The sequence below is a fragment of the Hymenobacter sp. NBH84 genome, assembly GCF_014217645.1.
In the GTDB taxonomy this organism is placed as follows: Bacteria; Bacteroidota; Bacteroidia; order Cytophagales; family Hymenobacteraceae; genus Hymenobacter; species Hymenobacter profundi.
This window is the reverse complement of record NZ_CP043644.1, coordinates 2,811,404-2,869,074: the sequence shown is the minus strand read 5'-3', so window position 1 is coordinate 2,869,074 and position 57,671 is coordinate 2,811,404. Positions and strand designations below refer to the sequence as shown.

Annotated in this window: 48 protein-coding genes (2 of these 48 running past the window's edge); 20 read left to right on the top strand and 28 right to left on the bottom strand. The window is 57.4% G+C overall.

The features are described from left to right. Positions 1-41 carry the 5' end (the start) of a DUF1080 domain-containing protein gene (locus F1C16_RS11990; protein ID WP_185280888.1) on the bottom strand. It extends 646 nt beyond the left edge of the window, so only the first 41 of its 687 coding nucleotides appear in the window; it begins with the start codon at positions 39-41; its stop codon lies beyond the left edge, outside the window. Between the two features lie 372 nt (positions 42-413). Here F1C16_RS11990 and F1C16_RS11985 point away from each other — a divergent pair, with 372 nt between their 5' ends. Further along, positions 414-569 carry a hypothetical protein gene (locus F1C16_RS11985; protein ID WP_185280887.1) on the top strand — a complete coding sequence of 52 codons (156 nt, stop codon included), beginning with the start codon at positions 414-416 and terminating at the stop codon, positions 567-569. A 187-nt stretch (positions 570-756) separates the two neighbouring features. Here F1C16_RS11985 and dnaK read toward each other — a convergent pair whose 3' ends face one another. The 6 genes from dnaK to F1C16_RS11955 form a co-directional block, all read right to left on the bottom strand. After that, a complete protein-coding gene (gene dnaK / locus F1C16_RS11980; RefSeq protein ID WP_185280885.1) occupies positions 757-2,694 on the bottom strand; it encodes a molecular chaperone DnaK in 1,938 nt (645 codons plus the stop codon). Positions 2,695-3,051: 357 nt separating this feature from the next. After that, entirely contained in the window at positions 3,052-5,322 is a 2,271-nt protein-coding gene (locus tag F1C16_RS11975) for a GH92 family glycosyl hydrolase (RefSeq protein WP_185280884.1), read from the bottom strand. 232 nt (positions 5,323-5,554) lie between these two features. Beyond that, positions 5,555-6,448 carry an alpha/beta hydrolase gene (locus tag F1C16_RS11970; protein ID WP_185280883.1) on the bottom strand — a complete coding sequence of 298 codons (894 nt, stop codon included), beginning with the start codon at positions 6,446-6,448 and terminating at the stop codon, positions 5,555-5,557. A gap of 47 nt (positions 6,449-6,495) precedes the next feature. Continuing rightward, positions 6,496-7,320, bottom strand: a complete 825-nt coding sequence (locus F1C16_RS11965; protein ID WP_185280882.1) for a pseudouridine synthase — start codon at positions 7,318-7,320, stop codon at positions 6,496-6,498. A 57-nt stretch (positions 7,321-7,377) separates the two neighbouring features. Then, positions 7,378-7,812, bottom strand: a complete 435-nt coding sequence (locus F1C16_RS11960) for a hypothetical protein (protein ID WP_185280881.1) — start codon at positions 7,810-7,812, stop codon at positions 7,378-7,380. Between the two features lie 89 nt (positions 7,813-7,901). After that, positions 7,902-9,980: a VWA domain-containing protein gene (locus tag F1C16_RS11955; RefSeq protein ID WP_258048889.1), complete on the bottom strand. Its 2,079-nt coding sequence runs from the start codon at positions 9,978-9,980 to the stop codon at positions 7,902-7,904. Positions 9,981-10,158: 178 nt separating this feature from the next. Here F1C16_RS11955 and F1C16_RS11950 point away from each other — a divergent pair, with 178 nt between their 5' ends. Together F1C16_RS11950 and F1C16_RS11945 are read left to right on the top strand one after the other, a co-directional pair. Continuing rightward, positions 10,159-10,797 carry a hypothetical protein gene (locus F1C16_RS11950; RefSeq protein ID WP_185280880.1) on the top strand — a complete coding sequence of 213 codons (639 nt, stop codon included), beginning with the start codon at positions 10,159-10,161 and terminating at the stop codon, positions 10,795-10,797. Next, positions 10,784-11,416 (top strand): energy transducer TonB, encoded by a 633-nt coding sequence (locus F1C16_RS11945; RefSeq protein ID WP_185280879.1) that lies wholly within the window; start codon positions 10,784-10,786, stop codon positions 11,414-11,416. The genes F1C16_RS11950 and F1C16_RS11945 overlap by 14 nt, the downstream gene beginning before the upstream one ends. A 58-nt stretch (positions 11,417-11,474) precedes the next feature. On the opposite strand, the gene F1C16_RS11940 is transcribed toward F1C16_RS11945, so the two are convergent. From F1C16_RS11940 to fabG, 4 genes are all read right to left on the bottom strand, one after another. Beyond that, positions 11,475-12,650: an MFS transporter gene (locus F1C16_RS11940; RefSeq protein ID WP_185280878.1), complete on the bottom strand. Its 1,176-nt coding sequence runs from the start codon at positions 12,648-12,650 to the stop codon at positions 11,475-11,477. Positions 12,651-12,810: 160 nt separating this feature from the next. Then, positions 12,811-13,239 (bottom strand): winged helix-turn-helix domain-containing protein, encoded by a 429-nt coding sequence (locus F1C16_RS11935; RefSeq protein ID WP_185280877.1) that lies wholly within the window; start codon positions 13,237-13,239, stop codon positions 12,811-12,813. A gap of 100 nt (positions 13,240-13,339) precedes the next feature. Further along, positions 13,340-15,475, bottom strand: coding sequence for an alpha-L-arabinofuranosidase C-terminal domain-containing protein (locus F1C16_RS11930; RefSeq protein ID WP_185280876.1), 2,136 nt, complete (start codon positions 15,473-15,475; stop codon positions 13,340-13,342). 210 nt (positions 15,476-15,685) lie between these two features. Then, on the bottom strand, positions 15,686-16,435 hold the full coding sequence (fabG, locus tag F1C16_RS11925) for a 3-oxoacyl-[acyl-carrier-protein] reductase (protein WP_185280875.1): 750 nt from the start codon (positions 16,433-16,435) through the stop codon (positions 15,686-15,688). Positions 16,436-16,630: 195 nt separating this feature from the next. Between fabG and F1C16_RS11920 the strand changes: the two genes are divergently transcribed. Continuing rightward, the gene (locus F1C16_RS11920; RefSeq protein WP_185280874.1) at positions 16,631-17,863 is read left to right on the top strand and encodes an NAD(P)/FAD-dependent oxidoreductase; all 1,233 of its coding nucleotides are present in this window, start codon (positions 16,631-16,633) and stop codon (positions 17,861-17,863) included. 116 nt (positions 17,864-17,979) lie between these two features. Next, positions 17,980-18,969 carry a glycosyltransferase gene (locus F1C16_RS11915; RefSeq protein WP_185280873.1) on the top strand — a complete coding sequence of 330 codons (990 nt, stop codon included), beginning with the start codon at positions 17,980-17,982 and terminating at the stop codon, positions 18,967-18,969. A gap of 12 nt (positions 18,970-18,981) precedes the next feature. On the opposite strand, the gene F1C16_RS11910 is transcribed toward F1C16_RS11915, so the two are convergent. Beyond that, positions 18,982-19,707 carry a tetratricopeptide repeat protein gene (locus F1C16_RS11910; RefSeq protein ID WP_185280872.1) on the bottom strand — a complete coding sequence of 242 codons (726 nt, stop codon included), beginning with the start codon at positions 19,705-19,707 and terminating at the stop codon, positions 18,982-18,984. A 233-nt stretch (positions 19,708-19,940) separates the two neighbouring features. Between F1C16_RS11910 and lpdA the strand changes: the two genes are divergently transcribed. The 4 genes from lpdA to F1C16_RS11890 all read left to right on the top strand — a co-directional run bounded on the left by lpdA (position 19,941) and on the right by F1C16_RS11890 (position 25,227). Continuing rightward, positions 19,941-21,335 carry a dihydrolipoyl dehydrogenase gene (gene lpdA, locus F1C16_RS11905; protein WP_185280871.1) on the top strand — a complete coding sequence of 465 codons (1,395 nt, stop codon included), beginning with the start codon at positions 19,941-19,943 and terminating at the stop codon, positions 21,333-21,335. Positions 21,336-21,526: 191 nt separating this feature from the next. After that, positions 21,527-24,556: a PAS domain-containing protein gene (locus F1C16_RS11900; protein ID WP_185280870.1), complete on the top strand. Its 3,030-nt coding sequence runs from the start codon at positions 21,527-21,529 to the stop codon at positions 24,554-24,556. A gap of 43 nt (positions 24,557-24,599) precedes the next feature. After that, on the top strand, positions 24,600-25,010 hold the full coding sequence (locus F1C16_RS11895; RefSeq protein ID WP_185280869.1) for a response regulator: 411 nt from the start codon (positions 24,600-24,602) through the stop codon (positions 25,008-25,010). Positions 25,011-25,029: 19 nt separating this feature from the next. Continuing rightward, positions 25,030-25,227, top strand: coding sequence for a hypothetical protein (locus F1C16_RS11890; protein ID WP_185280868.1), 198 nt, complete (start codon positions 25,030-25,032; stop codon positions 25,225-25,227). Positions 25,228-25,329: 102 nt separating this feature from the next. Here F1C16_RS11890 and F1C16_RS11885 read toward each other — a convergent pair whose 3' ends face one another. Further along, a complete protein-coding gene (locus F1C16_RS11885) occupies positions 25,330-26,253 on the bottom strand; it encodes a DMT family transporter (RefSeq protein WP_185280867.1) in 924 nt (307 codons plus the stop codon). A 37-nt stretch (positions 26,254-26,290) separates the two neighbouring features. On the opposite strand from F1C16_RS11885, the gene F1C16_RS11880 reads away from it, so the two are divergent. Further along, complete coding sequence (locus F1C16_RS11880; RefSeq protein ID WP_185280866.1) at positions 26,291-27,619, top strand: replication-associated recombination protein A; 1,329 nt, start codon at positions 26,291-26,293, stop codon at positions 27,617-27,619. A 150-nt stretch (positions 27,620-27,769) separates the two neighbouring features. On the opposite strand, the gene F1C16_RS11875 is transcribed toward F1C16_RS11880, so the two are convergent. Together F1C16_RS11875 and apaG are read right to left on the bottom strand one after the other, a co-directional pair. Further along, the gene (locus F1C16_RS11875) at positions 27,770-28,516 is read right to left on the bottom strand and encodes a class I SAM-dependent methyltransferase (protein WP_308461632.1); all 747 of its coding nucleotides are present in this window, start codon (positions 28,514-28,516) and stop codon (positions 27,770-27,772) included. Positions 28,517-28,685: 169 nt separating this feature from the next. Continuing rightward, the gene (gene apaG, locus F1C16_RS11870; RefSeq protein WP_185280864.1) at positions 28,686-29,072 is read right to left on the bottom strand and encodes a Co2+/Mg2+ efflux protein ApaG; all 387 of its coding nucleotides are present in this window, start codon (positions 29,070-29,072) and stop codon (positions 28,686-28,688) included. Positions 29,073-29,185: 113 nt separating this feature from the next. On the opposite strand from apaG, the gene F1C16_RS11865 reads away from it, so the two are divergent. Continuing rightward, on the top strand, positions 29,186-29,851 hold the full coding sequence (locus F1C16_RS11865; RefSeq protein WP_185280863.1) for a uracil-DNA glycosylase: 666 nt from the start codon (positions 29,186-29,188) through the stop codon (positions 29,849-29,851). A 162-nt stretch (positions 29,852-30,013) separates the two neighbouring features. Here the strand turns inward: F1C16_RS11865 and lepB are convergent, their stop codons facing one another. From lepB to F1C16_RS11835, 6 genes are all read right to left on the bottom strand, one after another. Continuing rightward, positions 30,014-31,231: a signal peptidase I gene (gene lepB / locus F1C16_RS11860; RefSeq protein ID WP_185280862.1), complete on the bottom strand. Its 1,218-nt coding sequence runs from the start codon at positions 31,229-31,231 to the stop codon at positions 30,014-30,016. Positions 31,232-31,443: 212 nt separating this feature from the next. Beyond that, positions 31,444-32,163, bottom strand: a complete 720-nt coding sequence (gene dapB, locus F1C16_RS11855; RefSeq protein ID WP_185280861.1) for a 4-hydroxy-tetrahydrodipicolinate reductase — start codon at positions 32,161-32,163, stop codon at positions 31,444-31,446. Beyond that, positions 32,160-32,864, bottom strand: a complete 705-nt coding sequence (locus tag F1C16_RS11850; protein ID WP_185280860.1) for a DUF5683 domain-containing protein — start codon at positions 32,862-32,864, stop codon at positions 32,160-32,162. The genes dapB and F1C16_RS11850 overlap by 4 nt, the downstream gene beginning before the upstream one ends. 99 nt (positions 32,865-32,963) lie before the next feature. Then, the gene (locus tag F1C16_RS11845; protein ID WP_185280859.1) at positions 32,964-33,917 is read right to left on the bottom strand and encodes a ParB/RepB/Spo0J family partition protein; all 954 of its coding nucleotides are present in this window, start codon (positions 33,915-33,917) and stop codon (positions 32,964-32,966) included. A 242-nt stretch (positions 33,918-34,159) separates the two neighbouring features. Further along, the gene (locus F1C16_RS11840; protein ID WP_185280858.1) at positions 34,160-34,984 is read right to left on the bottom strand and encodes a ParA family protein; all 825 of its coding nucleotides are present in this window, start codon (positions 34,982-34,984) and stop codon (positions 34,160-34,162) included. A 100-nt stretch (positions 34,985-35,084) separates the two neighbouring features. Then, positions 35,085-35,765, bottom strand: a complete 681-nt coding sequence (locus F1C16_RS11835; RefSeq protein WP_185280857.1) for a metal-dependent hydrolase — start codon at positions 35,763-35,765, stop codon at positions 35,085-35,087. Between the two features lie 259 nt (positions 35,766-36,024). Here F1C16_RS11835 and F1C16_RS11830 point away from each other — a divergent pair, with 259 nt between their 5' ends. The 5 genes from F1C16_RS11830 to F1C16_RS11810 all read left to right on the top strand — a co-directional run bounded on the left by F1C16_RS11830 (position 36,025) and on the right by F1C16_RS11810 (position 41,283). After that, positions 36,025-37,671 (top strand): ABC transporter substrate-binding protein, encoded by a 1,647-nt coding sequence (locus tag F1C16_RS11830; protein WP_258048888.1) that lies wholly within the window; start codon positions 36,025-36,027, stop codon positions 37,669-37,671. Between the two features lie 115 nt (positions 37,672-37,786). Further along, on the top strand, positions 37,787-38,836 hold the full coding sequence (gene arsS / locus F1C16_RS11825) for an arsenosugar biosynthesis radical SAM (seleno)protein ArsS (protein WP_185280855.1): 1,050 nt from the start codon (positions 37,787-37,789) through the stop codon (positions 38,834-38,836). Between the two features lie 16 nt (positions 38,837-38,852). Beyond that, entirely contained in the window at positions 38,853-39,896 is a 1,044-nt protein-coding gene (locus F1C16_RS11820) for a methyltransferase domain-containing protein (RefSeq protein ID WP_185280854.1), read from the top strand. Positions 39,897-39,902: 6 nt separating this feature from the next. Continuing rightward, positions 39,903-40,637: a TIGR04283 family arsenosugar biosynthesis glycosyltransferase gene (locus F1C16_RS11815; protein WP_185280853.1), complete on the top strand. Its 735-nt coding sequence runs from the start codon at positions 39,903-39,905 to the stop codon at positions 40,635-40,637. A 22-nt stretch (positions 40,638-40,659) separates the two neighbouring features. After that, positions 40,660-41,283, top strand: a complete 624-nt coding sequence (locus F1C16_RS11810) for a TIGR04282 family arsenosugar biosynthesis glycosyltransferase (protein WP_185280852.1) — start codon at positions 40,660-40,662, stop codon at positions 41,281-41,283. Positions 41,284-41,312: 29 nt separating this feature from the next. Here the strand turns inward: F1C16_RS11810 and F1C16_RS11805 are convergent, their stop codons facing one another. The 3 genes from F1C16_RS11805 to F1C16_RS11795 all read right to left on the bottom strand — a co-directional run bounded on the left by F1C16_RS11805 (position 41,313) and on the right by F1C16_RS11795 (position 45,755). Next, a complete protein-coding gene (locus F1C16_RS11805) occupies positions 41,313-41,858 on the bottom strand; it encodes a DUF6438 domain-containing protein (protein ID WP_185280851.1) in 546 nt (181 codons plus the stop codon). A 172-nt stretch (positions 41,859-42,030) separates the two neighbouring features. After that, a complete protein-coding gene (gene yidC, locus F1C16_RS11800; RefSeq protein WP_185280850.1) occupies positions 42,031-43,851 on the bottom strand; it encodes a membrane protein insertase YidC in 1,821 nt (606 codons plus the stop codon). 257 nt (positions 43,852-44,108) lie between these two features. Further along, positions 44,109-45,755: a CTP synthase gene (locus F1C16_RS11795; protein WP_185280849.1), complete on the bottom strand. Its 1,647-nt coding sequence runs from the start codon at positions 45,753-45,755 to the stop codon at positions 44,109-44,111. Between the two features lie 186 nt (positions 45,756-45,941). On the opposite strand from F1C16_RS11795, the gene F1C16_RS11790 reads away from it, so the two are divergent. The 3 genes from F1C16_RS11790 (at position 45,942) to F1C16_RS11780 (ending at position 48,578) form a co-directional block, all read left to right on the top strand. Beyond that, positions 45,942-46,499, top strand: coding sequence for a hypothetical protein (locus tag F1C16_RS11790; protein ID WP_185280848.1), 558 nt, complete (start codon positions 45,942-45,944; stop codon positions 46,497-46,499). A gap of 28 nt (positions 46,500-46,527) precedes the next feature. After that, positions 46,528-46,938: a VOC family protein gene (locus F1C16_RS11785; RefSeq protein WP_185280847.1), complete on the top strand. Its 411-nt coding sequence runs from the start codon at positions 46,528-46,530 to the stop codon at positions 46,936-46,938. 290 nt (positions 46,939-47,228) lie between these two features. Continuing rightward, positions 47,229-48,578: a D-alanyl-D-alanine carboxypeptidase/D-alanyl-D-alanine-endopeptidase gene (locus tag F1C16_RS11780; protein WP_185280846.1), complete on the top strand. Its 1,350-nt coding sequence runs from the start codon at positions 47,229-47,231 to the stop codon at positions 48,576-48,578. Positions 48,579-48,747: 169 nt separating this feature from the next. Here the strand turns inward: F1C16_RS11780 and F1C16_RS11775 are convergent, their stop codons facing one another. The 4 genes from F1C16_RS11775 to serA all read right to left on the bottom strand — a co-directional run bounded on the left by F1C16_RS11775 (position 48,748) and on the right by serA (position 54,645). After that, positions 48,748-49,881, bottom strand: coding sequence for an AhpC/TSA family protein (locus F1C16_RS11775; protein ID WP_185280845.1), 1,134 nt, complete (start codon positions 49,879-49,881; stop codon positions 48,748-48,750). A gap of 76 nt (positions 49,882-49,957) precedes the next feature. Next, on the bottom strand, positions 49,958-51,079 hold the full coding sequence (locus F1C16_RS11770; protein ID WP_185280844.1) for a TlpA disulfide reductase family protein: 1,122 nt from the start codon (positions 51,077-51,079) through the stop codon (positions 49,958-49,960). Between the two features lie 42 nt (positions 51,080-51,121). Further along, positions 51,122-52,600 (bottom strand): TlpA disulfide reductase family protein, encoded by a 1,479-nt coding sequence (locus F1C16_RS11765; protein ID WP_185280843.1) that lies wholly within the window; start codon positions 52,598-52,600, stop codon positions 51,122-51,124. A 140-nt stretch (positions 52,601-52,740) separates the two neighbouring features. Next, complete coding sequence (serA, locus tag F1C16_RS11760) at positions 52,741-54,645, bottom strand: phosphoglycerate dehydrogenase (protein WP_185280842.1); 1,905 nt, start codon at positions 54,643-54,645, stop codon at positions 52,741-52,743. Positions 54,646-54,943: 298 nt separating this feature from the next. Between serA and F1C16_RS11755 the strand changes: the two genes are divergently transcribed. After that, positions 54,944-57,671, top strand: partial view of a carbohydrate-binding protein gene (locus tag F1C16_RS11755; RefSeq protein WP_185280841.1) — the 5' portion only. It continues 764 nt past the right edge of the window; the window shows 2,728 of its 3,492 coding nt (coding positions 1-2,728); its start codon is at positions 54,944-54,946; its stop codon lies beyond the right edge, outside the window.

Sequence of the window (57,671 nt, the reverse complement as noted above, 5' to 3'; positions counted from 1 at the left end):
CAGGCTATCAGAGTCGCAATACCGACAACGAAAATTTTCATGAGGGTCTGGTTAATGGGTAGGGTAGGAAGTGAGAAACGAAGAACAAGACAATAACTGGTGCCTGCACAAGCAGGTAGATCGTAGAAGAGAGCCAAAAGCCGGTAACCACGCACGAACACTAGGTGCCAAATGACTCAACATACAGGTTATTAGTTGCTTTTCCTAGCACCAGTATAGAAGGGTTGCCTGACTTATTAAAGGCTCAGCCCGACAACCACCAATTGCTGCTAAAACGATTTTGCAGCCACAAGTTAAATAAATACCTGAGCAAGAAGGTGAAACAGCGGACGAATTTGTGTCGTAGGTCTACTTATACCGAACGCCAATAGCTCCGTGGCTGCACAGGCCACTTGGCCTTAATCAACAGCAACATGGCTCAGACAGAAAAAGGACAAAAGTTTATTCGGGTGCCGGCCTACACGCGTACCTATCACGGCAAGACCATCACCGTACCTGCCCACGTGCGCAGCACCCCCACCCACTGCCCCGACGCCGAAAAGGTAGAGGCAGAAGAGGAGAAGCAATAATTGTCACCCTGAGCTTGCGAAGGACTTTATGCCAGTTGAACGAGTCGTTGGTACGTATGTCGTTCTCACGTGATAAGTTCCTTCGCAAGCTCAGGATGACAGAAGTATTAGAATGACAGAGAAAAAATAACGCAAAAAGGCCCGGAAGAATCTCTTCCGGGCCTTTTTACTTATAACGTGTCAGCAATTACTTGCTGCCGTCCACTTCTTCGTAGTCCACGTCGGTTACGTTGTCGGCGCCTTGGGGCTGGCCTTGCTGGCCGTTGCCGCCGGGTTGCCCGCCGAAGTCTTCGGCACCGGGCTGACCTTGCGGACCGCCCTGGGCATACATCTCCTGCGAAGCATTCTGCCAAGCTGCATTGATGGCTTCCATAGCCGAGTCGATCTGCGCGAGGTCTTTGCTCTCGTGGGCCTTCTTGAGGTCGGCGAGGGCATTCTCAACGGCCGTTTTGTTGCCGCCGCTCAGCTTATCGCCGTACTCTTTCAGCTGCTTCTCGGTCTGGAAAATCATCGAGTCAGCTTCGTTCACCTTCTTGATGCGGTCAGCCTCGGCGCGGTCGTTTGCCTCGTTGGCCTTGGCCTCATTCTTCATCCGCTCGATGTCAGCATCCGACAGACCCGACGAAGCTTCAATGCGAATCTTCTGCTCCTTGCCGGTGCCTTTGTCTTTGGCCGATACGTTCAGGATACCGTTGGCGTCGATGTCGAAGGTTACTTCGATCTGCGGAACACCGCGGGGTGCTGGCGGAATGTCCGACAGGTGGAACTTGCCGATGGTGCGGTTCTGAGAAGCCATCGGACGCTCGCCCTGCAACACGTGGATTTCCACGGAAGGCTGGTTGTCCGAAGCCGTGGAGAACGTCTCCGATTTCTTGGTAGGAATCGTAGTGTTCGACTCGATGAGCTTGGTCATCACGCCGCCCATCGTTTCGATACCCAGCGAAAGGGGCGTTACGTCGAGCAGCAGCACGTCTTTCACGTCGCCGGTCAGTACACCACCCTGGATGGCAGCGCCAATGGCTACTACCTCGTCGGGGTTTACACCTTTGTTAGGCTTCTTGCCGAAGAACTTTTCTACCTCTTCCTGAATGCGCGGAATGCGGGTAGAACCACCCACGAGGATAACCTCGTCAATGTCGGAAGCCGACAGGCCGGCATCTTGCAGCGCCTTCTTGCAAGGCTCCATCGAACGACGCACGAGGTCGTCGGAGAGCTGCTCGAACTTGGCGCGGCTCAGCTTCACTACCAAGTGCTTAGGACCGGTAGCCGTAGCCGTGATGTAGGGTAGGTTGATTTCCGTCTCGTTCGACGACGACAGCTCAATCTTCGCTTTCTCAGCAGCTTCTTTCAAGCGCTGGAGGGCCAAGGGGTCGTTGCGCAGGTCGAGGTTGTCGTTTTCTGCTTTGAACTGATCGGCCAAGAAATTGATGATTACCTGGTCGAAGTCGTCGCCACCAAGGTGGGTGTCACCGTTGGTAGAAAGTACTTCGAACACACCGTCGCCCAGCTCCAGAATCGAGATATCGAAGGTACCACCACCTAGGTCGTACACAGCAATTTTCTCGTCTTTGTGCTGCTTGTCGAGGCCGTAAGCCAGGGCAGCGGCGGTAGGCTCGTTGATGATACGCTTCACGTCGAGGCCTGCAATAGCACCAGCTTCTTTGGTAGCTTGGCGCTGGGCGTCGTTGAAGTAGGCCGGAACCGTGATAACGGCTTCGGTTACCGTAGTGCCGAGGTAGTCTTCAGCAGTTTGCTTCATCTTTTGCAGTACCATCGCAGAAATTTCCTGCGGCGTGTACTGCCGGTCGCCGATTTTCACGCCGACCGTGTTGTTCGAACCACCTTGCACATCGTAGGCTACGTGGTCGGTTTCGCCGCGTACTTCGGAGAAGCTGCGGCCCATGAAACGCTTGATCGACGCAATGGTGTTGGTGGGGTTGGTAATGGCTTGGCGCTTGGCGGGGTCACCTACTTTGCGCTCACCTTTACCGTTATCAAGGAACGCCACAATCGACGGCGTCGTGCGGCGGCCTTCGCTGTTCGGAATTACGACCGGCTCGTTGCCTTCCATTACGGCGACGCAAGAGTTGGTCGTACCGAGGTCAATACCGATTATCTTTCCCATGTTGGAGGGTTATAGTGTGTAGTTGAAGTGTCTTGGAATAGTGTGCAACTCAGGCACGCAAGGGTAGATACAAGCAGCGTACCAGCCCTTTTTTTGTGACAGATTGTCATTTTTCAATATTCCGCGCCGTCGATATCCGACGGACTGACTTTAACGAAATCTGACGGGTAGGGATTAGGTGACAGGTAGGCAGAGGTAAGGAGCTATGCATTGCATACATGTGTAGCTCGACTGTTAGCGCTCGGCGTGACCCCACCCCCGTCCCCTCCCCTCCGGGAGAGGGGTGCGTTCAACGATTTCTTGCGTCTGGCATCCCTCTCCCGGAGGGGAGGGGCCGGGGGTGGGGTCACAGTGACCCTATTTCGACAACGAGAAAGGCGCATCCTCCGGGGCTGTTCCCCTGGTCAGAGCCGGCGTATCGGCCATCTGAAAGGTCAGCTTGCCGCCTTTGGTCAGGTCGCCATACGTGAGCCAGTGGTGGGAGTAGGGCTGACCATTGAGTGTGGCCGATTGGATGTAGACGTTGCGTTGCGTATTGTTTTGAGCCTCCATGACGAACTGCCGGCCGTTTTCCAGCGTGAGGGTAGCCTTGGGGAAGGCCGGACTGCCAATCACGTACTGGTCGGTGCCGGGGCACACGCTGTAGAGGCCTAGGGCGCTGAGCACGTACCAGGAGGAGGTTTGGCCCTGGTCTTCGTCGCCGGGGTAGCCGTTTTCGGTGGCGTTGTAGAGCTTGCGCATCACCTCGCGCACGTGTTGCTGGGTTTTCCAGGGCTGCCCGCCGTAGGTGTAGAGGTAGGGCATGTGCTGAATGGGCTGGTTGCCGTGGGCGTACTGCCCCATGTCGGCCATCACCATTTCCGTCATCTCGTGAATCATGCCACCATAGGTTCCTACCGCTACCGTATTGGGCTCCGAGAAGACCGAATCGAGCTTGCTAATGAAGTTTTGTTTGCCGCCCAGCAGGTTGATAAGCCCCTGCACGTCGTGAAATACCGACCACTCCCAGTGCCAGGCGTTGCCCTCAGTGAAGGGGCCGCCCCACTCTACGGGGCTGAAATTCGCTACCCACTCGCCGTTGGCCTGCCTACCCCGCATGAAGCCCGTTTGCGGGTCGTATACGTTGCGGTAGTTGTACATCTGGCGAGCAAAAATATCCTTGTAGAAGTTGTTGCCGATAGCGCTGGCCAGCTGATACGCGCAGAAATCGTCGTAGGCGTATTCCAGGGTTTTGGCCGTGGCCTCTCGATATTTAGGGTAGGGCACGTAGCCGAGCTGGTAGTACTCGGCGAAGCCGTGGCGGCCGTTGGCGGGGCCCCAGGGGCCTTTGTTGGTGGCCTCGTGCAGGTAGGCGCGCAGGGCTTGTTCGGGGTCAAAGGTGCGGATGCCCTTCATCCAGGCATCCGTAAGCAACGAAATGGCATGGTTGCCGATCATGCTACCCGCTTCGCCGGGAAACGACCACGAAGGCAGCCAGCCGCATTGCTCTTGTGCCGCCAGCAAGGCCTGCATATAGCGGCCGTGCATGGTAGGGTAGAGCAAGGCATTCAGCGGAAACTGCGCCCGGAAAGTGTCCCAAAAGCCCGTGTCGGTGAACATGTAGCCATCGTGCACCTTGCTGTCGTAGGGGCTGAAATAGTAAGGTTTGCCCGTTTTGTCATACTCGTAAAACTGCCGCGAAAATAGGCTGGCCCGGAAAAAGCAGGAGTAGAACGTGGCTTTGTCTTCTTCACTGCCGCCCTCCATATTAATCCGGCCTAAGTGTCGGTTCCAAGTAGTGGCAGCAGCGGCTTTGGTTTCTTCCAGCTTTTTGAACTTGCCCAACTCTGCCCGCAGCGTCACGCTGGCCTGCTCGGGGCTGATGTAGGAAGAGGCAGTCTTGGCCTGTACCGTAGCGCCGTCCTTGAAGCGCAGATACACGCCTACCCCTTCGCCGGCGCTCTGTTGCTGGCCAGCCTGCACCGTGTTCTTACGGTTCTCCCAAGTGCCGTAGACCGTGAAGGGTTGGTCGAAGACCACTTCCAGGTAGCTCTTCAACGAGTGGTCTTTATTGCTTTTGTTGTTGCTGACGTACCCGGTTATCTTCCGCTCCTTCGGCCATATTTTCAGCTCACTAATACCGGTGTAGCCATCGAGCACCACATAGCTGGCCGCCTTGGGAAACCGAAACCGCAGGTGAGCACCGCGCTCGGTGGGTGCTATTTCGGTGGTGACGTGGTTGGCGAGCGTGACTTTATAATAGTGTGGCTTCGCGATTTCGTCGGTGTGGGAGAAGCCGGTGGCTCGCTCGTTTTCCCCTACCACTAGCTGGCCGCTCACCGGCATTAGCGAAAACACGCAGTAGTCCTCGGTCCAGGAGCTGCACTGGTGCGCCTGCTGAAAGCCCCGGATGGTTTTTTTAGCGTATTGGTATTTCCAGCCGTCGCCGTTCTTGCCGGTTTGCGGCGTCCAGGTGTGCATTCCGAAGGGTAGGGCCGTGGTGGGGTAGGTGTTGCCGCGGGTCAGGTGAAAGTCGGAATTCGTACCCTGCAACGTATTCACATAAGCAACCAAATCTCGCTGCTGCGCTTTCGCAGCAAATGCGCCAATTTGTAGAAACAGGAAGAGGCGTAAAGCATTCTTTTGCATAGCGTGTCCTTGGTGGGTGCAGGATTTTCTACTCTGCTTTGACAGTGTGGGGTATGTCCTTCAATCGACACAGTTAGAACACGATAGCTGCTTTATAATCTGATGGGGTAGAGCCACAACATTTTGTGGCTCGTCGTTGAACGACCCATGAGTAGTACCGTCTGAGTAAATCACATCAGCAACGAGGAGACACACGATGTTGTGTCTCTACCCTCCAGATAGTCAATCAGTCTTACGGAATAGTAGCCAGAAAACCTGCCACGGTTTGTTGCCACAGTGCGGGCTGTTTCCGCCAGTAGGGCTCGTGGCCGGCCAGCGCAAAATCCTGCCGCTGCTTCGGCCCGCGCAACCCACGGAAAACGGCGTCTGTTTCGGCGCGTGTTACGCGGGCATCCTGCTCGCCCCATAGCAGAAGGGTAGGGGTAGTGATGTGGGGAGCGTAGTCGGTGGCCTTCAGCCCATAGGCCCAGAAACCATTCTGCACGCCGCCCCAAAATACCAGCAAATGTGCCATCGGAAAGCTGGGTACATGCATAGCCGCAAAGCGGTTTTGAGCGGTTTGCAGCATACTGCCGTACGGGCATTCCACAATATTGGCCGCCGGCCGAACGCCCAGCTCACTTTCAGCCCGCAAAATGGCCACGGCACCCATGCTGGGGCCATACAGCACAAGCGGGCCGGTAGCAGGTTGCCGCTGCAACCACTGCACTACCGCCGCCACATCGTACGCCTCGCGGTAGCCAACGGTAGTACGGTAACCCTCAGAGCCGCCATTACCAGCAAAATCGACCAGCAACACCGCATAGCCCAACCGACGAAAGTAGGTTGCCTCTGTCACCAGCTTCGATTTGTTGCTAGTGTAGCCATGAAACAGCGCCACCGTACCGCGCCGCTTCGCCACCGGACTATACCACGCGGCCAGCCGACCATTGGGACTCTGAACGAAAATAGATCGGTAGGGGAAAGACGGCACGCCCTCGTTCACCGGCTTGGGGTTACGCACACCGGTAAGCAACAGCGTCAGCTTCTGCGCAGTGGAAACCCGTTCCGGGCTTTGCGTGCGCGGCCCGGTAGGCGCCACGAAATGCGTGAAGCGCCACGCGTGAAAAAACGCTATGACGTTCATTCCCAGCAGCGCAAGCAGCAATGCCCACAGCCACCACCGCCGGCGCATTATTTCCGGCCAGCATTGCGGCCGCCGCTGGTAGGGCGGCTCGTGCCGGGTTTCCGGCTGGCGCCGCGGCTGCCCTTGTCGGAGGGTTTGCCTTTGTCGTTGGAGCGGGCATCCGGTTTGCCACCAAAACCGCCGCGGTTGTAGCCGCCGGCTGTGTTTTTGGGCTTGGTGCTGGGGCGTATGCCGCCGGGCCAAAACTCACCCTTTTTGCGGCTGTCGGTGGCGCGGGAAGTGCCGGCCTCGGCGGTTTGGGCGTCGGTGAGGTCCTTGAGCGTCTGTATTTCGGCGGCGGTCAGCTCACGCCACTGGCCGGGCGCCAGGTCCAGTAAGTCGATGCCAGCCAGCCGGGCGCGTACCAGGCGCAGGGTAGGGAAACCCACGGCGGCCGTCATCTTACGCACCTGCCGGTTCATGCCCTGCGAAATCGTGATTTGCAGCCAGCTAGTGGGAATATTGGCCCGAAAGCGTACCGGCTTGCTCCGTTCCCACAGCGCGGGCGGCTCAGGTAGTAGCGCCGCCTCGGCGGGGGTCGTAAAACCAGATTTGATGTCCACGCCGCGGCGTAGTTGCTCCAGAGCTTCCTCCGTCGGCTCGCCCTCTACCTGCACCCAATACGTTTTCGGAATCTTAAAGCGCGGCTCTGACAGGCGGTGTTGCAACTGCTTGTCGTCGGTGAGCAGCACCAAACCTTCGGAGTCATAGTCCAGCCGACCTACGGGATAGATGTTGGGTACGGCCACAAAGTCTTTGAGCGTGGCCCGGCCGCTTTCGTCGGTGAACTGAGTGAGGACTTCGTAGGGCTTGTTGAGCAGCAGGTAGCGCATGGGAGCAAGATAAATTACGCTGCAAAGGTCGACAAATTTCAGGCTCCACCGCTACGCCTAACGCCCCAGCTTGCGCAGCCGGCTTTGCACTATACCCTCGGGTATTACCTCGTGCATGTTGCCCGAGCGGTACACTACGTACGTGGCACTATCGTGGCGGGCAATGCCGTGGCCTCCCGACGTATTGTAGGCGTGCGCTATCAGTGTGCCGATGCGTACCGTATCGGCGGGGCGGCGTGGGGGTAGGGCCAGGGGCGGAACGGTGCCACCGGGCAAAGCCGCCGCATTCAGCACCGCCATACGCGCCTGATACGTAAGGGAATCGTGGCGCGTGTAGGGGCGCGAGCGGAACTCACCCGGCTGGTAGTCCTCTTTATGCGTGAAGTGGGCGTGCACGGCTTCTTTCACTTGAGCTTGAGCTTGCTCCTCGGGGGTTTGTTGGCAAGCAGACAGGCAGGAAATCAGGAGCAGAGCAGGAAAAAGGGATTTCATAGGAAGAGTAGGTAGGGCAAAAGCAAGACAGAACGGCTGGCCGACAAAAACGACTGGTTTGGCTGCGCCACTCGCAGATGCGAAAAAGATTAGATAGCGCCCGAATATTTCCGGATGGCCCATTCGGCCGTCACGAACGCCAGCAGCAGAAAAAACAACCATTTCTGGTCAATCAATTCCTTTAAATCTTCCTGCGAATAAATAACCGGCTTGTAATCAGCCTTCTCAATATCCTGGGCGAGCTGCGCAAACTGATTAGGGTAGTACAAGCGCTGCCCACTCTGACGGCTGAGCTGGTAGAGCAGGTTGTGGTCGGCGCGCGACTGAAGGGCTTCCAACTGCTGCTCTTGCACCAGTAGCTCGCCGCTGGCCTGCTGAGGCTGACCGCCCAGGGTAGCGCGGGCCTGGTAGCGGTAGAGCCCGCCAGGCAGCGGCCCCAGGTGGAGCGGCGAACCGTCCTCGCTGTTGCTGAAGGTGAACGTGCGCGGCTGGTTCTGTTCGTTGGTGAGCGTGAGGGTAATCTTCTGATTATAAATGCGCTCGAAGATGGCGTTGTACGTCTCTACGCCAAACGTCACGTCGTCGCGGGTCGTGAAGTCGTCCTGGGTAGGATACACGTCGAGGCGCTTTTTGTTGGCGTTTTGGGTGAGCAGCTGGAGCGTGCGCACCACCAAGCGGTCGTAGGCCTCGGGGCGGTCGTCGTGCTCCACGGCTTCCTGCAAGCGCCACTGCCAGCTTCCTTCCGTGAGCAGGGTAGCCGTTTTGGTCTGCGTGCCGCCGCCAAATACCAACAGGGGCTTGGTGGTGCGCAGGCGTCCTACCTGTTGCAACAAAGCGGCTTCGGCACCGCCACTCAACTGCACCTCCCCAAAGGGCACCGGTGCGGGTGGGTAGGCGGCGAAGCGCTGCAAATCGTCCTGCGAGAACGTGAAACGGGCAAAGGCTGGATTGGGTGCGGGCGTCACGTCGTCGGTTTGCTGGCCGCGGGGCTGCACCGTCAGGCCCGCGCCGGCGTTGTTGAACGCCGTGAAATCAGACTGCGCCCCTAGGATATATAAGGCGGGTAGGCGCTGCTGACGCACCAGGTTCAGCACTTCCTGCCCCACGCCCAGACGACTGGGCAGTTGGTGCAGAATGGCCACGTCGTAGTCCTGTGCTTTCAGGGGCGTGATGCCGGGCAAGTAGGCCACCAGCTCGTAGTTGTCGTTGCCGTTGATGGCGGCGCGCAGGGCTTTTAGATCGGGATGAGGAGCGGCGGCAGCCAGCAGCACGCGCAGCTTGCCACGCACCACATCCACATAAGCAAACTTACTGTTGTTGAGCAAGGTGAATTCGCCGGCCTGCTTCTGAATAACAATCTCGTAGCGACGCTTGCCTGGGGCGGGCGCTGTCAGCAAAAACGTGGTTTTGGTGCGGCGCTGATTCGCTGGCAGCCGTACGGTGTTGCTCGCCAGCACGCGGCCGCCTTCGCGCAACTGCACGGTAGCCGTGCCGCCCGCAAAACCATCGTAGGCCACTTCCGCTTCAATTGGGAATTTGTTGCCGCTGAAGGCCACGCGGTTGTAGTTGAGCGCGGGTAGGCTGAGGTCTTTTTTGGGCACGGTGTCGCCCACGGCCACACCATAAATCGGGAATTTGTAGGTGGTGTATGCCGGCGCCCTACCCTGGTTCACGATACCATCGGAGAGCAGCACCACGCCGGCGAGGTTGCGGCCCTCGTAGCCTTCCTGCACGCCGCCGAGCAGCGCATCAAGGTCGGTGGCCGCTGCCGTGAAGCGCACCGAATCGGGGGTGGCGGGTAGGCGCGGGGCGGGAGGAAGGGTGCGGGTTTCCACGTTGAAACCGCGGCCGCGCAGGGTAGCAGCCAGTTGCGTGAGGCCCGTGCGCGCCTGCTGCAACACCGGCGCGGGCGTGAACAGCTCCACCGACTGCGAGTTATCTACGGCCAGCACAAGGGTAGGCGCTTCGGTGGTATTGGTGGTGGCGCGCACAAACGGCCCCAGCAGCAGAAAGCATAAAAAGCTTACAACCACAAAGCGCAACGCGGCCAACAGATAGTTGATGGGCTTGCTCCACGGCGCCCGCGCCGAGTAAAGCAAGGCCGCGTAGCCGGCGCCCACGGCCAGGCACAGCAGGATAAACCAGGGAGAATAAGCGGTAGTCAGCAAAAGGCGACGATATCAGATGGAATGCTAAGAACCCCGGAGCAGCGGGGATAGTTGCGCGAACTGGTAGCAGAGCGAAGGTAGGAAGTTACGCGGGAGAACTGAGTGAATGGAAAAAATGGATAGCTTAGCCGCAGCAGTATTCCTTAACGAACCAGACGGTTCTTCTATTCTATTTTGTATGCGATACCATTACGTGGTCGGGCTGGCTGTGGCTGCTTTGCTAGGCGTGCAATCCGCTCAGGCACAGTCTTCTGCTGATGCTCTGCTAGCGGCCCGCCTTTCTCTGTCGAAACAAGATTACGCCGCTGCCAGCGCCACCTACCAACAAGCTCTGAAGCACCAGCCCGGCGCCGCTAAGGACTACTACCAGGCTGCCGAAGCCGCTGCCCGCAACCAGGAACCCAAAGCGGCGCTGCAACTGCTGAAACAAGCTGTCGACAAAGGCTACTTCCCGGCAGAGGACCTCGAAGCGGAAGAAAGCTTTGCTTCGCTGACTTCGCAAGCTGGCTGGAACCGCCTCCTCACCCGCGCCCGCACCAAGCAGCAGCGCCACGAGGCGCGCTTCGATCCGCAGCTGGTGGCGTTGTTGAAAAAGATAGAGTATCAGGATCAGCACTTTCGTTTAGTAACAGAAGTGGCAGATAAGAAGCTTGGACTAAATTCGGCGCAAGCCGATGACGCTATGCGCCAGCAAAGTGTTATGGACTATCAAACAATCAAACAGGTAGACAGCCTGATTGCCCGACACGGTTATCCTGGCAAGTCACTGGTAGGCGAGTATCAAAAGGACGTGGCGTTTTTTTGTGATCCAGCATAATCCCGACGCGAAGTATCTACCGTTGCTCACTGCTGCCGCTGATCAAGGCGAGTTTTCATGGTCAGCGCTGGCCCTCCTCATCGACCGCTTAAAAACTGAGCAAGGAGAAAAACAGGTGTATGGCTCACAATCACTCTTCGACCGGAAAGGACATGGGAAACTCTACCCCATTGAAGACGAGGTAAGGGTGAATGAACGGCGGGCAAAAGTTGGTTTAGAGCCGTTAGAGGAATATTTGCAACGGCATGGTCTTGTGTACCAAGCGCCTACCGCGGCGGGTAACCTTAATCCACCAGAGCTATATCTTGACTTCAAAGAAGGGCAAGAAGCCGAAGAGAGACCCAGTGTACAACTCATTGGCGGCTACGAAACCCTATATGCTGGCTTGCGCTACCCCGAAGCGGCCCGGCAGCAAAATGTAAGCGGCCACGTCACCGTGCAGCTTACCATTGATAAAGATGGCGTGCCGAAAGACGTGGCCGTGGTGCAGGGCCTGGGCCATGGCTGCGACGAAGAAGCTCTGCGCGCCATGCGGGCCGCCCGATTCATCAATGCTGCCGGCGAAGACCACGAGATACGGATGGAACTGCCGTTTCCGTATGAGCCGGCCAGAAAGTGAAATACGCCGTCGTGTGGGCTGGAATTGGCCGGCTTATGCTGCGCTACAGCAGAAAACCCTACCGCACGGCCAACTCTACCTGCACATTCTTCCGCCTGCTCACCACCAGAGCCACGCAACACAGGATGCCGCCTACCACCAGCGCCGCGCCTACCCACTCGGGCGAGGTGTAGCCCAGACCGGCCGCAATGGGTAGGCCGCCCAGGTAGGCGCCTAGCGCATTGCCGGTATTGAAGCCCGACTGGCTCAGGGACGAGGCCAGCATCTCGGAGCCCTTCGCCGCCCGAATCATAAGCATCTGGATGGGGGCCGCTGTGGAAAAGGCTAGGGCGCCCGTCAGCATGGTCATCAGGATGGTCGGGAGTTGGTGGTGGGCAGCAAAGGGCGTGATGAGCAGGGCGCCCGTCATGGCGGCCAGCAGCCAGGTAGTGGCCCGCAGCGGTGAGATACGGTCGGTGAGCCAGCCGCCCAGCAGGTTGCCCAGCGACATGCCCACGCCCGCCAGCACCATCAGAAACGTGACAGCATTGGGGCTGAAGCCGGCCACCTCGGTGAACAGCGGCACAATGTAGCTGAACCACGCGAAGAAGCCCCCATTGCCCAGAATGGTAATGCCGATAATCAACCATGGTTCCAGCCGGGTGAAAGCGCGGAACTCCTGGCGTAGGTTGGTTTCCTTGGCGGGTAGGTCGGGAATCCAGCGCCGCACGCTCAGCACCGTGAGCAGGGCTACCACCACAATGAGCACGAATGGAATACGCCAGCTAAAGGTGTGGCCCAGGTACGTGCCAATCGGCACCCCGATAATATTGGCCACCGTCAGGCCCGCAAACATGATGGAAACGGCCTGCGCCTCTTTGCCCGGTGCGGCCAGGCGCCCCGATACCACCGCGCCTACCCCGAAAAACGCTCCGTGTGGCAGGCCCGAAATAAAGCGGGTCAGCAGCATCAGCTCGTAGTTGGGCACCAGCACCGACAGGGCGTTGCCGAAAGCAAATAGGCCCATGAGGAGCGCCAGAATCTGCCGGGGCGGGAGCTTGCCGGTGAGGGCCACCAGCAGCGGCGCCCCTACTACCACGCCCAGCGCGTAGGCTGAAATAAAGTGTCCGGCCGTAGGAATGGACAGGTGCATGGCCTGGGCAATATCCGGCAAAATGCCCATCATCACGAATTCGGTCATGCCAATGGCAAACCCACCCAGTGTGAGGGGAATCAGGGTACGTTTGGAAGTCATAGGGAAAGTGGGGGCGCAATAAGAAATGACGAGCGGCGCCCGGTTGAAGCTTGTACAACCCGGCTTGGATCTACTTGTTTGGAAAGGTAGGGATGCAGCCGGGCATCAACGTGTCAACGAACATGCAAGATATAGCCTCCGCACCTTGGGTAGCGGGTGGCTACTCAATCAGCTTAAACCCTACCCCCCGGATATTCAGAATATGCAACGACGCATCCTGCCGCAGATGCTTGCGCAGGCGCGACACGTACACGTCCATGGTGCGGGCAGTGAAGAAGTTGTCGTCGCCCCAGAGGCGGCGGAGGCAGGTGCGGCGGTCCACCACGCCGTTGCGATGTTGAACCAAGAGCAAAAGCAACTCGTTTTCGCGGGCGGAAAGGCGAGCCGTACAAGCGCCATCCAGCCACAGTTCCTGCCGTAGCGGTCGAAACTGGTAGCGGCCCAGCGGCACCACCTCCGGCGTGGTTGTGGTGGCCGGCGCAGTGCGGCGCAGCAGTTCGCGCACCCGCAGTAGTCGGACGGGTGGCTTCTGTATTGCAGCCTGGCACAAAGCCGGGTGCCAGTAGGGGAGTGGTACTCGCGGTTTCACATCCCGCATTTCGTGGTGTATTATGTACAGATCGAGCCGCAGTAGCCGGCGGTTACGCCCGCCACTGCGGCTCGATGCTATTCTTCTGCTTCGATAATGCCTACTGTCTCGGCTGCAATTCTAATACCGTCACCGAATACGGGTCGAGGGTACGGGTGAACCGGGGAGCTACCCGTTTGATTTTGGCCGTAGCGGGAACAATTTTTTTGGGCTCCGTGATGCTGTTCGTATCCTCTGGTTTGTTGCCTTTCAGCACCACCATGGTGGCGCTGGGCTCCAGCTTCGTAATGCCTTGCAGGTTGATGTCGATAGGCTGCTTGGTGCCCAGCGTGTTGACGAGCTTCAGATAAACGGCGCCGGTTTTATCGTCCTTGGTAGCGGCGTAGAACAGGCTGGGTACGGGCTTCGGGGTCCTACCCTCGGTGCTGTCGCGGCGAGTCATGGGGCGGGGGCGCATAGGGATGTTGGCGGCAGTGGTCGGCACAATCTGATTGCCTAAATACTCGCTGAACATCTTCTGCACATAGTAGGAAGGCGACCCGTAGCTGTTCAGCGCATCATAGCCAATGAGGTCCGAATCCCACTGCCAGGCCTTTTTGGCGGTGGCCGTGGCGGTATTCACATTTACAAACAGCGGCGCGTAGCACGACATCACCACCAGATCAGCGTTGCGCTCCATGCCGGTCATCCAAGCGGCGTCGCCCAGAGCGGCGTTTAGGTTGGTGGTGGGCACGCCCTCGCGCGTGGCCCATTCGCCTACAAAGATTTTGGGGCCGTTGCGGTCATAGGCATCGTACTGGGCGGCGTTCTGCCACATGTCCCAGGCATTGCGGTAGTAGTGCTCATCCAGCAGCTCCGGTGCTTTGCCGGTGGTCACTTTCTGACTGGGAAATTGCGCGTCAGCAATGGTAGAAATGCAGTGCAGCTGCGGATATTTCTGCTCAATGGCGGTGCGAAACTGGTTGAAACGACCGTCGTAGCTGTTGCTCCGGTCAAACCAGTCCTCGTTGCCGATTTCCACGTAGCGCAGCTTAAATGGGGCGGGGTGGCCATCGGCGGCGCGCTTGGCGCCCCAGTAGGTAGTCACGTCGCCCATCACGTACTCAATCTCATCTAGCGCATCCTCTACGTATGGTTTCAAGAGCGGCCCAGCATCCACATGGTCACCATTCAGCGAGTAGCCCGCATACACGCCCAGCAAGGGCTCGGCCTTAATTTCCTCGCACCACAGCAGGAACTCCATTAGCCCCATGCCATCGGAGGCACGGTAGCCCCAGGAGCCCCGGTGGCCGGGCCGACTTTCCAGCGGCCCCAGCGTGGTTTTCCAGGGAAACGCATCCGTTAGCAGCGGCCCTTCTAGGTAGTTGCCGCCGGGGAAGCGCAGAAACGCAGGCTTCATATCCAGCATCATCTGCGTTAGATCAGGCCGGTTGCCGTTGGGGCGGTTATTGAAGGTAGGCGGAAACAGCGACACCAGATTGAAGTAGTACAGGCCGGGGCGGTCGGTGGAAATGACGAACCGGGCATCTTTCGTGGGCTTCACGTTGGCGCCGGTGGTCAGGGCCACGTTGTACTTCTTCCAATAAATACTTTTCTCCAGGTTCACGGTGCCCGTGGCGTATACCGTTTTGCCGTCGTTGCTCTCGATGGTAACCTGCATGGGGCCAGCGGTATTGTCCTCGATAACGGGCCCGGCAGGTGGCGCGGGCTGACCAGGGCGCTGCCGCGGCGGCGGAATGCTACCCGTGCCTTTCAAGTAAAACGATGCTTGATAGGTGGTAGCAGGTTTCACGGGAATGCCCCAGTAGCCCTCATTAGCCACGCCTACCCGGCCGTCGGCCTTCTCCACGGTCAGGCGCAGGCAGGTGGTCAGGGCATCGTTGATGGCGTGGCGCCGCTCGTCGTACGGTACGTTGTCCTGGGTGGCGGCTATCAGCTTGATGCTGGCCTTGGAACCAGCCTTATCCTGCACTAGGCTCCACCCCTCGGGGGTGGTAGGGTCGTCTTTGAACGTGCGGTTGCGGATCAACTCGGCATACAGGCCGCCGTCATAAGAGTGGTTGATTTCCTCCGTCATCAAGCCATACAGCATGGGGCTTACCGCAGCGCCCGACTTCGATAAGTCCAGCGTGAGGGTAGGCTTTTGAGCCTGCGCGGGAGAGAACAGCAGTCCAGTGAGCAGCAGCGCACCAAAACTTGCTTGCACAAGTGTAGTTTGGGTAGTGGGGTTTTTCATGGGCAGGAAGTGAGTAAGACGAGAATAATGACGTCAAAAAGATGCGTATTTCCTTTTGTAGTTGCCTCATTTTCTGCGTTTATACTTCCGCGTGGATGCTTCTTGCTCAAGTGTTCACTTGCTCAGAAAACAAGTTAAAACGAAGCCAGCCCGCTTCACCAAGCGTATCTTGGCGGAGCGGGCTGGCGCTATTCAGTGCAGTAAGTAACGTTAGGTCAGCATGCCGCCATCCACTTGCAGCACTTGGCCGGTGATGTACGAAGAATCGTCCGACGCCAGGAAAGCCGTGGCTTTGGCCACATCCTCGGGTGTGCCGCCGCGGCGCAGCGGAATGGCCTTGCGCCACTCGTCTACTTGCTTTTGGTCTAAGGCGCCTGTCATTTCAGTTTCGATGAAGCCAGGCGCAATGGCGTTGCAGCGAATATTGCGCGAGCCCAGTTCCAGCGCCACCGACTTCGTGAAGCCAATAATACCGGCTTTGGAAGCCGCGTAGTTGGCCTGGCCCGCGTTGCCCTTCACGCCTACCACCGACGACATATTAATAATGCTGCCTGCCTTGGCGCGCATCATGGGTTTGGTGGCGGCTTTGGTGAGGTTGAACACCGATTTCAGGTTTACGGCCAGCACTTGGTCCCACTGCTGCTCGCTCATGCGCATGAGTAGGCCGTCCTGCGTGATGCCGGCGTTGTTCACCAGAATATCCAGCTTGCCGAACTCTGCTACCACATCGTCTACCAGCTTTTCGGCTTCGGCGAAGATGGAAGCGTCGGAGCGGAAGCCTTTCACTTTGGTGCCGAACTCGGCCAGTTCTTGTTCCAGCTGCTGGCCTTTTTCTACGCTGGAAAGGTAGGTGAAAGCCACTTGCGCGCCCTGCTGGGCAAAATATACGGCCAACGCACGGCCTATTCCTTTGGAAGCGCCCGTGATGAGGGCCACTTTTCCGTCGAGCAGTTTTGTCATTTAGTTTGAGCTGTTAGCCATTAGCTGCTAGCCGATAGCTTTTATGTTTAAGCTGCAAGCTACGAGCTTTGACGAATAGGGTGCAAAATTGAAGCTGTAAACCATCTGAACGATGCGTATAGCTTGCATCTCGTAGCTTGCGGTTTAAATGGAGAAGCTATCGACTAGCAGCTAATGGCTAACAGCTAATAAAAAATGGACATTTGCATCCTCGGCGCTGGTCCGGGCGGGGCCACGGCCGCCCTGCATCTCGCCAACGCCGGCCAGCCCTGCCTGCTACTCGACCGCGCCACCTTCCCGCGCGACAAAACCTGCGGCGACGCGCTCAGCGGCAAGGTCATCAACGAGCTGCGCCGGATTGATGCCAACCTACCCGCGCGGCTAGCCGCCTCGGCTGAGCAAGTGCCCTGTTGGGGCATCAGCTTTTTTGCGCCTAATGGTCGGCCCGTGGCGGTGCCCTTCCGGGCGCACTACAACCCCGCCGCCGAGGCCGCACCCGGCCACGTCGCCAAGCGCCTCGATTTCGATAGCCTGCTGATAGAGCAAGTGCGCCAAAGACCCGAAATTGACTTTCGGGAGGGCGTAGATGTAGCTCGCCACGAGCGCCTACCCGATGGCCGATGGGAACTCTTTGCTTCCGACGGCACACTGGTGGCTACCCCGCGGCTGCTGCTGATTGCCAACGGCGCGCAGTCGGCGCAGGCTCGGCAAATTGGCGGACACGTGCTGGAACCCGCGCATCACTCGGCGGGGCTGCGCACCTATTATGAAGGGGTGACGGGTATGCACCCGCACGGCTTCATCGAACTACACTTTCTGAAAGAATTCTTACCCGGCTACCTCTGGATTTTCCCCCTACCCAACGGCCAGGCCAACGTGGGGGTAGGGATGCGCACCGATAAAGTTTCGGCCAAGAAAATCAATCTGCGCGCCCGCCTCGACGAAATCCTGACTACCCACCCCAGCTTCAAAAACCGCTTTGCCCAGGCCCAACGGCTGGGTCCGGTGCGCGGCATGGGCCTGCCGCTGGGCTCCAAACGGCGCTCCTTGTCGGGAGCTGGCTACCTGCTGCTCGGCGATGCCGGCTCCCTCATCGACCCCTTCACGGGCGAGGGCATCAGCCACGCCATGGTGTCGGGTAGGCACGCGGCCGACTGGGCTGCCCGTGCCGTGCAGGCCCAGAACTTCACCGCCGATTTTCTGAAAGGCTACGATGCCGCTGTGTACAATCGCCTGTGGCAGGAGCTACGTTTGAGCCGTGCCATGCAGCGGCTACTGGCTTACCCCTGGCTGTTCAACTTTGTGGCCAACCGTGCCGTGCGCAACCCTACCCTAGCCCAAACCCTCACCAACATGTTCCTGGACCTGGACCTGCGCGAGCAACTCCGACGGCCCGGTTTTTATCTAAAGATGATGTTTGGCCGCTAACTTTCCGAACTGCAATTCGACCGGATTACACGTATTTTGTGCGCAGCGTGAGTAATACTCCCTATTGCTGAACGCTCCCTCCGTACTCCTGTAACAAACAACTTTAAGAGTAAACCATGAAATTTCTCCTTTCCATTCCCGGCCATACGCGCACTATCCCGATGGGGCGTTTTGTAGAAAAAGCCTTATTGGCGCTAGGACATGAAGTAGTGGTGTTCAATCATGAACGCGACAATCAGGTGGAGCGGCTGCGCGAGAAAATTCGGTTTCAAGGGTTTCTAGATTATAAAAACCGTCAACTGCTGGAGGTAGTAGAAGCTACCAAGCCTGACGTATTTTTTACCATCTACGGCAAGACTCACGACGCGGCTACGCTACGTGAGTTGAAGCGCCGGGGCCTGCTTACAATCTGCTGGTGGTTAAACGACCCCTTCGACCTGGCCCAGCAGTACCTACCCTTATCCCTCTACGACTTTTTCTTCTCCAACAGTCGGGGCACTGCGCCGGTGTACCGCCACTACCATGTTCGCGAACCTCATTTCCTGCCCGTGGGTATTGATCCGGCTATACACCATCCCATGGAGGGCACGGAGCAGCAGTATGATATTGTTTTTGCCGGAGACCACCACCCCATCCGGGAGAAAGTGGTGCTGGAGCTAATTCAACATCATCGGGTAGCTATTATTGGGCCGTGGAAGCGCAAAATTTCCAAGAACTCACCCCTTCGCCCACATTTCTTGCGGCACGGCTACTTCACGCCAACGGAAATGGCGTTGCTCTTCAACCAAGCCCGCATCGTGCTTAATCTGCACACTTGGTACCAGCGCTGGTCGTATGGTGTCAACCCGCGCCTGTTCGAAGCCAGCGGCTGCCGTGCGTTTCAACTCTGCGATACCAAAGAGGAAATCCGGGATTTATACGTGCCAGATGAAGAAATTATACTCTATAATGACGCCTCCGAGCTACCCGAGCTATGCACGCACTACCTGGCACGGCCAGAAGAACGCGCCCGGATTGCGACACAGGCCTACGCCCGCACTTTACGCGAGCATACTTACCAGCACCGTATGCAGGAGATGCTGCGAGTCTGCGGGCTGGAAGGGTAGAAACCCTAACAGTTAGCGCCGAGCGTGAGGTGCCAACGTGGCCGCTTTTTCCAAATCGGCGCGGGCTTCAGTGGGTTGATTGAGGGATGAATAGCTGGTACCGCGTGCTTCGTAGGCGGCTGCGTAGGTAGAGTCGAGGGCAATGGCCTGGGTGAAGTCGCTGATAGCGGCTTTGAAGTTGAGGGTCTGCATGCGCGTTTTGCCCCTGTTGAAGAAAGCCTCCTTGTCGTTGGGGTTGTATTTCAGCGCTTTGGAGTAATCGGAAATAGCGGCGGAATATTGTTGTAACGCGGCGTAGGCCATACCCCGGCCGCGGTAGGCATTGGCATCGTCGGACTTCAGGCGCAGGGCGGCAGTATAGTCGGGTAGAGCTTCGGCGTAGTTACCGAGCTTTGTTTGGGCCTTGGCGCGGGTCAACAGCAGGTCGAAGTTGCGCGGGTGAAGCTTCAGGCCCGCGTCGGCCGTGCGGATGGCCGTGCGGTAATCGGCGGGGGTAACGTTAAGATCTGGGGCGACCGGTACGGGAGCCGTAGCAGCGGCCGACAGGCTGGCATCGGGAGCCGTGGCAGCGGCGCCTATGGTGTCCAGGTCTGGGGTGGCAGCCTCCATGCCTACGGCCCGACGGGCAGCATCCGACTGCGTATAGGTAGGGTTTTCGGGCTCGGTGGTGCGGGCGCATTGGGTGGTGAGCAGCAGCGTGGCGCCGCAAATCAAAAAGGCTGGTATCGTTGTTCTCATGATAAGCAAAGGGCAAACAGACCGGCTACAATGGCCGGCAGGTACGGCGCTTTTGTACGGACGGGCGTGGCAACCGGCTGCGCTTCACCGAAAAAAATACCCGGTAACACTCCCGCGGGTGGCGCTACCGCGGCGGTTGGGGCGAGTGCGCCCGGCTGCCTATCTTTGTCCTGTCCGGCAGCATCGTTGCCGGGTGGTCTTTTCCTTTCTATTTTATCTAGCAACACAACAGTATGGCATTGCAATACGACCTGGTCGTTATCGGCAGCGGCCCCGGGGGCTACGTAGCCGCCATTCGGGCCTCGCAGCTCGGACTGAAAGTAGGCGTGGTAGAGCGCGAGTCGCTGGGCGGCATCTGCCTCAACTGGGGCTGTATCCCTACCAAAGCCTTGCTGAAAAGCGCCCAGGTATTTGAATACCTCAACCACGCCAGCGACTATGGTTTGAGCGCTACCGGGGTGAGCCAGGATTTTACGGCCGTGGTGAAGCGTAGCCGCGGCGTGGCCGATGGCATGAGCAAGGGCATCAACTTCCTGTTCAAAAAGAATAAAATCGAAACGATTATGGGCACCGGCAAGCTGCTGGCACCCGGTAAGATTGAGGTAACCAAAGCCGATGGCGGCAAGGAAACGGTAGAAGCCAAGAGCATCATTCTGGCTACCGGTGCCCGCTCGCGCCAACTGCCCAACCTGCCCATCGACGACAAGAAAATCATTGGCTACCGCAAAGCCATGTCGCTGGAGCAGATGCCCAAGAAGCTGGTAGTGGTAGGTTCGGGCGCCATTGGCGTCGAGTTTGCGTACTTCTACCGCACCATGGGCTCGGAGGTGACCATTGTGGAGTACCTACCCCGCATTGTGCCGGTAGAGGACGAGGAAGTGTCGAAGCAGATGGAGAAATCCTTCAAGAAAATCGGCGTCAACGTCCTCACCGAAGCCGAAGTAACCAAGGTAGACACCAGCGGACAAGGCTGCAAAGTGACGGTGAAAACCGCCAAAGGTGAGCAGCAAATTGACTGCGACGTGGTGCTCTCGGCAGTAGGCATTGCCACCAACATCGAAAACATCGGCTTAGAAGAGTTGGGTATCAAAACCGACCGCGGCCGCGTCATCGTGGACGACTACTACAAGACCAACGTGGACGGCATCTACGCCATTGGCGATATCATTCCCGGTCCGGCGCTGGCGCACGTGGCCTCGGCTGAGGGTATCATCTGCGTGGAGAAGATTGCTGGGCACCACCCCGAGCCGCTCAACTACCAGAACATTCCTGGCTGCACCTACGCCCAGCCCGAAATTGCCTCCGTAGGTCTTACCGAAGCCGAAGCCCGCAAGCGTGGCCTCGACATCAAGGTAGGCAAGTTCCCCTTCTCGGCCTCCGGCAAAGCCTCGGCAGGTGGTGTGAAAGACGGGTTTGTGAAGGTGATTTTCGATGCTAAGTACGGCGAGTGGCTGGGCGCGCACATGATTGGCGCCAACGTAACCGAGATGATTGCCGAGGTAGTGGTAGCCCGCAAGCTGGAAACCACGGGCCACGAAATCATTAAGTCGGTGCACCCGCACCCCACCATGAGCGAGGCCATTATGGAGGCTTCGGCCGCCGCTTACGACGAGGTGATTCACCTGTAAGCTGCGCCAACGCGCTTCTGCAAGCAAAAGAAAGCCCCGGTCGCCGTTGTGCGCGCCGGGGCTTTTTGATGTTTAGGTACCCTAGCCATCGTACGTGCTGGCTGGGGTAAAAGCTCCTCGTTAGCAGGTGTCCTGCCCAGAACTATAATGCTGTATCTTGGGATAGTTTTCGTTTGCTTGATAAATTTGATATGCCTGCCCCCCCGGTTTCGCTGCCTCTACCTATTGCTGAGCCGGAAGGCCTGTTAGACGTTCTGTTGAACATTTCGCTAACGGGTGTTATCCTGTTCCGCCCCCTGTTGGCGGCCGATGGCGAAACCATACGGGATCTGGCGTACGTGCGCCTCAATCGTGCCGCTCAGCAATTGCTCCAACAGCCAGAGCAGCCAACCGAAACGTTTTTAACGCTATATCCCAACGCGCAGCCCACAGGGGTATTTGCCTTCTACTGCGCGGCTTTTCGCTCGGGTAGGGTAGAGCGGCACCAGATGTTGTACCAGCACGATGGGCTTGATGGCTACTTCCAGTTGGTGGCGCAGCGCCACAGCGAGCTGCTGGTGGTCAGCTTCACAGACACCAACGAACACCCGCGCACGGCCGTGGAAGAGGCACTGCGCGTAAGCCAGGCGCACGAACAGAAAATGTATGAGTCTCTGAAAACAGAGCGCAACTTGTTGCACGCCATCTTAACCCAGTCGCCGGTGGCTATCGGCTTGTTTCAGGGCGACGACTGTACAGTGGCAGCCGCCAACGACCAACTATGCGCTATGTGGGGCTATGCGCCGGCGGAGGTGGTGGGCCGTCCGTTGCTAGAAGGCGTGCCGGAACTACGTGGCCAAGGCTTCGCGGAGCTAATTCGGCAGGTAGCCGACACGCGTACGCCCTTCGTAGGCACAGAGGTAGCAGCTGATGTATTGCAGAACGGGCAGGTTGAAACGCGTTACTTCAACTTCGTTTACCAGCCGCTGTATAACGCGGACGGCACAGTACTAGGTATCATCGACATTGTCATTGATGTCACGGAGCAGGTGTTGGCTAGGCAGAGGGTGCAGGAGTTGAATGAGGAACTGGCGTCCATTAACGAAGAGTTGCGGGCCACCAACGAGGAATACCTGAACGCCAATGCCGCGCTGGACCACACGCAACAGGCACTACAGCTGTTGAATGAAGAGCTGGAGGCCCGCGTAACCCGGCGCACGCAGGAAGCGCAGGTCGCACTGCGCGAAGCCGAGCACCAGCGCGAGCAGCTGCAAGTGCAGCAAAGTCTGCTGCAACAGATTATGGGTCAGGTGCCCGCTGCCATTGCCACGCTCAACGGACCGGAGCACCGTTATTCCTTCTTCAACGACCAGTACCGGATACTTTCCGCAGGTAGGGCCCAGATAGGACTGCCAGTGGCCCAGGTACTGCCAGAGGTGGTAGACCAAGGCTTTATCGACTTGCTAAATGGCGTATTTGCTACGGGCAAGGCCTTTACGGGCACCGAAACGGCTGTCTTGCTCCACGATCCTACCACCGGCCAGCCAGAGCAACGGTATATTGATTTTATTTACCAACCTCTTTTTGACGCGCAGCATCGCGTGCAGGGCGTGCTGGCCTTTATTCTAGACGTTACGGACCGGGTGCTGGCTCGCCAGCAGGTGGATACGCTACAGGCTGAAATGTTGGCTGCTGCCCAGCAACGGGCACGAGAGCGAGAAAATCTGTATCAGATTTTTGAGCAAACTCCAGCGGTTATTTGCGTGCTGCGCGGTTCCGAGCATCGATTTGAATACTTCAATTCAGCATACCAAAAGCTTTTCCCAGGTCGGAATATGCACGGTCGTACGATTGCCGAAACGCAACCCGAAGCCGTAGCCCAGGGTTTTGTGGAGTTGCTAGACCAAGTGTACCAAACGGGTGAAACCTTCTTTGGGCATGCCGTGCCCTTGAGCATTGAAGATCTGGAAACTCAGGAAATTCAAACGATTTATTTCAATTTCACCTATCAAGCGTACTACGAGGCCGGCCAGACTGTAGGTATTTCCGTGTTTGCGTACGATGTAACCAGCCAAGTGCTGGCTCGTCAGCAGCGTGATGCGCAACAAGCTGAATTGCAGCGTATTTTTGAACAAGCCCCAATGGCTATTGCTATTCTGCGTGGTGCGGAGCTACGGGTAGAGCTGGCCAATTCTGCGGTAGGCGACATTTGGGGCCGTTCGCCGGCAGAGGTGGTAGGCCGGCCCTATTTTGAGGCCATGCCCGAAACCGCCGGGCAGGGGTTTGAGGAAATTCTGGCCGGCGTGCTCCAAACGGGGGAGCCTTTCTTGATTACGGAAGCGCCTGTGCAATTGCCCCGCCAGCAGAATAGAGAGGCACTAACGAGTTACGTCAATTTTGTTTTTCAACCACTCTACAACGCCCAGCGGCAAACCACTGGGATAGTAGCAGTAGGGATAGAAGTAACCGAGCAGGTGCTGGCCCGCCAGCAAGTACAGGAGCTGAACAACGAGCTGCAAACGACCAACAAAACGCTGGGCCAGACCAACCAGCGGCTCGCCCGCATCAACACCGACCTGGATACGTTTGTGTACACGGCCTCACACGATTTGAAAGCCCCCATTGCCAACCTCGAAGGCCTGCTGATAGCCCTGCGCGAGCAGCTGCCTGTCGAGGCGCTGCAAGCCAACTTGGTGCCGCAGCTCCTGGAAATGATGGATGGCGCCGTTAGTCGCTTCCAGCAAACGCTGGTGCACCTCACCGATGTGTCGCAGCTTCAGCCCAATGAAGCTGGTTCCGAGCTGGTAGACCTACCGACGCTGGTAGAAGCCGTGCACCTCGACTTGCAGCCCTTGCTGGCCGCCGCCAACACCACATTCACAGCCGATGTGGATGCCTGCACTACTGTGCATTTCTCGGCCAAAAACCTGCGCAGTATTCTGTACAACCTGCTCAGCAACGCCGTAAAGTACCGCGCCTACGACCGGCCGGCCATGGTGCACCTTCGGTGCCAACGCAAAGACGAGGAGGTAGTGTTAACTGTGCGGGACAATGGCTTGGGCTTGGCCCAAGCGCAGCAAGAGCAGCTGTTCCGGATGTTTCGGCGCCTGCACTCCCACGTAGAGGGCTCGGGGGTAGGGCTCTATATGGTGAAGAAAATTGTGGAAAACGCTGGCGGTACGATTACCGTAGAGAGCCAGCCCGGCGTAGGTACTACCTTTACGGTTTACTTACCCGGCTAACGACCGGCTCACTGTGCCCTGTGGGGTGCCCTTTCTACTTTCAATGGAGAAGCTCGCCAGCGTTTTGCTCGTGGACGACGATGCAACCAATAATTTTCTGAATGAGCTGCTTTTCAAGAAGCTGGAAATAACTGACCGCCTGCTAGTGGCCGAAAGCGGTACGGAGGCCCTGCAACTGCTGCAACAGCCCGACGAATCGAACGGTCCCAACCTGATTTTGCTGGACGTGAACATGCCGGGCATGAATGGCATCGAATTTCTGGAAAATTACGTGCGGCTGCCCGACGTGCAACGTCACGCTACCGTGGTGATTATGCTCACGACTACCATGGACGCCCGCGACCTAGCCCGCCTCAACGATTTGCCCATTGCCGGGCTGGTCAGCAAGCCACTCACGCAGGAAAAGCTGGCTACCATTCTGCAACTGCATTTTCAGCGCACCCTACCCAATTAAATTCGCCTACTTCTGCGCGATGGAACAACTGCCTTCGTACCCCCGTCTGTTTTCGTTTTTTGCGGTGGGCATTGCCCTGGTTTTACTGGGCGCGCTGCTGAAGACACAGCATGCACAAGCGGCCAGCTGGCTGATACTCGCCGGGCTGTCGGTGCAGGCAGTGGCCGGGATGCTCTTGGTCTATCGGTTTGCCAAGAGCAGGCAGCCGGAGGAGTAGGCTGAATAATGACGCTACTTTTGGTAGTGCCTTTATGAAAAGCCGGGGCGTTAGTACAGCCTAGACCTTTTCAGCCTAATCATTAGTAGAATAGAGCGTTTTCTACTCCGCGGTGGGCGTGAGGGGCACGGGCGTTGCCTTGGGTTTCTTACTCACCAGGAACACACCTACAAAAATGAGGGAGGCTTGCAGGGCTTTTTCCACCGTGAAGGTGTCTTTGCCTAGGGCCACGGCAATGAGTACCGCCAGCACGGGTTGCAGGTAGAGGTACACGCCGGTGAGGGTAGGGGAGGCGTACTTCAAAGCCCAGTTGTTGAGCAGGTAGGCGACAATGGTCAGGAAAACGACCATATACAGAATCTCGGCCCAGATAACCACCGGCAAATTGGCGAAGTCGATAGCTAGGGCCTGTCGCCAGCCGAAGGGTAGGGCCGCCAATGCTCCTACCAGAAAAATGCGCGCCAGCACCGTGAAGGGGTTGTACTTGCGCATAAGCGGCATCACAATGACCAGGTACACGCCGAAAGCCGAGGCATTGCACAAGATCAGAATATTGCCCAACACCGGATTAGCGCCATGCGCCACCCCGGGCACCTCACGGCCCAGCACAATCAGCGCCGCGCCAATGCCAGCCACCAAAATGCCCACCACGCGCATCGGCCGGATTTTCTCGCCCAGCAGCACCGCCGAGGCCAGCACCACCACAATCGGCGACACGGTTTGCACCAGCGAGGCGTTGATGGGCGTGGTCAGGTTGAGGCCCCCGAAAAATAGCAACTGGTTGGCTCCAATGCCGATAATCCCGCTCAAGATAGCGCGCACGTTGTCAGCGCGGCCTGTGATGCGGTCTTTGCTCACAATGCGGCTCAGTACTCCAAAAAACAGCGCCGCGCCCAGCGTCCGCAACACCACCAACCCAAACGGCCCGGCATACACAGGCATCACGTCTTTCGATAGGCTATAGTTGGCCGCATAAATCAGCGCAACCAGAAACAGAGCGGCGTGCAGCAAAACGGGGTTTTTCATGGCCGGCAAAGGTACGCAGCCTCCGTACCTTTGCACTATGTCTACTGGTTCCCTCTTCGATTCCGAAACGCCTTCCCGCCCTACCCCCACGAGCCCCGATGCCCCCCTGCCGGAGCGCCGCCGTCCGCGCACGCTGGCCGAGTACGCCGGGCAGCAGCACCTCATCGGGCCAGAGGGCGTGCTACGGCGCTACCTCAACGCCGGCCGCCTACCCTCCCTGATTTTGTGGGGGCCGCCTGGCGTGGGTAAAACCACCCTGGCCAACCTGCTAGCCCAGGAGCTGGGTAGGCCATTTGCGGCGCTGTCGGCCATCAACGCCGGGGTGAAGGACGTGCGCGAGGTGATTGAGCGCGCCAAGCGCCAGCCGGGCACCTTGTTGTTTATTGATGAGATTCACCGCTTTAGCAAGGCGCAGCAGGATGCGCTGCTGGGTGCAGTGGAGCACGGCACCGTCACGCTGATTGGCGCTACCACCGAAAATCCATCGTTTGAGGTGATTCCGGCCTTGCTGAGCCGGGCACAAGTCTACACGCTGGAGGCGCTCGATAAAGACGTGCTCATTGGTTTAGTTGATACCGCTTTGGCTGAAGATGAGGCACTGAAACGCAAAAAGGTGCGGGTAGACGAATACAACGCCCTGCTCACCATCTCGGGCGGCGATGCGCGCAAGCTGCTCAACCTGCTCGAAATTGTGGTGCAAGCTGCCTCGCCCGCGCCCGTCACCGGCGAAATCGTCATTACTGATGCCGTGGTGCAGCAGCTGGCCCAACAGCACCTCGCGCGCTACGACAAAGGCGGCGAGATGCACTATGACGTGATTTCGGCTTTCATCAAGAGCATCCGCGGCTCCGACCCCAACGCGGCGCTCTACTACCTGGCCGTGATGTTGGAAGGTGGCGAAGACGTGAAGTTTATTGCCCGCCGCTTGCTTATCCTGGCTTCCGAAGACGTAGGAAACGCCAACCCCAACGCCCTGCTGCTGGCCCAGAGCTGCTTCCAAGCCGTCACGGTCATTGGCCTACCCGAGTCGGATATCATCCTGAGCCAGACAGTGGTATACCTCGCTACCTCGCCCAAGAGCAACGCCTCGTACAAAGCCATCCGCGAAGCACGGGCACTGGTGCGCCAGCAGGGCGTGCAACCAATTCCTATTCCGCTACGCAACGCGCCTACCAAGCTCATGAAGCAGCTCGGCTACGGCCAGGAATACCAATACGCCCACGACTACCCTGGCAATTTCGTGTACCAGGAGTTCCTACCCGAACAACTCAGCGGCACCACCTTCTATCACCCCGGCGACAACCCCGCCGAGCACAAAATTCGCGAGCGGCTCCGCCAGCAATGGGGCGAGAAGTATGGGTATTGATTGAGGTAGAGATAAACCAGTCTGTCATCCTGAGCGGAGCGAAGGACCTTCTCACGGCAGAACGACAAGCGTACCAACGACTCGTTCTACGGGCATAAGGTCCTTCGCTCCGCTCAGGATGACAGGCGCTTGCTCAACTCAACCCTCCAATCACGCCGACAACCGCCCTGCCCGCTCCAGCAACCTATCCACCGGATGGTCGAAGCGGAGCGTGAAGTGCTGTTTGGGTTGATTGGGCCGGAAAAAGATGAGGCCCACATAAAACAAATCGATGGTGAGTGATACGGCGGGGTGCTGCTGCACGGCGGCCCAGGCGCGCTCCATCTCCGCCGACCAGTGGATATCATCCAGCACAAACAGGCTGTGGTCGGTGCGGTGGGCCAGGCACTGCTCGAAGTAGCGCAGGGTAGGCTCGTAGCGGTGGTTGCCGTCGAAAAAGGCGAAGTCGAGGGGGGCCTGCAGGTGTTGGAGGGTGGGGGTGAGGGTCGCATCGAGGTTGCCCGATACCAGCTCCACGTTGTGCAGGTGCAAGGCCGCGAAGGTTTCGCGGGCCACGCGGGAGGTTTCGGGGCAGCCCTCAAACGTGATAACGCGGGCACGCGAATCGGCCGCGGCCAGGTAGGCGGTAGTCAGCCCCAGCGACGTGCCCAGTTCCAGCACTGTGCGCGGCTGCTGCCAGTTCGCCAACCGAAATAGCAACTGCGCCAGCGCGGGCGGCTTGGCAGCCGTGCGGGCCACATCGCGCAAGCGGCGCTGCTGGCCCGCACCCGTATGCGAGCCAGCCCCAAAATCCGTGACCGTGATACGGTCTTCGCTGTCGCGCAAGAACTGCCGTCTTTCTTCTATCGGGGCAAATGCCTGGTAGGTACCCGTATGCTGAATGACATCGTTATACAACCCAAAAACAAACGGGGAATGCAGCCCATGTGCATTCCCCGAGCGGGCCAAAAACCGTAAGTAACTAAGTGCTTGGTGAAGCAAAAGAAATTGTGAGTTGCTTAGTTGTGGGGAGGTAGTTGTTAGGAAACAGTGAATACCTAACAACTATCGCCTCAAGACTAAAAAGTTAATTCAGCCGGAACGGCACGATGAGGGTGAATTCAGGAATTTCGACAGTGAACTCGCGGCCGTCGGCGAGGCGCTCCATCTGGTAGGTGCCGCGCATCTTGCCCAGACCCGTTTTCAGGTTGCAGCCCGATACGTACTGGTGAGCCTCACCAGGCTCCAGCACGGGTTGCTGGCCTACCACGCCGTCGCCTTCCACTTCGCGCACTACGCCATTGGCGTCGTAGATGTGCCAATGGCGGCGCAACAACTTCACCGTGTACTCGCTGTTGTTCCGAATATCGATTTTATAGGCAAACACGTAGTGCTCCTGGCCGGGGCTTGAGTAATCGGGTAGGTAGTTGGTCGTAACACTCACCGTTACTCCCTGCGTAGTGGTAGTATTCATGGCTGCTGCTGTGCTGTGTAGAATAGGACTAACGCTAGTCTGCGGAATTTGGTTTATCTACGCAGTTGGCATCATCTAGGGCTTACCCACTTCGCAAAATAAACTATTTCCGTATGAATGTAAAGATAGATGAGAGTTGGCGCAAGGTGTTGCACGAAGAATTCGAGAAACCGTACTTCCAGCACCTGACCACCTTTTTGCGTGGCGAGTACGCCACCACGGCCGTTTACCCGCCTGGCCCGCAGATTTTTCATGCGTTTCAGGCCTGCCCGTTCGATCAGCTGAAGGTCGTGATTCTGGGCCAAGACCCTTACCACGGCAAAGGTCAGGCGCACGGCCTGTCGTTTTCGGTGGCGCACGGGGTACGCACGCCCCCTTCGCTGCAAAATATTTTCAAGGAGCTGTATGACGATATTCCCGGTACCGCTCCCGCCCCCGATGGCAACCTCGACCGCTGGGCCGAGCAAGGCGTGCTGCTCTTAAACGCTACCCTAACCGTGCGAGCCAGCACACCCGGCTCTCACCAAAAAAAGGGCTGGGAGCAGTTCACGGATGCCGTTATCCAAAAAATATCAGAGCAAAAGGAACACGTTGTATTCATCCTCTGGGGCGCCTACGCCCAGAAAAAAGGCGAAATCATCGACGCGAAGAAGCACTTGGTGCTAAAGGCCGCGCATCCTTCGCCCTACGCCGCCGACCGCGGCTTTTTCGGCTCGCGCCCGTTCAGCAAAACCAACGCCTACCTAGAACAGCACGGCGAGCAGCCGATTATCTGGTAGCTTATCTGAACCACGGATTCGCTCGGATATTAAGGATTAAACGGATTTCGTAATTGATTCAAACCAAAAGAGCTTGCCGTTTGGCAAGCTCTTTTGGTTTTACGGCCTTATGAAAATCATCCACGAAATCCTCAATATTCGAGCGAATCCGTGGTTCAGACATTAATCCTTAATCAGGTTGAAAAGACGGCTCCAGCGGATTTTATGGAAGAAATCAGCATAAGGGTCCACCGACATCCAGATGAGCACGGCCTTGCCCACAATGTGGTCTTCGGGCACGAAACCCCAGAAGCGTGAGTCTTCAGAGTTGTGGCGGTTGTCGCCCATCATGAAGTAATAGTTCTGCTTGATGGTGTAGCTGGTGAGCGGTTTACCGTTTTGGTAAATCATGCCGTTCTGCCACGTGATGCCCTCGTTGTGCTCGTAGCGGGCCACTATTTTGTAGTAGATACCGGCGTTTTCGGGCGTCAGGGTAACGGTCTGGCCTGCCTTTGGGACGGGTAGGGGACCGTAGTTGTCCACGTTCCAGGGGCGCTCGGTGGCGCTGGTCATGGTCAGGGAAGGGTAGTCGACGCGGTTGGGGAACAAAGTCGGGTTGGCCACACCGGGCGCGGCTTTGGTTGGCACCAGGTTCTTCACGTAGGGCTGCTGGCGGAAGTAACTGACGGCCGCGTTGGTCATGTGCAGGTTCTGGTACACGTAGTTGCCGCCTGGCGTTTGGGCACTGGGGTAGGGCAGGCCGTTGCCACCCGCCATGCCGCTGCCATCAATTTGGTAATCAAGTACGCTCTGCTCTTGGAAAAACTTGTCGCGTACGGGCGCGGTGGTTTCCAAGTCGTAGGTGCTTTGCGACTCCACGGGCGTCTGAATGGGCTTCCCGTTGATGTACACCTGCGTATCCTTGATTTCAAGCACGTCGCCGGGCGTGCCGATGCAGCGCTTGATGTAGTTGGTGCGCAAATCGGCCGGAAACTGGCTTTCAAACGGCACATTAAACACCACCACGTCGTTGCGCTTCACCTCCGAAAAGCCGGGTAGGCGGTACGATGGCAGCTGAATGGCATCGGAATAGCTCGGCAGGCTCGTGCCCCAGATAGTCTGGTGCGTGAGCGGCACCTGCAAGGGCGTTTGCGGCGTGCGCGGGCCGTAGTGCAGCTTACTCACAAACAGATAGTCGCCTACCAGCAGGGAGTGCTCCATGGAAGGGGTAGGGATGGTATAGGCCTCAAACGTGGCCCAGCGAATAAGTGTGGCGGCCACCACGGCAAACAAAATCGCGTCGCCCCACTCCCGCCACACGCTCTTGGCTTTTTTGTGTTGGGTCGGTTTCGGTTTGGCTTGTTGCGCCTTGAGGCGGTCTTCCCAGGATTGTACGGCCATGATACGAAAGGCGGAGATGCAGAATAACGCCGGAGTAACGTCCGGCTCACTACCCAAAGAACGGGTAAATTTTGATTACTAGGCTAGTACCGTCATCTTGACCAGCGGGAGAAATCTTGCGTGCCACGCTAATCCAATGGTCAGGGATTACCGGAGCACGCGAGATTTCTCCCGCTGGTCGAAATGACGGCCTTTTCCGAATAGGCTGGCTCTTACAACCCCAACAAATCTTTCATTCCAAACACGCCCTTACGGCCAGGAAGCCACTCCGCCGCCAGCAGGGCACCTTGCACAAACCCGTCGCGGGTGTGGGCTTCGTGTTTCAACTCAATGGTATCGGCGGTGGAGTGATACGTGACGATGTGCGTGCCCACTACCGCGCCCGTGCGCTCCGACAGTACCGCCAACTCATTCGCCGCATCGGTGGCTTCGTTACGCCAGGTGGTTTTGGCCGGAAAGTGACGTAGAATACCCTCGGCGGCCGTAAGGGCCGTACCGCTGGGCTGGTCTACCTTCTGGGTGTGATGAATCTCGCGCACCTGCACGTCGTAGCCGCCAAACTGGTGCATTTTGGCAGCGATGTACTCATTGAAGTGGAAGAATAAGTTTACTCCCACGCTGTAGTTGGAAGCATAGAACAGCGGCGTGCCGGTTTCCTGACTCAGCGCCTGTGCCTCCTGGAAATGATGTAGCCAGCCCGTAGAGCCGCACACCACCGGAATGCCCTGCTGCAAGCACGCCCGCACGTTGCCAAAAGCCGCGTCGGGGTGGGTGAATTCGATAGCAACATCGGCGGTTTCGGGGGTGAAATCAGTGATTTGCACGCCTGGATGGGTAGGGTCTACAATGCCGGCAATCTGGTGGCCGCGGGCCGTGGCTTGGGCCGCAATGGCCTGGCCCATTTTGCCGTAGCCAATAAGAAGCAACTTCATTTTCGAGGAAAAGAGCGGGTAGAGGTAAGCGAAAAAGTAAGCGATACGCCCGGCGCCGCAGCTACCATTGGTGTGCGCAGCATAGCGGGTTCCACATTCAGACTGAGGTCGTCGCTGATATCAAAGTCTTTGAGGTGGGCGTCTACTAGAGCATCAAGCACGGTGAGGCCGTAGGCAACAGCTGAGTAGGCAATAAATTGGTCGCGGTAGCGACGGAAGCGAATAATGCTCCGCTCCGTGCCAAATGGCGTTCTGCCATTCACCAGTTCAGGGTCACGAGATCCGGGAGACTCTGCGAATTGTGCATCAGTAAGACGCGTAGTACCGGTTATATTCCTTTTTAGAAAAAAATTCTTTTGCTCAACGTAGCGGTGAAATTGCGTCTGGGAATAGACTTCCATCGCCACTACCCCCCCAATGAGCCCTACCGCCAAAGGCACCTTCCAGTACTTCTTGTTATAAAACTGTCCGCCGCCTGGAATGATAGCCCATACTGCTGCCTTGGTCGGGCGCGTCACGCGACGGCCAAATAGCATTTCTGTTTTGCGGAGTGAGTCGGCAACGGTTTCCTGGCGGGGTTCTGCTACCTGCGACGAGTCCGGCCCGGCCGTAACGGCTATTTGCGCTTGGGCTTGATGAGCAGTGACGAGGAACGTCAGCAATAATAAGGATAGCGACCAGTAACGAAACAAGGTAGACATAGAGAGGGTAAAAAAAGAATGCCGCCACACGTTGGGGCGCTGTATAGCGCCTCAACGATATCCGGCTGGCCGGTAGTATGTTGGCCTATTAACTCTACTCTACGCCGGTTGCAGAATGTGCAGAATACGCTGCATGTCCTCCACCGAATCAAAGGCAATCTTGATTTCGCCCCGGCCTTGTGGGCCTGGCTTCACCTGCACGCGGCTGCCGAAACGGTCGGAGAGGTGGCGCTCAGTGCGACGCAGCTCGGCTACGGGTACCTGTGGCTCGGTAGGCTCCGAGGTAGCAGCATCGGCTTTGGCGGGCGGCGTGAGGCCGTTGCGCACCAACTGCTCCACCTTGCGTACTGATAGCTCCTCATCCACGATGCGGTGAAACAACGCCAACTGCTGCTCTACGCTGTCGATGTTGACCAGCGCGCGTGCGTGGCCCATCGAAATCACGTTGTCGCGCAGACCGATTTGAATATCGGGTGGCAGTTTCAGCAGGCGCAGGTAGTTCGTGACAGTCGAGCGGTTTTTGCCTACCCGGTCGCCCAGTTCTTCTTGTTTCAGGTTGCACTCGCTCACCAAGCGCTGGTAGCTGAGGGCAATTTCGATGGCGTTGAGGTTCTCGCGCTGGATGTTCTCAATGAGCGCCATTTCCAGCATCTGCTGGTCGTCGGCCTTGCGGATGTAGGCCGGAATAGTCTCCAGACCCGCCAGCCGCGAAGCTTGCAAACGCCGCTCCCCCGAAATCAGCTGGTAGGAGTTGGTGCCCATCTGGCGCACCGTTACGGGCTGGATGATGCCCTGAATCTTGATCGATTCGGCCAGTTCCTGCAACGCAGTCTGGTCGAAGTGCGTGCGGGGCTGGTAGGGGTTGGCCTCAATGTGACCCACCGGAATCAACCCCACGGAATTGACGGGGTGGGGCACCAGGCCCGTGGAGCCTACCCGGTCGCTTTTCTTTTCGTAGCTACCCTCAATCAGCGCGTTCAGGCCACGGCCCAGGCCGCCTACTTTGCGCTTGGGGAGCGACGGAATATTTTTCTCTTCGTTTTTCTCTGACATACCTGCGAGCGGCTGTTATTCATCAGCGGATAAAGCCGGATTCAAAAATACACAAACCGCCGGGAAGGTTAGGGAAATTTCGTTGGGTAGGGAAGCCGGGGACTGCTTCCGACTAAAAAGCTTTGTCATCCTGAGCAGAGCGAAGTACCTTCTCACCTAAAAACGAGTCGTTGGTACGAGCATCGTTCTTAGGCGAGAAGGTACTTCGCTCTGCTCAGGATGACAAAGCTTTTGATTAATAGTTATGCGGCCTCGTCGCTGGCTTCTTCTTGCTCTGCTTCAGCTTCTGGGGTAGCGGCTACCACGTTCTTCTCCACAATCTCGCGGGCCAAGTTCAGGTAGCTAATGCTGCCTTTGCTCTCAGCATCATGCAGAATCACGGGAATACCAAAGCTTGGCGACTCCGATAGCTTCACGTTGCGCGGAATAATGGTATCGAATACCAACTGCTGGAAGTGCAGCTTCACTTCCTCTACTACCTGGTTGGAGAGGCGCAGGCGCACGTCGTACATCGTAAGCAGAATGCCCTCGATTTCCAGCGTCTCGTTTAGGCGGCCCTGAATGATTTTCACCGTGTTCAGCAGCTTGCCCAAGCCTTCCAGCGCAAAATACTCGCACTGCACCGGAATGATAACCGAGTGTGCCGCCGTAAGGGCATTCACCGTAATCAGGCCTAGCGAAGGCGAGCAGTCGATGATGATGAAGTCGTACTGATCGGCCAGAGGGCGGAGCGCATCTTTCATCTTCTCCTCCCGGTTGGGAAGGTTAATCATCTCTACTTCAGCACCTACCAGGTCAATATGGGAAGGCATCAGGTCGAGGTGGGGAAGGATGTTGGTTTGCAGGATGGTGTCCTCGGCACTCACGCCGTCCACCATGCACTCGTACACGCTGTTCTCGATATCCTTGGGGTCGAACCCTACCCCCGACGTGGCATTGGCCTGCGGGTCGGCATCGACCAGCAGCGTCCGATATTCCAGCGCCGCCAGGCTGGCTGCCAGGTTAATGGCCGAGGTGGTTTTGCCTACGCCGCCCTTCTGGTTGGCTACCGCAATGATTTTGCCCATGTGTTTTAAAGCTGTTGGCTGTTAGCTGTTAGCTGTTAGCTTTTCTATAAAGTATACTCGCGCTGTAGAGAAGAATGTGGCTAGCAGCCAGCAGCTTCTGTTACAGATCAATCGTTTCGCCGATTTGCAACAGCGTCAGCTCTTTGCCGGCTTGCTGCGCTTTGTTTTTGGCGGCTTCCTGGTCGATTTTGATGGCCGGAAACGTGTCGTAGTGCATACCGATGAGCTTAGTGGCGCCTACCCAGTTGGCCGCAACCAGCGCATCATCAATGCCCATAGTGTAGTTGTCGCCGATGGGTAGGATAGCGAAGTCCAGCTTGTATTGCTCACCAATGATTTTCATGTCGTAGGTGAGGGCTGTGTCGCCGGCGAAGTAGAACGTTTTGCCTTCCGCTTCCACGATAAACCCAGCCGCCAGGCCGCCGTAAGTGCCGTCGGGGAGAGAGCTGGAGTGCGTGGCGGCTACCATTTTTACGGTGCCGAAGGGTAGGGTTACCTTGCCGCCAATGTTCATGGGGTAAGCAGCTTTCAGGCCTTTCTGCCCAAACCAGCCAGCTATTTCGGCAATGGCCACCAGTTCGGCGCCGGTGCGGTTGCCAATTTCTTCCACATCAGCCACATGGTCGCCGTGGCCGTGCGTGAGCAGAATGTAGTTCGCCTCAATCTTCTCTACCTCCACGTCTTTAGCTAAAGGGTTGGGGCGGATGAACGGATCAAAAAGCACTTTCTGCCCACCGGTTTCAAGAAGGAAGCACGCGTGGCCGAAGTAGGTCAGTTTCATATAGAGTAATGCAGGTGTGTCAGTTGCGGGTTATCAAGTTGCCGTTGTGTAGGATGGTTATCCCGAGCTTGCGAACGACCTCATGCCAATTGAACGACAAGCGTTAACAACGACTCGTTCCAGCGTGAAAAGGTCCTTCGCTGTGCTCAGGATGACAGTCTTATTTGATTGACAACTGACAACTAATAACCGCGAACAGCTTAGTTTAGCACAAAGATACACTGTTTCGCCTTTCTCATGAGTTCGTTTTTTGCGTCGTTTGGCCGGTTTTTCCTTTGTCTGCACGGGGCTGCTGAGCGGCTGCGGCGGCCCGGCGCAGCCCACCGACGACCGGCGCGTGTTTCGCTACAACCAGCCCGAGGCCCTGACCTCGTTGGACCCGGCCTTTGCCAACAAGCAGGCGAATATCTGGGCCGTGACCCAGCTCTACAACGGCCTGCTGGAGTTGGACGACAGCCTAAAGCCCGGCCCGGCCATTGCGCGCCGATACCAAATCTCGCCCGATGGCAAGACGTACACCTTCACCCTACGCTCCGGCGTGCGCTTCCACGACTCGGAGGTGTTTGCCGGCGGTAAGGGTAGGGCCGTCACGGCGCAGGACTTTGTATACAGCTTCCGGCGCCTGTTCGACCCCGCCACGGCCAGTCCCGGCGGCTGGATTTTTCGGGGGAAGGTGCTGGAAAACAGTCAGGGAGAAATTAGCGACACGGCCTTTGTGGCCGCCAACGACTCTACCCTGCGCATTTATTTAAAGGAGCCGTTTATCCCGTTTCTGGGCATTCTGACGATGCCCTACGCCTACGTGGTGCCGCGCGAAGCGGTGCAACGCTACGGCAAGGACTTCCGGGAGCATCCGGTGGGTACGGGGCCGTTTCGGTTCAAGGTGTGGGACGAAAGCAACGCCATCATCTACCACCGTAACCCGAGCTACTGGCGCCGCGACGCCCAGGGCCAGCCGCTGCCCTACCTCGACGCGGTGCAAATCAGCTTTATCACGGACCGTAAGACGGAGTTTCTGACGTTTCAGCAGGGTAAGCTGGATTTTCTGTCGGGTATTCGGGAAGGCTCGCGCGACCTGATTATGCACCCCGATGGCACCGTGCGCGAGGAATTTCGCAATAAATTCAGGGTAGAGAAAGTGCCCTACCTCAACACGGAGTACCTGGGCTTTCAGCTCGACCCCAAAAACCTACCTACCGACGACGACACGCCCGCTCTGCGCGACCGGCGCGTGCGTCAGGCCCTGAGCTACGCCCTCAACAAGCCCGAAATGGTGGCGTATTTTCTGAATAATGTGGGCGTGCCGGGCGTATCGGGCTTCGTGCCGTCGTCGCTGCCTTCATACAGCGCTACCCTGGTGCCGGGCTACGATTACCAGCCCCAAAAAGCGCGGGCGCTGCTGCGGGAAGCGGGCTTTGGTCCGGGACGGCCGCTGCGGCTGCGCCTGAGCACGGTGCAGGAACGCAAGGAAATCTGCGAGTACATGCAGAAGAAATGGGCTGAGGTAGGCGCGCAGGTTCAGATTGATGTGAACCAGGCCGCTGCCCACCAGGAGCTGGTGGATAACGGTCGTGCCGCCTTCTTCACCAAAAGCTGGCTGGGCGACTACCCTGACGCCGAGAACTACCTGGCCTTATTCTACAGTCCGAACTTCTCGCCCGCTGGTCCCAACAAAACGCACTATAAAAACACGATCTACGACCGTCTCTATCAGCAGGCTAACGGCGAGCAGAACACCGCTAAGCGCTACGACCTCTATCGCCAGATGGACCGCCTGATGATGGCCGACGCGCCCGTGGTGCCGCTTTATTATGATGAGGTAGTGCGCCTGACGCAGAATAATGTACGTGGCCTGCGGCCCAATCCCATGAACCAGCTCACGCTGGAGCGCGTTCGGAAGGAGTAAATATGCCATTCCGAGCGCAGCGAGGAATCTGAGTTTAAAGCTTCCATACTCAGATTCCTCACTGCGTTCGAAATGACACGTCGTATTGCTTACCTTATCCGTATCCCTACCCCGTATGAAATCCCTCCACACCCAGCAACACCCGCTCGCCGACCTCCGCTACCAGCTGAACGTGCTCACCCACGCGGAGGCTGCCGGTAGTCACTTGCCGCCGTTTGCTGCTAAGCTGCGCGAAACCGGATTGCTGCCTCTGCGTCCCACGGGCCTCACGGTGATGCAGATTAACGTGGGTAAGATGTGCAACCAGACCTGCCACCATTGCCACGTAGACGCCGGCCCCGACCGCACGGAAATCATGACCCGCGCTACCATGCAGCAGTGCCTCAATGCGCTGGCGCAGACCGATATTCCGGTGGTAGACCTCACAGGCGGCGCGCCGGAGATGAACCCGGATTTCCGGTGGTTTGTGGAGCAGATTTCGGCGTTGGGCCGCAGCGTGATTGTGCGCTGCAACCTCACCATCATCGTGGCCAATAAGAAGTACCACGATCTGCCCGAATTCTTTGCCCGGCACCGGGTGCGGGTGGTGTCGTCGCTGCCGTGCTACACGGCCGCGAATACTGATAAGCAGCGCGGCGACGGGGTATTTGAGCGTTCCATTCGGGCCTTGCAAATGCTGAATGCCGTGGGCTATGGCGTGGCCGATACAGGTTTAGTGCTGGACTTGGTGTTCAATCCTGGCGGCGCTTCCCTACCCGGTCCGCAGGCGGCGCTAGAAGTGGACTATAAGCGCCAGCTGATGCAGGACTACGGCATTGTGTTCAACAACTTGCTCACCATCACCAATCTACCCATCAACCGCTTCCTGGAATTCTTGCTAGAAAGCGGCAGGTACGAGCTGTATATGGAGAAGCTGGTGACAGCCTACAACCCTGCCGCCGCCGCCAACGTGATGTGCCGCAGCACGCTATCCGTGGGCTGGGACGGCCAGCTTTACGACTGCGACTTCAACCAACAGCTCGATTTGCTGGTAGAAGCATCGGCCCCGCGCCATATTCAGGATTTCGACCAAATGGCGTTGGAAGGCCGCACCGTGGTTATAAATCAGCACTGCTACGGCTGCACGGCTGGTGCGGGTTCCAGCTGCGGCGGCGCTACGGTCTAGTTATTTACTGAAAGCAATGGAGACTACTATTCAAAGCCAGGTGCGCGACTACTACGGCACGCAGCTGACAACCAGCCAGGACCTGAAAACCAACGCCTGCTGCACCACCGATATTCCGGCGGCGCACCGCCGAATTCTGGCCACGCTGGAACCCGAAGTATTAGATAAATATTACGGCTGCGGTGTGTGCGTGCCGCCAGCCGTGGCCGATTGCACCGTGTTGGACCTAGGTAGCGGCAGCGGCCGCGACGCTTTCCTACTCTCGAAGCTGGTGGGCGAAAACGGCCACGTGATTGGCGTGGATATGACCGACGAGCAGCTGGCCGTGGCGCGTCGGCATGTGGCCACGCACACCGAGCGGTTTGGCTACACCCAGCCCAATGTGGAGTTTCGTAAGGGCTACATTGAAGACCTGCGCACTGCCGACATAGCTGACAACAGCGTGGATGTGGTGGTGAGTAATTGCGTGCTGAACCTGAGTACCGACAAAGCCGCTACCTACCGCGAAATATTTCGGGTATTGAAGCCTGGGGGCGAGTTGTTTATCTCGGATGTTTTTGCTGATCGGCGCATACCCGAAGCCCTGCGCCAGGACCCTGTACTGTATGGCGAGTGCCTGAGCGGCGCGCTGTATGAGCAGGATTTTCGGCGCCTGCTGCACGAGTTGGGCATACGTGACTACCGCCTCACCGAGCGCCGCCGCCTGACGATAGAAAATGCGGAAATCGAGCAGAAAGTGGGCAATATCAAGTTCTACTCGCTCACGGTGCGGGCCTTCAAGCTTGACTTGGAAGACCAGTGCGAGGATTACGGCCAGGTGGCTACCTACCTGGGCTCCCTACCCGACGAGCCCCACGGCTTCACCCTCGACGACCACCATTACTTTGAAACCGGCCGGCCCGTGCTGGTGTGTGGCAACACCGCCGATATGCTCACCCAAACGCGCTACGCCTCGTATTTCAACGTGACTGGTGACAAAACCCGACATTTTGGCTTATTCCCCTGCGGTCCGTCTCCGTCCGCTAATTCCGATGCAGTGGACTCTTCCTGCAGCTGTTAGTTTCTGATGCCGTCGTCTAGCAGTTCAGGAAATAGTGCTGCCCCATCCGTCAGCATCATCATTCCTACCTTCAACGAAGCCGATTCCATTGCGGAACTGGTACGTTGCCTGCGCGCCGCTACAGTGGGCGATGAAGTGGAAATTTTGGTGGCCGATGGGCAAAGCCCAGACGCTACGGCGGCCCTGGCGCAAGCGGCCGGAGCGCGGGTAGTAGTGTGTCCGCGCAAGGGGCGTGCTGCCCAAATGAACCACGGCGCCCACATGGCTACCGGCGAGATACTGTACTTTCTGCACGCCGATACATATCCGCCTGCGGGCTTCCTCGCCGACATCCGGCAGGCGCTAGCGCAGGGATACCGCAGCGGCTGCTACCGCCTGGCGTTCGACCACCCGCACTGGTTTCTGCGTGCCAATGCGTGGTTTACGCGCTTTCCGTGGACGGTCGTGCGCTTCGGCGACCAAAGCCTGTTTGTGTCGAAAGCGCTATTCGCGCAGATTGGTGGCTTTTGGGAAGATTTATTGGTGATGGAAGATCAGGAAATCATCGTGCGGCTGAAAGCCCAAGGCCCGTTCCGGGTGGTGCCGCGCACCGTCACTACCTCCGCCCGCAAGTACCTCGATAATGGCGTGTATCGTCTACAAGGGTTGTTTACCAGCATTGCAGTGCTCTATTGGCTAGGCGTCTCACAAGAGAACCTGGTGCGGTTTTATCGATTTTTTATCCGCAAGGGCAAATTGTAGAGGCACAAGAAAAACCTGCTATATGACCGCACTGGATACCTCAATACACCTATTGATTTTTGCCCGCGAGCCGGTGCTGGGTCGCGTCAAGACTCGGCTGGCGGCTGGTATCGGGGCGGAAGCAGCATTGAGCGTGTATCGGGAACTACTGGCCCACACAGCGCAGGCCGTAACAGAGGCGCAGATACCTGCCACGGTGTGGCTGGCCGAGGAGCCTACCATCCCACTCGCCCCTAACGAAGCGCTGCCCGAGTGGCCTGATTTACCCTGGCGCGTGCAGCCTACCGCCGACTCACTGGGCGCACGCATGGCACACGCCTTCGCCGAAGCTTTTGCCACTGGTGTTACCCGCATTGCCATCATCGGCACCGATTGCCCCGGCCTGACAGCCGCGCACCTCACCCAGGCATTTCAACTCCTAACCGACCACGATGTGGTACTTGGCCCCGCCGATGACGGTGGCTACTACCTGCTGGGCCTGCGCCAACCGCAGCCGGTGCTATTCGCAAACAAAACCTGGAGCACGCCTACCGTCCTCGCCGATACCCTCGCCGACGCGCAACGACTGGGCTTGCGCACGGCGCTGCTCCCTACCCTCCACGACGTAGACTCCGCCGCCGACCTCGCCCGCTGGCGGGCAGGGTAGGGGCTACAGGCCGTAATGACGGCTCTTCTCTATCTCTCCAGACCGGCTGTTATCTTATCCATTTGCTCCGCAACGTAGGTAAGCAACTCTTTCAGTGGCGGGGGCGTGTCGTTGGTCAACTCAGCCTGCACAGTTTTCTGCGTGCCATCGGCTAGGGTAAGGGTGAGGTAGGTAGAGGGTAAGTCGCTGACGCCAGACAAATAGTGGCTTTGTAGCTGGCTGAAATGCAAGGCGTTGGCCTGCTGTATGGTCTGATTGATAACAGCAGTGGGTAGGCGCAACTCGTGCTTGCCTTTGAGCGTCACAAAATCGAGGCCCTCGTAGGCTACGCGGCCATCGGCGTACACGGTGGCAGTGTAGGCGGGGCAGGTGCCAAAGCAGCGCGTCTTACGAAACACCATAACGGGGGCGTCTTTCGCTGTTGGTTTTACTACGGGTTGGTCTCTTTGCGGGGCCTGTTGCTGATTCATGGCCGGGTCCTTTGCAGGGTCATACTGCACAGGCATGTTTCCCTGGGTAGGGGCAGGCGTTTGCGACGAGGTAGGCTGCTGGGCACTGGTGGAACAGGCCGCCATACTACCACACACAATAAGTATAGGCAACAGGGAAAGACGCATAGGAAGTAGGAGAATGTGCAGAAATAGTAGGCCAAAAACCAGGCCCAAGTATAGTGCCCTAACGTGTCACGCATAAAAAAGACCCACGCCGGGTAGGCGCAGGTCTTTTCAAACAGACAGAAAATCAGCCTTATTTTTTACCTCCTTGGCGCTTGGCGGCGGCCTCGCGCTCCTGGGTGGCCTTCATAGCCTCGGCCAAGCGGGCCTGGAAGCCGCTGGGCTTCTTGTCCTTGTTTTTCACCTGGTTAGCCTCCAGCTTCGCCCGAATCTTCGTGTCATCCACGAAGCTACGCGTGATGGCCTGCTGGGCAAACGTAACCATGTTCGACACGAAGTAGTACCACGTGAGGCCCGCCGCAAAGCTGTTCAGCACGAACATGAACACCAGCGGCATCAGGTAGCTGTAGAACTTCATAGGGCCCTGCATGGCCGTGTTCATCTGTTGGCTCTGCCAGGTCATGAGTAGGGTAGAGGCCGTCATGAGCAGCGTGAACAGGCTCACGTGGTCGCCGTACCACTTCACATAGAAAGGCAGCTTGATGAATACATCGTAGCTACTCAAGTCCTTGGCCCACAGGAAGCTCTGTTGCCGTAGCTCAATGGCGTTGGGAAAGAACTGGAACATGGCAAACAGAATCGGGATAGTGAGCAGGGTGGGCACGCAACCGCTCAACGGGCTCACCCCGAAGGTCTGGTACAGCTTCATCGTTTCCTGCTGCTGCTTCACCTGGTCGTCGGGGTACTTCTCCTTAATCTCGTCGATTTCGGGTTTCAGCACCTTCATGCGCGCCTGCGACTCATACGTTTTGTACGTCAGCGGCCACGTTACTAGCTTGATAATCACTACCAGAATGGCGATGATAATACCGTAGGAACCAATGAATTGCTCCAAAAAGTGGAAAATCGGAATAATCACAAAACGGTTCACCCACCGGAAAAAGCCCCAGCCTAGGTACACGTTGCGGTCAAACTCGGGCGCTACCTGCTTCAGCAAGCTAAACGAGTTCGGGCCGAAGAAAAACCGCATGCCGGCTTTGCCGCTCTGCGCGTCGGCCACCGGAATAGTGAGCGAAGAGGTGAGGGTTTTGATGAACGTGGAATCGTTCAGGTCTACCGTCGAGTTGAATTTGCCGGTCGAGAAGTTGTTGTCGGCAATCAGGCCGGCCACGAAAAAGTCGTGCTTGTGCGCGGCCCACTTCAGCGGCTCGTTGAAGGTTTGCTCCTCGGGATTTTCGCTGGTTTCGGCCAGGGCGCCGTGGTCGTCCTTCAAGTAGTAGTTGATGGTGCTGTGGTTGCGGTTCTGCTTGGCGTCCTGCTCCGTCTGGCGCACGTTATCCACGAAGGTGAGCGTGAGCGGCTCCTGCGCCACCACACGGTCTAGGCCCTGCATGCGCAGGTTGTAGCCTACCTCGTAGCTGCCGGGCAGCAGCGTATACACCTGCTCGATGCTGCCGCCGGCTACCTGGGCCGTGAAAGTCAGCCGCTGGCCGTTTTTGCCATCAGCTGCAAACGGCTGCGGGCCACTCGACTCAAAATACAGATCGGAGAAGCGCACCGTGCGGCCGTCCAGCGTACGGAAACGGGTGTCCAGTTTGGCGCTCTGCGCATCCAGCAAGAACAGCGGCTTGCCAAAAAATGTCTTGTAGTTGTTCAAGCGCACCGCTTCAATCAGGCCGCCTTTGCTGGTGAAGGTCAGGGTGAGGTTGTCGTTTTGCAGCTGCACCTGTTGGGCCGTGCCCTGTGCTGCGCCGGCAAAAGCGCCCAGCTGGCGCACAATCATCGCCGAATCGGGAGCGGCGGCAGTAGCGACCGTGTCGCGCACGACAGCCGTAGTTGCGGCTGGTTTGGTTGCGTGCTTGGCTTCTTCCTCTACCTTGGGCGCAAAGAAGAAGAGATACACCAGAAGCATGGCCGCCATCAAAAACAGGCCCGTTGCTGAATTTCTATCCATGAAAAATGGGTACTGAAAAAATAAAAAGTAGGAGTCGTGCCGCAAAAATCCGGCGCGACTCCTACAAAGGTCGTGGTTGTCAGGTGATTTTTCCTAGCCCGGTAGTTTTGGCAGGGAAAGAGTAGGCAATAACCTCTGTCATCCTGAGCAGAGCGAAGGACCTTCTCACGGTAGAACGAGTCGTTGTTACGCTCGTCGTTCTACCGTGAGAAGGTCCTTCGCTCTGCTCAGGATGACAGACGAATTCAATGCTTACCCTACAACTCGTTCTTATGCCGCTGAATAGCGGCTTTCACAAAGCGCACAAACAGCGGGTGCGGGTTCTGCACGGTGCTTTTCAGCTCCGGGTGAAACTGCCCGGCCACAAACCACGGGTGGTTGGGAATTTCCACTACTTCCACCAGGCCCGTGTCGGGGTTGGTGCCCGAGGCTACCATACCGCCGTTTTCAAATTGCTGGAGGTAGTCGTTGTTGAACTCGTAGCGGTGGCGGTGCCGCTCGCTGATGTGGTTGCGGCCATAGGCCTTGGCGGCTTTGGAGTTGCGGCGCAGCTCGCAGTCGTAGGCGCCCAGGCGCATGGTGCCGCCTTTCTGCGTAATAGCTTTTTGCGCCTCCATCATCGAAATGACGGGGTTCGGCGACATTGGGTCCATCTCCGTGGAGTTGGCGCCTTCCAATTGCAGCACGTGGCGGGCAAATTCCACCACGGCCACCTGCATACCCAGGCAAATCCCGAAGAAGGGAATCTTGTTCTCTCGCACGTATTTCACGGCCGCAATCTTGCCCTCAAAACCCCGCTCGCCAAAGCCCGGCGCCACCAGCACACCATCCACGCCGTGCAGCAGTTGGGCCACGTTATCGGCCGTGATGTGCTCCGACTGAATGCTGCGCAGGTGCACTTTGCACTCGTTTTGCGCGCCAGCATGTACGAAAGCTTCGTTGATGGATTTGTAGGCGTCGGGCAACTCTACATACTTGCCTACCAGTGCAATTGTCACTTCCTCGGTAGGGTTTTTCAGCCGGCCCAAGAAATCCTTCCAGTTTTCTAGATCGGGATGCGTGCCACCGTTTAAGCGCAGCTTCTTGATTACACGCTCGTCGAGGTGCTCCTTTAGCATCAGCAGCGGCACCGAGTAAATGGTGTCGGCATCGAGGCTCTCGATAACGGAGTTGATGTTGACGTTGCAAAACAGTGCAATCTTGCGGCGCATCTCCGGCGGAATCGGGTGCTCGGAGCGGCATACCAGAATGTCGGGTTGCAGGCCGGCGCTGCGCAGGTCGCGCACCGAGTGCTGGGTAGGCTTGGTCTTCAACTCACCTGCCGCTTTCAGGTAGGGTAGGAGGGTGAGGTGAATGACCAGGGAACTACTTTCCGGCAGTTCCCAGCGCAGCTGCCGCACCGACTCCACGAAGGGTAGGCTCTCGATGTCGCCAATGGAGCCGCCGATTTCGGTAATCACCACGTCGAACTGGCCGGTTTCGCCCAACAGCAGCATGCGACGCTTAATCTCGTCGGTGATGTGGGGCACCACCTGCACAGTTTTGCCGAGGTAGGCGCCCTCACGCTCCTTGGTAATCACGTGGTCGTAGATGCGGCCCGTGGTTACGTTGTTGGCCTGGGAGGTGGGCGTGTTCAGGAACCGCTCGTAGTGGCCCAGGTCGAGGTCAGTTTCGGCGCCGTCGTCGGTCACGAAGCACTCGCCGTGCTCGTACGGGTTCAGCGTGCCGGGGTCGATGTTGATGTAGGGGTCGAACTTCTGGATGGTGACCCGGAAGCCCCGCGCTTGCAGCAACTTGGCAAGGGAAGCGGAAATGATTCCTTTTCCGAGAGAGGATGTCACCCCGCCGGTGACAAAAATATACTTGGCCGTTGGAGCCGCGGACGTGGAGTTTCGGTCTGGCATAACGGGAAACAAAGGTACGAAAAGAAACCGGGCGGAGAGGTGTTGCTTTTCGGGTATTTCTGGCGTAGGGGAGGATAGAGGGCGTTAGAAAGCTAATGTGCTATGATTGCTTTGAAACAAGTGATGACAGCTATATTGTCCTACTGATTCATAGGAAGCGAATTAATAGCAAAACAAGAAAGACTCATGGCAGATAAGCTGTATCTTAATTCAATAGATTTAACAGGAGAATATAGTCCTTCGTGGTCGAATATTCCGAATGATACATGGCGAACTATACTTGAAGAGTACTTCTATAAAATATCAGATAGTTTTGCTTTTATGAATGTTTATAGTGAAAATGATTTATCTCCAAAGTATCTAGATTTTTTTAAGAATTGGAATCTTGAGAAAATGAATTTGGTAGAAGTAAATGATGACATTGTATGCAGGTTTAAATTGAATGATGATTGCAAAGAAAGATTGTTGAGACAAGATTTTTCAGTGCATGAGATAGGGATGTTTCCACCTAGAAATATTTTTGAATACGATGAAAAGCATTACTATTATGAATTTGATGAACTATACTTTTTTTATGGTAATAAACTCATTGGTATTTTTATCAATCACGAAAATATGATTCAATTTGAAAATTTAAATGAGCAAGAGCTTGTCCTTTTGCAAAAACTTGATAAAAGCATCTCAATTGATATAATTGATGAGGCTGCTTTTCAAAAATGTATTCAGGATAGACATGTGAGTTAAAAAGAGTACTTAATTTTTTGCTTTCTGTATGAACATAAAAATAAACCACCTGCAACACGTCGGTATTTCAGTAACAGATATCGAATCGTCGGAAAAGTTCTACCAACGCCTGGGTTTCGAAAACGTGATGACCTCTACCTTTGCGCACGAGTGCAGCGAGGGTAGGGTAATGATGATGCAGCACGGAACGATTATCGTGGAGCTGTACCAAATGCCCGAGCCCACGCTAACGGAAATCAGAAAGCGCACAAATGGTAAAATCGACCACGTGGCGTTTGATGTCGATGATATCGACGAAACCTACGCCACGCTGAAAGCAGACGGGTTTCATATCGTAGAGGAGGCGCCGGTGTATCTGGGTTTCTGGCAAAAGGGCTGCAAATACCTCAACATCCTGGGGCCTGATGGCGAGCGGCTGGAGTTTTGCCAGATTCTGTAGAAGCGGCGTAGCCAGTGCGCATAGGAAGTGCTGCTTCGCGGCCGTTCTTCGCACTCGCTCGGCTGTGTCGAGTGAGCACTACGCCCCAGCAGCTTTGCTGCGCGCGTCTGCGCTAACCCCAGGTCAATTTCACTCAGACGACGCAAACGGATTCGGGGCGCAGCCCCTCAGGCGTAGGACTCACTCGGCACAGCCGAGCGAGTGCGGAGGGCGAGGGCGCAGAGTTTGACGCGCCAAAAACCACCCACCCCGTTTTGTTCTCCTGCGCAGCTTCCGCATCTTGCGTGTCTATGCTGACTGCTTTTTGCCGCCGCGCCGCGTTACTGGCGTTTCTGTTGCTGCCTACCCTGGCGGCTGTTGCCGCCAACCCGCCTACCCCGCGCCCGCCCGATACGGCGTGGCTCACCAAGCTGCTCACCGAATCGGCGGTGCTGCGGCAGCACCACGTGGGCGTGAGCCTGGTGGATGCAACGACGGGCGAAACGCTCTACGAGCAGCAGGCCGACCGCTACTTCATGCCGGCCAGCACCATGAAGCTGTTTTCGCTCTACGCCGGCCTGCACCTGCTGGGCGACTCCCTCCCCAGCCTGCGCTACGTGCGCCACCAGGACTCGCTGATTTTCTGGGGCACCGGCGACCCTACCCTGCTGCACGGCGACGTGCCCTCGCGCCGCGCCTTCGACTTTCTGGCCAGTCGCCCCGAGAAGCTGTACTACGCCTCCGTGCCCTGCGTGTCGGCGTTTGGGCCCAGCTGGAGCTGGGACGACTACAATTATTACTACCAGCCCGAACGCGGGCCATTTCCGCTGTACGGCCACACCGTGCGCTTCTACGCCCGCACCGGCCCTACGCCGCACCTGCGCTTGGTGCCGCGCTACTTCGCGCCGGTGGTAGAGCCCATGCCCGCCAACTATCCCGCCGCCGCCGACGACCACGTGCGCCGGGCCGTGTTGGAAAACCGCTTCTTCGTGTTGCCGTGGGCCAAGAACTGGATTGACGAAACACCCTTCCGGGTAGGGCCGGAGCTGACGCGGCTGCTGTTGCAGGATACCCTGCACCGACCCGTGGTGGCAGTGCCATTCCGCTCGCACGCCACCGAAACCGTGTATACCGTGCGCGGCCTACCCGCCGACTCGCTGTACCAGCGCATGTTGCAGGTATCGGACAACTTTCTGGCCGAGCAGTTGCTGCTCATGTGCGCCGGCCAGCTTCGCCCCGATTCACTCAACTCGGCCCTACCCATCAAAGTCACGCTGGCCAACTACCTCCGCGACCTGCCCGACGCGCCGCATTGGGTAGACGGCTCGGGCCTTTCGCGCCAAAACCTCGTCACGCCCCGCGACCTGACGGTACTGCTACTCAAGCTGCACCAGGAAGTAACGGAAGCGCGCCTATTGAGCCTGCTGGCGGCTGGCGGTGGCCACGGCACCCTGCGCCGCGTGTACCGCGACCCGAAGGGTCCGTGGCTGTGGGGCAAAACCGGCACGCTCAGTAACACGCATAACCTCTGCGGCTACCTGCGTACCAAGTCGGGTAGGCTGGTGGCGTTCAGCTTTCTCAACAACAATTATGTGGTGCCCACCAGCGCCGTGCGCGCCGAGATGGAGCGCGTGCTTACGCAGGTACGAGCACGTTGGTAGGGTAGGGGACAAGCAAAAAAGCGCCTTCTCAGGTGAGAAAGGCGCTTTTCAGAACGTCATGCTGAGCGGAGTCGGAGCATCTCTACCGTGAGTAATCCTCCCTAATTGCAGTGAAGCGGTAGAGATGCTTCGACTTCGCTCAGCATGACAACAACTATCGGACGATAACCTACTTGATGTACTTGGCTAGCGTTGCGCGCAAGTCGTCGCCGCGCAGGTTGGTGGCGACGATTTTGCCGGTGGGGTCTACCAAGAAGTTCTGTGGAATAGCCTGCACGTGGTATTGCACAGCCACGTCGTTCTGCCAGCCTTTTAGGTCTGAAACCTGCGTCCAGGCCAGTTGGTCGTCGGCAATGGCTTTCAGCCATTTCTCGCGGGCCTTTTCGTTGTCGAGCGACACGCCCAGAATGTCGAAGTTCTTGGTTTTGTAGTCGTTGTAGACTTTGGTGACGTTGGGGTTTTCCTGGCGGCAGGGGCCGCACCATGACGCCCAGAAATCGACCAGCACGTATTTGCCACGGTAGTCGGCCAGGGAAACTTGCTTGCCGTCGGGGGTTTGCTGGGTGAAGTTAGGAGCTGTAGCGCCGATTGAAACGGCTTTGATGGCTTGCAACATTTCCCCGTATTTCTTGCCTTCGGGGCTATTCTTCACTGCCGGCGACAACGACTCGTACAGCGGCGCTACCTCGGCATAGCTGGGTACGGCTCCGCCTACCTGCTTCACCGCGCCCAGGCTCACGGGCGAGTTGGGGTTGGCCTTCACAAAAGCCAGGTAGTGCTGCTTGCTCTCGGCCGAAATGGCTTCTTCGCGCTCATCCAGCTGCTTCATAAAGGCTGGATCTTTGCGCTGCTCGGGCGAGGCGGCGCGGTAGTCGACCATCAGCGCCTTCATTTTGTCGTTGGCGGGTTTCAGAGTGGCTTGTAGCTTCTGGTGCTCCGCCGTAAGCTTGGAGCCGGTGATTTTGGCGGTGGTCAGTGAATCGGCGCTGGTGAGCATTACCGGACCTTTTTCCAGGAACAACGTCGTGCGGTCGGCCTTCATGAAATTCGCGAGCGTTTGCTTCAGCTTGCCGTCGCGGGCCAGCACCAGCATCACTTGCTGCGGTGCTTCCACGGTGCCTTTCAGCTCAAAGGCGCCGTTGGTGAGGGCGGTGGAGTCGGTAAACTTGCCGTCGCGCAGCATATATACCTTGGCCGGCGCGCTGAGCTTGCCAATTTTGCCTTTCAGCGTGTAGGGGGTAGGGGTTTGCGCCTGCGCTAGCCAGGGTGCTACCAATAGAAGTCCAAGCAGGTGTTTTTTCATGAGAGCAGAGTAGAGATAAGGTAGGGATTTGGAGGTAAGCTGTACTAAAGTAGAGTATTACGTTCAGCGGGTTGCATTACTTAATATACTTGGCCAAGGTCGTTTGCAGATCGGCGCCGCGCAGATTCACGGCTACTATTTTGCCGCTGGGGTCAACCAAGAAGTTCTGCGGAATGGCTTGTATGTGGTAGCGAGTTGCAACGTCACCTTTCGTGCCTTGTAGGTCCGATACCTGCGTCCAAGCCAACTTATCTTCCTGTACGGCTTTCACCCACTTTGCTTTTTCATCGTCCAATGATACGGCCAGGATATCGAAATTCTTGCCTTTATAAGTAGTATAAGCCTTCGTAACGTTGGGATTTTCCTGGCGGCAAGGGCCACACCACGACGCCCAGAAGTCGACCAGCACGTACTTACCGCGATAGTCGGCCAACGATACCTGTTTGCCCTCGGGGGTGTGCTGGGTGAAGTTGGGCGCCTGCGCGCCAATAGCAATAGCTTGCAACCCTGGCAACATTGCTTTGTAACGTTGCCCTTCAGGAGTGTTTTGAAGGGTAGGCGACAGCGCATTATAAAGCGATGCCAGCTCTGCATATTGGGGCACGTTGCCCGCTGCAAACTGCATCACGTCTAGGCTCACCCAGGAAGCAGGGTTGGCTTTAATGAAGGCTGCGTAGGCTTGCTGATATTCCTTGTTGATGTCATTAAATTTTTCCTGCATACGCTCCCGGAACGCTGGGTCCTTCTGTTCCTGCGGCGAGGCTTTCTGGGCTTCTGCGCCGAAAGCCTTTGTTTTGGCTACGATAGGCGCAAAAGAAGCCTTCATTTTGTTATATTCCGCTGTCATTTGCGTACCCGTAAACGTGGCATTCGGCAGTGAATCGGGGGTAGCAACTATCACGGGGCCGGGCTCTAGAAAAAGTCTGGTACGGTTGCGGGAAAGTGAGAAACCATCTTTCAGCTTGCCATTGCGCTGCACCACAATATCCACCTCCATGGGGCGGTCAGTGGAGCCTTTAAACTCAAACGCACCATCTTTCAACACAGTGGAATCCAGTGGTTGAATACCCCGCACCAAATAGATTTTCGCTGGCGCATTGAGCTTGCCAACGGTGCCTTTCACGGTGTAGGGAAAGGACGTTTGCGCCTGCACTAGGTAGGGCGCTGCGACTAATAGGGTAAGCAGATACTTTTTCATGAAAATAGAAGTAAGTAGGTGAAAGAATAAAGCGTTTGTGTGCTACTTGATATACTTGTCTAAAGCCGCCTGCAACTCGTCGCCGCGCAGGTTAGTGGCTACTATTTTGCCACCAGGGTCTACCAGGAAATTCTGCGGAATGGCTTGTATGTGGTAGAGCTTGGCCGCCTGATTGTCCCAGCCTTTCAGGTCCGATACCTGCGTCCAGGCGAGTTGGTCCGTTTGCACAGCCTTTAGCCATTTTTCGCGGTCTTCTTCACTGTCAAGTGAAACGCTCAAAACATCGAACTTCTTGTGCTTGAACTCATTATAAAGTTTTACAACGTTAGGATTTTCGGCCCGGCACGGCCCGCACCACGAGGCCCAGAAATCAATTAATACATATTTGCCGCGGTAGTCAGCCAACGATACTTGTTTGCCCTCGGGCGTTGGCTGGGTGAAGCCAGGGGCATGCGCACCCACGGCAGTAGCAGCCAAAACGGATAACTTCTCGCCGTATTTCTTACCTTCTGATGTGTTTTTTATTGCAGGTGACAGCGCTTTGTAAAGCGGAGCTACTTCGGCGTAGTCTGGTACCGGGCCACCAATCTGCATCACAGCGTCCAAGCTGACGTAGGAATCGGGATGAGCTTTGACGTAGGCGGCCAGTTGTTGATTACGTGCCTTGCGGCGCTGCTCATGTACGGCCTGATAAGTGGCTGCCTGCGATTCTTGGTACTGCACAACCGCCTTCCTTATCACCGAATCTGGGACAACTGGAAGAGCTTGCGGTTGCGCGCTGGCTACCTGGTTGGGCATCTTCGCCGTAACGCGGTAGGCACTGGCTGGTGGACTACTCGCCTTCTTGACCACCTGTAGCAGTTCGCCGTATTTCCGGCCTTCGGGGCTATTGCGCACCTCCGGGCTGAGCGCCTGGTAAAGCGTTCCTACTTCTGCGTAATTGGGCACAAACAAGCCGCCAGCCTGTTGAAGCGCATCTAAACTTACAAAGGAGGTAGGATTAGCCTGGGCGTATGCTTTCAGTATTTGTGTACGCTTTTTAGTAAAGATAGAGTCCTGCGCCGCTTGCCATTCTTTAATAGCCAGCGTGTCGGTAGTTTGGGGTGGTAGTTGGCGCTTGTGTTTAGCATATGCCTGTTTAATAGATGCTTGCAGCGCCTGATACTCCATCATGGGTTTTGGTCCCTTGATGATGGCTTTGTGTATCGAATCGGTGCTGCTTACTGTGATAGTGCCTTTGCTCAAGAACAACGATAATCGTTCAGCTCCCACTGTGTAAACACTTTTACCATCCCGCGCCAACAATAGCCACGCCCAACGGGGCGTATCAACAGTGCCTGTTATTTCAAATACACCGTTGATGGGCGAGGCAGAAGCGATAAAATCACCATCGCACAACATATACACTTTATCTGGTGGATTTAGCTTGCCAATAGTGCCTTTAACGGTGAAAGGAATAGGTGTTTGCGCCTGTGCTACCCAAGGCGCCGCGAGCAATAAAACAAGCAGATACTTTTTCATTGAAATAGAGCTATAAGTGAAAGAACAGGTACTACACATATAATTTTAGCTGGCCTAAACGCCAAGCGCCGCGCAAAACCCGGGCGGCGTCTCCCTGGGTTCTGCGCGGCGCTTAGCACAGCAGGTGGCTGAAAGACAGCCTAATATAGCACCCGAAACTTAATGGTGTGCTCTACCTGGCGCAATTCGTCCAGCAGCTCGGGCTCGTATTGCTTGTCTACATCGGTAATCACGTAGCCGATGTGCTCGTTGGTTTTCAGGTACTGCCCCAGAATGTTCACGTGGCGGGTAGCCAGCACGTTGTTGATGCGGGCCAGCACGCCGGGCACGTTGGCGTGAATGTGGATGAGGCGGTGCGCCTGCTGCTCGGGCAGTTGGATGTTGGGGAAATTGACGCTCTGCTGGGTGTTGCCGCTGTTGATGTAGTCCATGATGCGTTCGGGCACAAAGTGCGCAATGTTGCGCTGGGCCTCGGCCGTGCTGCCGCCAATGTGGGGCGTGAGCAGCACGTTGGGTAGGCCGCGCAGCTCGCTTTCAAAGCTTTCGTCGTTGGTCTTGGGCTCGTGCGGGAATACGTCGATGGCCGCACCGCCCAGGTGGCCCGAGCGCAGAGCTTCGGCCAGGGCCGGCACATCCACCACGTGGCCGCGGGCGTTGTTGATGAACAGCGCACCGGGCTGCATCTGGGCAAAGTGCTCGGCCCCGATGAAGTTCTTGTTCTCGGGCCTGCCGTCAATGTGCAGGGTCACGATGTCGGCTTGTTGCAGGAGCTCGTCGAGGGTGCGGCACTTGGTGGCATTGCCGAGTTGCAGCTTCTCGGCCACATCGTAGTAGTACACTTGCAGGCCAACGGCTTCGGCCACTACTGAGAGCTGCGCCCCGATGTTGCCGTAACCCACAATACCCAGCTTTTTGCCGCGAATCTCAAACGCGCCCTTCGCCGACTTGTCCCACTCGCCCTGGTGCATCTTGGGGTTTTTCTCCGGAATGCGGCGGGCCAGCATGATGATTTCGGCCAGTGTCAGTTCCACCACCGAGCGGGTGTTGCTGAAGGGGGCGTTGAACACGGCCACGCCCTTTTTCATGCAACCCGTGAGGTCAATCTGGTTGGTGCCGATGCAAAAGGCGCCCACCGCAATGAGACGGTTGGCGGCGTCCAGCACGCGCTGCGTAACGTTGGTTTTGGAGCGAATACCCAGAATGCTCACGCCCTGAATGCGCTCCACCAGCTCGTCCTCGTCCAGCCCGCCAGCCACAATATCTACCTGGTAGCCTTCGTCGCGGAACAGCTTTTCGGCCGAGGCTTCAACATTTTCGAGTAGCAAGACGCGGATGCGGTTTTTGGGGTAGGAAAGCGACATGGGTAGTTTGTTCTGGTACAAAAACTCGTCGAAAGAAGGTAGGATTTCGTCAGCGCAGGCTACCACGGCGTCGCGCGACACGTTTTCGGTGAAGGCGTAGAAGCGGTTGGCTAGGCCCGCTTCGCGGATTTGGTAGTCGGTGTAGCCGTCGCCGAGGGCATACACGTCGCCGGTCAGGTCGAGGCGGCGCAGTTGCTCAATCTTGCCACCGTCGCGGCTGAGCACATTCTCCGGGTCGAAGCCGGTGATGCGGCCTTCCTGGTCGTAGGTGAAGGTGTTGGCCAATACGTAGTCGGCGGTGATGCCGAAATCGGCCACCACCGGCTCAATAAATTCCCGGAAGCCACTACTAATAATATATACCCGGCCCGGAAACTGCCGGAAAAAGTCGCCGTTGCGCCGGATGCTGTCCGATACTTTGCCCTTCAGGCGTTCTACCAGCAGCGGCAGGTGCTCACGCCGGGCCGGCAGCAGCGCTAACCGCCGCCGCAACGACTCCGAAAAATTAATACTGCCATTCATGCCCTGGTCGGTGAGGGCGCGGATTTCGCCCACAATTTTCTCCCGGCTGGGGTCGCCAGTGAGGGCAATGTCGGCTAGCTCGTCGAGGCCTTCCACTTGCGTGAACGTGCTGTCGAAGTCGATAATGAGGTAGGGGAGGGGAGCAGTAGGAGGAGAAGACATAGAAAAAGCAAGGTAGAACAGAATGACGGAACAAGCGCATCTGAAAGGTAGAACACGCTGTGTTGCTCAATTTTTTACGGTTATGGGCTATACGCTTACAGCACACGCAACCGGATTCTGACTGGAAAGATGGGGTGATTTACGCAAAGCAGCGCTTTCAAGTACCTGATTTTTATCTTTTATTCAGGCTATTATCCAGTAAGTGCGGCTGCTGTATGCGCCGCTTGCTACCCCGTGGTGCCCTCGTGCGTGCCGCCTACCCTTCCGACCCCTAACCTTTCCAAACCCCACCATTCGCATGAAAAAAATGCTACCCGCACGGGCCGTCTGGCTCTTGCTATTGTTGCTGCTGGGCGCTGCTCCCGGCTACGGCCAACTACTGCGCGCCGATGGCCGCCGCATCGTGAACGACCAAGGGCAGGAGGTGCTGCTACGCGGCATGGGCCTGGGCGGCTGGATGCTGCAAGAAGGCTACATGCTACAAACGGAGAGCGTTGCCAACACCCAGCACGAGCTGCGCGCCAAGATCAAGGGCCAAGTAGGCGACGCGCAAACCCAAGCGTTCTACGACGCCTGGCTCGATAACTACATCACCAAGCGCGACGTGGATTCGCTGGCGCGCTGGGGCTTCAACTCTATCCGCCTACCCCTGCACTACAACCTGTTCACGGCGCCCATTGAGGAGGAGCCGGTGGCCGGGCAGAATACCTGGCGGCCGAAGGGTTTCGAGCTGACCGACCGCTTGTTGGAGTGGTGCAAGGCCAACCACGTGTATTTGATTCTGGACCTGCACGCTACCCCCGGCGGCCAGGGCAAGGATGCCGCTATATCGGACTACGACCCCAGCAAGCCCGCCCTGTGGGAAAGCGCGGCCAACCGCCAAAAAACGGTGGCCCTGTGGCGGCGCATTGCCGAGCACTACGCCAATGAGCCCTGGATTGGCGGCTACGACCTCATCAACGAAACTAACTGGAACTTCACGGCTGGCGCCGGCGCCCAGGGCTGCGACGAGCAGACCAACGCCCCGCTCAAAGCCCTGCTCACCGACATCACCGCCGCTATCCGGGAGGTGGATAAGCAGCATATTATCTACATCGAAGGCAACTGCTTCGCCAACAACCACAACGGCTTGTGGCCCATGAGCGACAACAACGTGGTGCTGAGCTTCCATAAATACTGGAACTACAACGACAAGGCTTCCATCCAGGGAATGCTGGATCTGAGCAGCCGCTATAACGTGCCGCTGTGGATGGGCGAGTCGGGCGAGAACTCCAACCCCTGGCACCGCGCCGCCATTAAGCTGCTGGAAGACAACCATATTGGCTGGTCGTGGTGGACGTACAAGAAGGTAGGGCTGAACACGCCGCTGGAAGTGCGCAAGCCCGCCAGCTACCAGCGCCTGCTCGATTACTGGAAAGGTACCGGCGCTCAGCCTTCGGCCGCCGATGCCTCGGCCGCGCTGCTGGCGTTGGCCGATAACTACAAGCTAGAAAACTGCTTTTATCACCCCGACTACATCGACGCCATGTTCCGGCAGGTGCAGATGCCCGCCGCCACCAAGGCCTTTAAACCCTACACGCTCAATACAACTACGCCGCTGTTTGCCGTCGACTACGACCTGGGCCGCAACGGTGCCGCCTACTACGACCTCGACACGGCCACGTACCATACCAATACCAACACCTATCAGGCCTGGAACCAAGGCTGGAGCTACCGCAACGACGGGGTGGATATTGAAGGCAACTCCGACGCCGTGAGCACGGGTTACGGTGTGGGTTGGATTTCGACCAGCGAATGGCTACAATACACCGTGCAAGTGCCTACCACCGGCCTCTACGATGTGCAGGTGCGCATTGCCTCGGCCAGCGGCGGCGGGCAGATTCGGTTGACCAGCAACGGCGTGCCGCTCACCAAAACCGTAACCCTACCCAGTTCCGGCGACTGGTCGAAATGGACCTCAGCCGACATCAAGGACCTGTACCTGATGGCCGGCACCAACCAGTTGCGCCTGTACGTGGTGAATGGTGGTTTCAACCTCAACTACCTGCAATTCAGTGCTCCGCACGCGGCCACGGCGGCGCCGCAGCTGCTGGCAGCTACGACGGCCGAGGTAGGCAAAAGCATTGTGCTGACATTCAACCAAGCGCTGGCGGCCGTGACGACGCCCGCGGGCTTCTCGGTGCAGGTGAACGGTACGGCCGCTACCATCAGCGCGGCAGCGCAGCCCGCGGGTAGCTCGCAGCGGCTCACGCTCACGCTGGCCCAGCCTGTGATCTACGGCGACGTGGTGACGGTGAGCTACGCTGGCACTGCCGTCGCCAACGACGCCGGCGTGGCGCTGGCCGCTTTCACCAACCAGCCCGTGACGGTGGATCTGGTGAATCCGGCCACGCAGAAAATCATTCCGGGGCGCCTGGAGGCCGAGAACCTCGACGTGAATGAAGGCGTGAGTATTGGCGGCGCGGCCGACGTGGGCGGCGGCTCGCAGGTGGGCTACCTCAACCCCGGCGACTATTTCGGCTACAACGTGACGGTGAAGGAAACCGGCACCTACCAGGTAGACTACCGCGTAGCCAGCGACAACGCCGGCCCCAACGTCATCAACGTATCGAGCGTGGTGAATGGGCAGACGACGCTGCTGGAAACCCTCACGGTGGCTCGCACCAACGGCTGGCAAACCTGGCAAACCGTGTCGGGCAAGCCCTTTAGCCTGACTGCTGGCGACCAGCAGCTGCGCATCGATGTGGTATCGGGCGAGTTCAATCTGAACTGGATGCAGTTCCGCCTGACCAGCGTGCCAGCCGGTACGCCGTTGCGTGTGGTGTCGGGTGAGACTAATGCAGATGGCACGGCCGTGCTGTTGACGCTGAACCGGCCCGTGGCGCCTACCTCCGTCAGCAATAAAGGCTTTGGCTTGCTGCTGAATGGTACGGCCGCTACCATAGGTGCCGCTTCGCTGAACGCCACTCAGCAAGTGGTGTTGGTGCTGCCGCAAGCCGCCACGCCTACCACCGTGGTGAAGGTGA

Bases quoted from the DNA above. Each gene is read 5' to 3' on its own strand.
- dnaK (WP_185280885.1), bottom strand. From the start codon at position 2,694: ATGGGAAAGATAATCGGTATTGACCTCGGTACGACCAACTCTTGCGTC.
- F1C16_RS11900 (WP_185280870.1), top strand. From the start codon at position 21,527: ATGCCTGCCCCCCCGGTTTCGCTGCCTCTACCTATTGCTGAGCCGGAA.
- F1C16_RS11965 (WP_185280882.1), bottom strand. From the start codon at position 7,320: ATGCGCTACCTGCTGCTCAACAAGCCCTACGAAGTCCTCACTCAGTTC.
- lepB (WP_185280862.1), bottom strand. From the start codon at position 31,231: ATGGCCGTACAATCCTGGGAAGACCGCCTCAAGGCGCAACAAGCCAAA.
- F1C16_RS11910 (WP_185280872.1), bottom strand. From the start codon at position 19,707: ATGAGAACAACGATACCAGCCTTTTTGATTTGCGGCGCCACGCTGCTG.
- lpdA (WP_185280871.1), top strand. From the start codon at position 19,941: ATGGCATTGCAATACGACCTGGTCGTTATCGGCAGCGGCCCCGGGGGC.
- F1C16_RS11895 (WP_185280869.1), top strand. From the start codon at position 24,600: ATGGAGAAGCTCGCCAGCGTTTTGCTCGTGGACGACGATGCAACCAAT.
- F1C16_RS11820 (WP_185280854.1), top strand. From the start codon at position 38,853: ATGGAGACTACTATTCAAAGCCAGGTGCGCGACTACTACGGCACGCAG.
- yidC (WP_185280850.1), bottom strand. From the start codon at position 43,851: ATGGATAGAAATTCAGCAACGGGCCTGTTTTTGATGGCGGCCATGCTT.
- F1C16_RS11920 (WP_185280874.1), top strand. From the start codon at position 16,631: ATGGACATTTGCATCCTCGGCGCTGGTCCGGGCGGGGCCACGGCCGCC.
- F1C16_RS11775 (WP_185280845.1), bottom strand. From the start codon at position 49,881: ATGAAAAAACACCTGCTTGGACTTCTATTGGTAGCACCCTGGCTAGCG.
- F1C16_RS11790 (WP_185280848.1), top strand. From the start codon at position 45,942: ATGGCAGATAAGCTGTATCTTAATTCAATAGATTTAACAGGAGAATAT.
- F1C16_RS11810 (WP_185280852.1), top strand. From the start codon at position 40,660: ATGACCGCACTGGATACCTCAATACACCTATTGATTTTTGCCCGCGAG.
- F1C16_RS11780 (WP_185280846.1), top strand. From the start codon at position 47,229: ATGCTGACTGCTTTTTGCCGCCGCGCCGCGTTACTGGCGTTTCTGTTG.
- F1C16_RS11765 (WP_185280843.1), bottom strand. From the start codon at position 52,600: ATGAAAAAGTATCTGCTTGTTTTATTGCTCGCGGCGCCTTGGGTAGCA.
- F1C16_RS11950 (WP_185280880.1), top strand. From the start codon at position 10,159: ATGCGATACCATTACGTGGTCGGGCTGGCTGTGGCTGCTTTGCTAGGC.
- F1C16_RS11815 (WP_185280853.1), top strand. From the start codon at position 39,903: ATGCCGTCGTCTAGCAGTTCAGGAAATAGTGCTGCCCCATCCGTCAGC.
- F1C16_RS11845 (WP_185280859.1), bottom strand. From the start codon at position 33,917: ATGTCAGAGAAAAACGAAGAGAAAAATATTCCGTCGCTCCCCAAGCGC.
- F1C16_RS11850 (WP_185280860.1), bottom strand. From the start codon at position 32,864: ATGTCTACCTTGTTTCGTTACTGGTCGCTATCCTTATTATTGCTGACG.
- F1C16_RS11840 (WP_185280858.1), bottom strand. From the start codon at position 34,984: ATGGGCAAAATCATTGCGGTAGCCAACCAGAAGGGCGGCGTAGGCAAA.
- F1C16_RS11890 (WP_185280868.1), top strand. From the start codon at position 25,030: ATGGAACAACTGCCTTCGTACCCCCGTCTGTTTTCGTTTTTTGCGGTG.
- F1C16_RS11795 (WP_185280849.1), bottom strand. From the start codon at position 45,755: ATGCCAGACCGAAACTCCACGTCCGCGGCTCCAACGGCCAAGTATATT.
- apaG (WP_185280864.1), bottom strand. From the start codon at position 29,072: ATGAATACTACCACTACGCAGGGAGTAACGGTGAGTGTTACGACCAAC.
- arsS (WP_185280855.1), top strand. From the start codon at position 37,787: ATGAAATCCCTCCACACCCAGCAACACCCGCTCGCCGACCTCCGCTAC.
- F1C16_RS11970 (WP_185280883.1), bottom strand. From the start codon at position 6,448: ATGAACGTCATAGCGTTTTTTCACGCGTGGCGCTTCACGCATTTCGTG.
- F1C16_RS11940 (WP_185280878.1), bottom strand. From the start codon at position 12,650: ATGACTTCCAAACGTACCCTGATTCCCCTCACACTGGGTGGGTTTGCC.
- F1C16_RS11975 (WP_185280884.1), bottom strand. From the start codon at position 5,322: ATGCAAAAGAATGCTTTACGCCTCTTCCTGTTTCTACAAATTGGCGCA.
- fabG (WP_185280875.1), bottom strand. From the start codon at position 16,435: ATGACAAAACTGCTCGACGGAAAAGTGGCCCTCATCACGGGCGCTTCC.
- F1C16_RS11770 (WP_185280844.1), bottom strand. From the start codon at position 51,079: ATGAAAAAGTATCTGCTTACCCTATTAGTCGCAGCGCCCTACCTAGTG.
- F1C16_RS11805 (WP_185280851.1), bottom strand. From the start codon at position 41,858: ATGGCGGCCTGTTCCACCAGTGCCCAGCAGCCTACCTCGTCGCAAACG.
- F1C16_RS11915 (WP_185280873.1), top strand. From the start codon at position 17,980: ATGAAATTTCTCCTTTCCATTCCCGGCCATACGCGCACTATCCCGATG.
- F1C16_RS11930 (WP_185280876.1), bottom strand. From the start codon at position 15,475: ATGAAAAACCCCACTACCCAAACTACACTTGTGCAAGCAAGTTTTGGT.
- F1C16_RS11835 (WP_185280857.1), bottom strand. From the start codon at position 35,765: ATGAAACTGACCTACTTCGGCCACGCGTGCTTCCTTCTTGAAACCGGT.
- F1C16_RS11865 (WP_185280863.1), top strand. From the start codon at position 29,186: ATGAATGTAAAGATAGATGAGAGTTGGCGCAAGGTGTTGCACGAAGAA.
- F1C16_RS11985 (WP_185280887.1), top strand. From the start codon at position 414: ATGGCTCAGACAGAAAAAGGACAAAAGTTTATTCGGGTGCCGGCCTAC.
- F1C16_RS11785 (WP_185280847.1), top strand. From the start codon at position 46,528: ATGAACATAAAAATAAACCACCTGCAACACGTCGGTATTTCAGTAACA.
- dapB (WP_185280861.1), bottom strand. From the start codon at position 32,163: ATGAAGTTGCTTCTTATTGGCTACGGCAAAATGGGCCAGGCCATTGCG.
- F1C16_RS11885 (WP_185280867.1), bottom strand. From the start codon at position 26,253: ATGAAAAACCCCGTTTTGCTGCACGCCGCTCTGTTTCTGGTTGCGCTG.
- F1C16_RS11960 (WP_185280881.1), bottom strand. From the start codon at position 7,812: ATGAAATCCCTTTTTCCTGCTCTGCTCCTGATTTCCTGCCTGTCTGCT.
- serA (WP_185280842.1), bottom strand. From the start codon at position 54,645: ATGTCTTCTCCTCCTACTGCTCCCCTCCCCTACCTCATTATCGACTTC.
- F1C16_RS11880 (WP_185280866.1), top strand. From the start codon at position 26,291: ATGTCTACTGGTTCCCTCTTCGATTCCGAAACGCCTTCCCGCCCTACC.